The organism is Mesorhizobium sp. P160927 (genome assembly GCF_057766385.1).
Genome location: NZ_JBYMDW010000001.1, coordinates 4972020 through 5025900 on the forward strand (window position 1 = coordinate 4972020; position 53881 = coordinate 5025900).

At 63.5% G+C, this 53881-nt stretch carries 63 protein-coding genes, 1 tRNA gene and 1 pseudogene (2 of these 65 only partly in view); 23 read left to right on the forward strand and 42 right to left on the reverse strand.

Translation table 11 applies throughout. The features are described from left to right. Positions 1 to 630 carry the 3' portion of a hypothetical protein gene (locus AC3CB8_RS24175; RefSeq protein ID WP_352726232.1) on the forward strand. Its footprint begins 78 nt before the window's first position, so 630 of the gene's 708 nt are visible here — the last part of the coding sequence; its start codon lies off the left edge, out of view; it ends in the stop codon at positions 628 to 630. Between the two features lie 164 nt (positions 631 to 794). On the opposite strand, the gene AC3CB8_RS24180 is transcribed toward AC3CB8_RS24175, so the two are convergent. The 5 genes from AC3CB8_RS24180 to AC3CB8_RS24200 are packed head-to-tail and all read right to left on the reverse strand — an operon-like array spanning position 795 to position 2490. Beyond that, complete coding sequence (locus AC3CB8_RS24180; RefSeq protein ID WP_023769506.1) at positions 795 to 1112, reverse strand: hypothetical protein; 318 nt, start codon at positions 1110 to 1112, stop codon at positions 795 to 797. A gap of 25 nt (positions 1113 to 1137) precedes the next feature. Then, positions 1138 to 1332: a hypothetical protein gene (locus AC3CB8_RS24185; RefSeq protein ID WP_352563801.1), complete on the reverse strand. Its 195-nt coding sequence runs from the start codon at positions 1330 to 1332 to the stop codon at positions 1138 to 1140. Beyond that, positions 1317 to 1556, reverse strand: coding sequence for a hypothetical protein (locus tag AC3CB8_RS24190; RefSeq protein ID WP_023769504.1), 240 nt, complete (start codon positions 1554 to 1556; stop codon positions 1317 to 1319). The genes AC3CB8_RS24185 and AC3CB8_RS24190 overlap by 16 nt, the downstream gene beginning before the upstream one ends. Next, on the reverse strand, positions 1553 to 1753 hold the full coding sequence (locus AC3CB8_RS24195) for a hypothetical protein (RefSeq protein WP_023769503.1): 201 nt from the start codon (positions 1751 to 1753) through the stop codon (positions 1553 to 1555). The genes AC3CB8_RS24190 and AC3CB8_RS24195 overlap by 4 nt, the downstream gene beginning before the upstream one ends. 2 nt (positions 1754 to 1755) lie before the next feature. Further along, positions 1756 to 2490, reverse strand: coding sequence for a glycoside hydrolase family 108 protein (locus AC3CB8_RS24200; protein ID WP_352563800.1), 735 nt, complete (start codon positions 2488 to 2490; stop codon positions 1756 to 1758). A 312-nt stretch (positions 2491 to 2802) separates the two neighbouring features. Between AC3CB8_RS24200 and AC3CB8_RS24205 the strand changes: the two genes are divergently transcribed. Then, the gene (locus AC3CB8_RS24205) at positions 2803 to 3402 is read left to right on the forward strand and encodes a class I SAM-dependent methyltransferase (protein WP_352563799.1); all 600 of its coding nucleotides are present in this window, start codon (positions 2803 to 2805) and stop codon (positions 3400 to 3402) included. On the opposite strand, the gene AC3CB8_RS24210 is transcribed toward AC3CB8_RS24205, so the two are convergent. The 9 genes from AC3CB8_RS24210 to AC3CB8_RS24250 all read right to left on the reverse strand — a co-directional run bounded on the left by AC3CB8_RS24210 (position 3380) and on the right by AC3CB8_RS24250 (position 14621). Beyond that, positions 3380 to 5965: a hypothetical protein gene (locus tag AC3CB8_RS24210; protein ID WP_352563798.1), complete on the reverse strand. Its 2586-nt coding sequence runs from the start codon at positions 5963 to 5965 to the stop codon at positions 3380 to 3382. The genes AC3CB8_RS24205 and AC3CB8_RS24210 overlap by 23 nt on opposite strands. Positions 5966 to 6547: 582 nt before the next feature. After that, positions 6548 to 6682 (reverse strand): hypothetical protein, encoded by a 135-nt coding sequence (locus AC3CB8_RS24215; protein WP_023769497.1) that lies wholly within the window; start codon positions 6680 to 6682, stop codon positions 6548 to 6550. A 312-nt stretch (positions 6683 to 6994) separates the two neighbouring features. After that, on the reverse strand, positions 6995 to 7510 hold the full coding sequence (locus AC3CB8_RS24220; RefSeq protein WP_352563797.1) for a hypothetical protein: 516 nt from the start codon (positions 7508 to 7510) through the stop codon (positions 6995 to 6997). Between the two features lie 3 nt (positions 7511 to 7513). After that, positions 7514 to 8212 carry a hypothetical protein gene (locus AC3CB8_RS24225; protein WP_352563796.1) on the reverse strand — a complete coding sequence of 233 codons (699 nt, stop codon included), beginning with the start codon at positions 8210 to 8212 and terminating at the stop codon, positions 7514 to 7516. 87 nt (positions 8213 to 8299) lie between these two features. Continuing rightward, positions 8300 to 10768 (reverse strand): phage tail protein, encoded by a 2469-nt coding sequence (locus AC3CB8_RS24230; RefSeq protein ID WP_352563795.1) that lies wholly within the window; start codon positions 10766 to 10768, stop codon positions 8300 to 8302. After that, a complete protein-coding gene (locus tag AC3CB8_RS24235; protein WP_352563794.1) occupies positions 10768 to 11367 on the reverse strand; it encodes a phage connector family protein in 600 nt (199 codons plus the stop codon). The genes AC3CB8_RS24230 and AC3CB8_RS24235 overlap by 1 nt, the downstream gene beginning before the upstream one ends. A 611-nt stretch (positions 11368 to 11978) precedes the next feature. Next, positions 11979 to 12968, reverse strand: a complete 990-nt coding sequence (locus tag AC3CB8_RS24240; protein ID WP_023769490.1) for a hypothetical protein — start codon at positions 12966 to 12968, stop codon at positions 11979 to 11981. 85 nt (positions 12969 to 13053) lie between these two features. Beyond that, positions 13054 to 14067 (reverse strand): hypothetical protein, encoded by a 1014-nt coding sequence (locus AC3CB8_RS24245; protein ID WP_352726229.1) that lies wholly within the window; start codon positions 14065 to 14067, stop codon positions 13054 to 13056. After that, positions 14049 to 14621 (reverse strand): hypothetical protein, encoded by a 573-nt coding sequence (locus AC3CB8_RS24250; RefSeq protein ID WP_352563792.1) that lies wholly within the window; start codon positions 14619 to 14621, stop codon positions 14049 to 14051. The genes AC3CB8_RS24245 and AC3CB8_RS24250 overlap by 19 nt, the downstream gene beginning before the upstream one ends. 310 nt (positions 14622 to 14931) lie before the next feature. Here AC3CB8_RS24250 and AC3CB8_RS24255 point away from each other — a divergent pair, with 310 nt between their 5' ends. Then, positions 14932 to 15246, forward strand: coding sequence for a YMGG-like glycine zipper-containing protein (locus AC3CB8_RS24255; RefSeq protein WP_352563791.1), 315 nt, complete (start codon positions 14932 to 14934; stop codon positions 15244 to 15246). Positions 15247 to 15404: 158 nt separating this feature from the next. Here the strand turns inward: AC3CB8_RS24255 and AC3CB8_RS24260 are convergent, their stop codons facing one another. The 4 genes from AC3CB8_RS24260 to AC3CB8_RS24275 form a co-directional block, all read right to left on the reverse strand. Continuing rightward, on the reverse strand, positions 15405 to 15878 hold the full coding sequence (locus tag AC3CB8_RS24260) for a hypothetical protein (RefSeq protein ID WP_352563790.1): 474 nt from the start codon (positions 15876 to 15878) through the stop codon (positions 15405 to 15407). Further along, positions 15875 to 18484 (reverse strand): HNH endonuclease signature motif containing protein, encoded by a 2610-nt coding sequence (locus AC3CB8_RS24265; RefSeq protein WP_352726225.1) that lies wholly within the window; start codon positions 18482 to 18484, stop codon positions 15875 to 15877. Before AC3CB8_RS24265 ends, AC3CB8_RS24260 begins: the two co-directional genes overlap by 4 nt. Positions 18485 to 18725: 241 nt before the next feature. Then, the gene (locus tag AC3CB8_RS24270; RefSeq protein WP_023774091.1) at positions 18726 to 19046 is read right to left on the reverse strand and encodes a Bbp19 family protein; all 321 of its coding nucleotides are present in this window, start codon (positions 19044 to 19046) and stop codon (positions 18726 to 18728) included. Then, positions 19043 to 20818, reverse strand: a complete 1776-nt coding sequence (locus AC3CB8_RS24275) for a portal protein (protein WP_352563788.1) — start codon at positions 20816 to 20818, stop codon at positions 19043 to 19045. The genes AC3CB8_RS24270 and AC3CB8_RS24275 overlap by 4 nt, the downstream gene beginning before the upstream one ends. Positions 20819 to 21113: 295 nt before the next feature. Between AC3CB8_RS24275 and AC3CB8_RS24280 the strand changes: the two genes are divergently transcribed. Beyond that, a complete protein-coding gene (locus AC3CB8_RS24280) occupies positions 21114 to 21734 on the forward strand; it encodes a class I SAM-dependent methyltransferase (protein ID WP_023774089.1) in 621 nt (206 codons plus the stop codon). A gap of 211 nt (positions 21735 to 21945) precedes the next feature. Here the strand turns inward: AC3CB8_RS24280 and AC3CB8_RS24285 are convergent, their stop codons facing one another. From AC3CB8_RS24285 to AC3CB8_RS24320, 8 genes are all read right to left on the reverse strand, one after another. After that, positions 21946 to 22503 (reverse strand): hypothetical protein, encoded by a 558-nt coding sequence (locus tag AC3CB8_RS24285; RefSeq protein ID WP_352595295.1) that lies wholly within the window; start codon positions 22501 to 22503, stop codon positions 21946 to 21948. A 636-nt stretch (positions 22504 to 23139) separates the two neighbouring features. Beyond that, on the reverse strand, positions 23140 to 23511 hold the full coding sequence (locus AC3CB8_RS24290; RefSeq protein ID WP_352563786.1) for a hypothetical protein: 372 nt from the start codon (positions 23509 to 23511) through the stop codon (positions 23140 to 23142). 222 nt (positions 23512 to 23733) lie between these two features. After that, the gene (locus AC3CB8_RS24295) at positions 23734 to 24162 is read right to left on the reverse strand and encodes a hypothetical protein (protein WP_352563785.1); all 429 of its coding nucleotides are present in this window, start codon (positions 24160 to 24162) and stop codon (positions 23734 to 23736) included. A 153-nt stretch (positions 24163 to 24315) separates the two neighbouring features. Continuing rightward, positions 24316 to 25068 (reverse strand): phage terminase large subunit family protein, encoded by a 753-nt coding sequence (locus AC3CB8_RS24300; protein WP_352563784.1) that lies wholly within the window; start codon positions 25066 to 25068, stop codon positions 24316 to 24318. 128 nt (positions 25069 to 25196) lie between these two features. Then, positions 25197 to 25550 carry a hypothetical protein gene (locus AC3CB8_RS24305; protein ID WP_023774082.1) on the reverse strand — a complete coding sequence of 118 codons (354 nt, stop codon included), beginning with the start codon at positions 25548 to 25550 and terminating at the stop codon, positions 25197 to 25199. Positions 25551 to 25615: 65 nt separating this feature from the next. Further along, complete coding sequence (locus tag AC3CB8_RS24310; protein WP_435053027.1) at positions 25616 to 26245, reverse strand: terminase large subunit domain-containing protein; 630 nt, start codon at positions 26243 to 26245, stop codon at positions 25616 to 25618. 34 nt (positions 26246 to 26279) lie between these two features. Further along, positions 26280 to 26675 (reverse strand): hypothetical protein, encoded by a 396-nt coding sequence (locus AC3CB8_RS24315; RefSeq protein WP_352563783.1) that lies wholly within the window; start codon positions 26673 to 26675, stop codon positions 26280 to 26282. Beyond that, the gene (locus AC3CB8_RS24320; RefSeq protein ID WP_352563782.1) at positions 26668 to 27042 is read right to left on the reverse strand and encodes a hypothetical protein; all 375 of its coding nucleotides are present in this window, start codon (positions 27040 to 27042) and stop codon (positions 26668 to 26670) included. The genes AC3CB8_RS24315 and AC3CB8_RS24320 overlap by 8 nt, the downstream gene beginning before the upstream one ends. A gap of 308 nt (positions 27043 to 27350) precedes the next feature. Between AC3CB8_RS24320 and AC3CB8_RS24325 the strand changes: the two genes are divergently transcribed. Together AC3CB8_RS24325 and AC3CB8_RS24330 are read left to right on the forward strand one after the other, a co-directional pair. Next, a complete protein-coding gene (locus AC3CB8_RS24325; RefSeq protein ID WP_023782815.1) occupies positions 27351 to 27620 on the forward strand; it encodes a hypothetical protein in 270 nt (89 codons plus the stop codon). A 98-nt stretch (positions 27621 to 27718) separates the two neighbouring features. Further along, on the forward strand, positions 27719 to 28024 hold the full coding sequence (locus AC3CB8_RS24330) for a hypothetical protein (RefSeq protein ID WP_015317041.1): 306 nt from the start codon (positions 27719 to 27721) through the stop codon (positions 28022 to 28024). Positions 28025 to 28223: 199 nt separating this feature from the next. On the opposite strand, the gene AC3CB8_RS24335 is transcribed toward AC3CB8_RS24330, so the two are convergent. Beyond that, positions 28224 to 28652, reverse strand: coding sequence for a DoxX family protein (locus AC3CB8_RS24335; protein WP_023774076.1), 429 nt, complete (start codon positions 28650 to 28652; stop codon positions 28224 to 28226). Between the two features lie 580 nt (positions 28653 to 29232). Between AC3CB8_RS24335 and AC3CB8_RS24340 the strand changes: the two genes are divergently transcribed. From AC3CB8_RS24340 to AC3CB8_RS24355, 4 genes are all read left to right on the forward strand, one after another. Next, positions 29233 to 29412, forward strand: coding sequence for a DUF3606 domain-containing protein (locus tag AC3CB8_RS24340; protein WP_015317039.1), 180 nt, complete (start codon positions 29233 to 29235; stop codon positions 29410 to 29412). A 249-nt stretch (positions 29413 to 29661) separates the two neighbouring features. Next, the gene (locus AC3CB8_RS24345; RefSeq protein ID WP_023774074.1) at positions 29662 to 30105 is read left to right on the forward strand and encodes a GFA family protein; all 444 of its coding nucleotides are present in this window, start codon (positions 29662 to 29664) and stop codon (positions 30103 to 30105) included. A 110-nt stretch (positions 30106 to 30215) separates the two neighbouring features. Beyond that, positions 30216 to 30452 (forward strand): DUF982 domain-containing protein, encoded by a 237-nt coding sequence (locus AC3CB8_RS24350; RefSeq protein ID WP_023774073.1) that lies wholly within the window; start codon positions 30216 to 30218, stop codon positions 30450 to 30452. Between the two features lie 23 nt (positions 30453 to 30475). After that, positions 30476 to 30721: a DUF982 domain-containing protein gene (locus tag AC3CB8_RS24355; RefSeq protein WP_352563653.1), complete on the forward strand. Its 246-nt coding sequence runs from the start codon at positions 30476 to 30478 to the stop codon at positions 30719 to 30721. A 69-nt stretch (positions 30722 to 30790) separates the two neighbouring features. Here the strand turns inward: AC3CB8_RS24355 and AC3CB8_RS24360 are convergent, their stop codons facing one another. The 3 genes from AC3CB8_RS24360 to AC3CB8_RS24370 form a co-directional block, all read right to left on the reverse strand. Continuing rightward, complete coding sequence (locus AC3CB8_RS24360; RefSeq protein WP_023774071.1) at positions 30791 to 30925, reverse strand: hypothetical protein; 135 nt, start codon at positions 30923 to 30925, stop codon at positions 30791 to 30793. A 92-nt stretch (positions 30926 to 31017) separates the two neighbouring features. After that, positions 31018 to 31314, reverse strand: coding sequence for a hypothetical protein (locus AC3CB8_RS24365; protein ID WP_023774070.1), 297 nt, complete (start codon positions 31312 to 31314; stop codon positions 31018 to 31020). Positions 31315 to 31414: 100 nt separating this feature from the next. After that, a complete protein-coding gene (locus AC3CB8_RS24370; protein ID WP_352563652.1) occupies positions 31415 to 31942 on the reverse strand; it encodes an MgtC/SapB family protein in 528 nt (175 codons plus the stop codon). A 146-nt stretch (positions 31943 to 32088) separates the two neighbouring features. On the opposite strand from AC3CB8_RS24370, the gene AC3CB8_RS24375 reads away from it, so the two are divergent. The 7 genes from AC3CB8_RS24375 (at position 32089) to AC3CB8_RS24405 (ending at position 35570) form a co-directional block, all read left to right on the forward strand. After that, positions 32089 to 32997 (forward strand): alpha/beta fold hydrolase, encoded by a 909-nt coding sequence (locus AC3CB8_RS24375; protein WP_352563651.1) that lies wholly within the window; start codon positions 32089 to 32091, stop codon positions 32995 to 32997. A 383-nt stretch (positions 32998 to 33380) separates the two neighbouring features. Further along, entirely contained in the window at positions 33381 to 33677 is a 297-nt protein-coding gene (locus AC3CB8_RS24380) for a hypothetical protein (RefSeq protein ID WP_352563650.1), read from the forward strand. A 35-nt stretch (positions 33678 to 33712) separates the two neighbouring features. After that, a tRNA-Gln gene (locus tag AC3CB8_RS24385) sits at positions 33713 to 33786 on the forward strand. A 215-nt stretch (positions 33787 to 34001) separates the two neighbouring features. Continuing rightward, positions 34002 to 34247, forward strand: a complete 246-nt coding sequence (locus AC3CB8_RS24390; protein ID WP_156939423.1) for a hypothetical protein — start codon at positions 34002 to 34004, stop codon at positions 34245 to 34247. 210 nt (positions 34248 to 34457) lie between these two features. Beyond that, entirely contained in the window at positions 34458 to 34748 is a 291-nt protein-coding gene (locus AC3CB8_RS24395; RefSeq protein WP_352563649.1) for a hypothetical protein, read from the forward strand. A gap of 140 nt (positions 34749 to 34888) precedes the next feature. Beyond that, complete coding sequence (locus tag AC3CB8_RS24400; RefSeq protein WP_023774064.1) at positions 34889 to 35095, forward strand: hypothetical protein; 207 nt, start codon at positions 34889 to 34891, stop codon at positions 35093 to 35095. 196 nt (positions 35096 to 35291) lie between these two features. After that, positions 35292 to 35570, forward strand: a complete 279-nt coding sequence (locus AC3CB8_RS24405; protein WP_352563648.1) for a DUF982 domain-containing protein — start codon at positions 35292 to 35294, stop codon at positions 35568 to 35570. Here AC3CB8_RS24405 and AC3CB8_RS24410 read toward each other — a convergent pair. Both AC3CB8_RS24410 and AC3CB8_RS24415 read right to left on the reverse strand, forming a co-directional pair. Next, positions 35515 to 36606, reverse strand: a complete 1092-nt coding sequence (locus tag AC3CB8_RS24410; RefSeq protein WP_488377348.1) for a sensor histidine kinase — start codon at positions 36604 to 36606, stop codon at positions 35515 to 35517. The two genes, AC3CB8_RS24405 and AC3CB8_RS24410, sit on opposite strands and share 56 nt — an antisense overlap. Positions 36607 to 36681: 75 nt before the next feature. Then, positions 36682 to 36924 (reverse strand): hypothetical protein, encoded by a 243-nt coding sequence (locus tag AC3CB8_RS24415; RefSeq protein WP_352563646.1) that lies wholly within the window; start codon positions 36922 to 36924, stop codon positions 36682 to 36684. 266 nt (positions 36925 to 37190) lie between these two features. Between AC3CB8_RS24415 and AC3CB8_RS24420 the strand changes: the two genes are divergently transcribed. After that, positions 37191 to 37499, forward strand: coding sequence for a hypothetical protein (locus AC3CB8_RS24420; protein WP_023782823.1), 309 nt, complete (start codon positions 37191 to 37193; stop codon positions 37497 to 37499). 305 nt (positions 37500 to 37804) lie between these two features. On the opposite strand, the gene AC3CB8_RS24425 is transcribed toward AC3CB8_RS24420, so the two are convergent. The 4 genes and pseudogenes from AC3CB8_RS24425 to AC3CB8_RS24440 form a co-directional block, all read right to left on the reverse strand. Further along, positions 37805 to 39790, reverse strand: a complete 1986-nt coding sequence (locus AC3CB8_RS24425; RefSeq protein WP_352563645.1) for an AI-2E family transporter — start codon at positions 39788 to 39790, stop codon at positions 37805 to 37807. 122 nt (positions 39791 to 39912) lie between these two features. Next, positions 39913 to 40992: a D-alanine--D-alanine ligase family protein gene (locus AC3CB8_RS24430; protein WP_023795782.1), complete on the reverse strand. Its 1080-nt coding sequence runs from the start codon at positions 40990 to 40992 to the stop codon at positions 39913 to 39915. Positions 40993 to 41014: 22 nt separating this feature from the next. Next, positions 41015 to 41631, reverse strand: a pseudogene (locus tag AC3CB8_RS24435) (cysteine peptidase family C39 domain-containing protein). A gap of 360 nt (positions 41632 to 41991) precedes the next feature. Beyond that, complete coding sequence (locus AC3CB8_RS24440) at positions 41992 to 42420, reverse strand: VOC family protein (protein ID WP_023774055.1); 429 nt, start codon at positions 42418 to 42420, stop codon at positions 41992 to 41994. A gap of 154 nt (positions 42421 to 42574) precedes the next feature. Here AC3CB8_RS24440 and AC3CB8_RS24445 point away from each other — a divergent pair, with 154 nt between their 5' ends. After that, complete coding sequence (locus AC3CB8_RS24445; RefSeq protein WP_352563644.1) at positions 42575 to 42829, forward strand: hypothetical protein; 255 nt, start codon at positions 42575 to 42577, stop codon at positions 42827 to 42829. A gap of 89 nt (positions 42830 to 42918) precedes the next feature. Here the strand turns inward: AC3CB8_RS24445 and AC3CB8_RS24450 are convergent, their stop codons facing one another. The 3 genes from AC3CB8_RS24450 to AC3CB8_RS24460 form a co-directional block, all read right to left on the reverse strand. Next, positions 42919 to 44088, reverse strand: coding sequence for an aminotransferase-like domain-containing protein (locus AC3CB8_RS24450; RefSeq protein WP_352563661.1), 1170 nt, complete (start codon positions 44086 to 44088; stop codon positions 42919 to 42921). 180 nt (positions 44089 to 44268) lie between these two features. Further along, positions 44269 to 44727: a GNAT family N-acetyltransferase gene (locus AC3CB8_RS24455; RefSeq protein WP_352563660.1), complete on the reverse strand. Its 459-nt coding sequence runs from the start codon at positions 44725 to 44727 to the stop codon at positions 44269 to 44271. An 80-nt stretch (positions 44728 to 44807) separates the two neighbouring features. Continuing rightward, positions 44808 to 45296 (reverse strand): hypothetical protein, encoded by a 489-nt coding sequence (locus tag AC3CB8_RS24460; RefSeq protein WP_031252335.1) that lies wholly within the window; start codon positions 45294 to 45296, stop codon positions 44808 to 44810. 59 nt (positions 45297 to 45355) lie between these two features. Between AC3CB8_RS24460 and AC3CB8_RS24465 the strand changes: the two genes are divergently transcribed. Next, positions 45356 to 45991, forward strand: coding sequence for a DUF922 domain-containing Zn-dependent protease (locus AC3CB8_RS24465; protein ID WP_084056469.1), 636 nt, complete (start codon positions 45356 to 45358; stop codon positions 45989 to 45991). Between the two features lie 47 nt (positions 45992 to 46038). Here the strand turns inward: AC3CB8_RS24465 and AC3CB8_RS24470 are convergent, their stop codons facing one another. After that, positions 46039 to 47574, reverse strand: a complete 1536-nt coding sequence (locus AC3CB8_RS24470) for an acid phosphatase (RefSeq protein ID WP_352563643.1) — start codon at positions 47572 to 47574, stop codon at positions 46039 to 46041. A gap of 222 nt (positions 47575 to 47796) precedes the next feature. Here AC3CB8_RS24470 and AC3CB8_RS24475 point away from each other — a divergent pair, with 222 nt between their 5' ends. Together AC3CB8_RS24475 and AC3CB8_RS24480 are read left to right on the forward strand one after the other, a co-directional pair. Next, positions 47797 to 49038, forward strand: coding sequence for a cytochrome-c peroxidase (locus tag AC3CB8_RS24475; RefSeq protein WP_435053019.1), 1242 nt, complete (start codon positions 47797 to 47799; stop codon positions 49036 to 49038). A 207-nt stretch (positions 49039 to 49245) separates the two neighbouring features. Next, positions 49246 to 51648 carry a putative bifunctional diguanylate cyclase/phosphodiesterase gene (locus AC3CB8_RS24480; RefSeq protein ID WP_245273941.1) on the forward strand — a complete coding sequence of 801 codons (2403 nt, stop codon included), beginning with the start codon at positions 49246 to 49248 and terminating at the stop codon, positions 51646 to 51648. Between the two features lie 14 nt (positions 51649 to 51662). Here the strand turns inward: AC3CB8_RS24480 and AC3CB8_RS24485 are convergent, their stop codons facing one another. Together AC3CB8_RS24485 and AC3CB8_RS24490 are read right to left on the reverse strand one after the other, a co-directional pair. After that, a complete protein-coding gene (locus AC3CB8_RS24485) occupies positions 51663 to 52367 on the reverse strand; it encodes an SDR family oxidoreductase (RefSeq protein ID WP_023774046.1) in 705 nt (234 codons plus the stop codon). 122 nt (positions 52368 to 52489) lie between these two features. Beyond that, positions 52490 to 53107, reverse strand: coding sequence for a helix-turn-helix domain-containing protein (locus AC3CB8_RS24490; protein WP_023774045.1), 618 nt, complete (start codon positions 53105 to 53107; stop codon positions 52490 to 52492). 132 nt (positions 53108 to 53239) lie between these two features. On the opposite strand from AC3CB8_RS24490, the gene AC3CB8_RS24495 reads away from it, so the two are divergent. Continuing rightward, a protein-coding gene (locus AC3CB8_RS24495; protein WP_352595300.1) for an NAD(P)/FAD-dependent oxidoreductase crosses the window boundary here: on the forward strand, positions 53240 to 53881 show its 5' portion. It continues 492 nt past the right edge of the window; only the first 642 of its 1134 coding nucleotides appear in the window; the start codon lies at positions 53240 to 53242; the stop codon falls past the right edge of the window.

Here is a 53881-nt window from a genome sequence, read left to right on the forward strand (position 1 = left end):
TGCCTGCAGCTTCTGGTCATCAACGATCTTTCGTTCGGCCCTCGCTGGCTGGCGCCGGCGCTGGAGGCCGCCCTGCTCGTGCCCCTGTCCGTGGCCACCGCCTGGACGCAGGTCGCCAGCCAGAAAGCGGTCGAGGAAGAGCACTGGTATCTCGTCGGCCGTTTTCGCGTCATGATCCGCAGGACGGCCCTGGTAATGACCGGCGTAGTCAGCGTCATGAACTGCGGTTCGCTGGTGCTGCTGGTGCGCGTATTGCTGGCGGGACATGCCGGCAGCAGCGGCCAGACACTGCTGGTCGATGCGCTCAATATCTGGCTCACCAACATCATCGTCTTCGCCTTGTGGTTCTGGAGCACCGACCGCGGCGGGCCGCCGACCTGCGGACTGGTCAAACGCGCCCATGCCGATTTCCTGTTTCCGCAAATGACCCTGGACGATCGCGAGATCCGCGACTGGCTGCCTGGCTTCGTTGATTATTTCTTCCTCGCCTTTACCAATGCGACGGCGTTTTCACCAACCGACACCTTGCCGCTTTCCCAGCGCGCCAAGCTTTTGATGATGGCGGGGGCGATGATTTCGCTGCTCACGATCGCGCTGGTCGCGGCCCGCGCCGTCAACATCCTGGCCTGATCCACGGTTTTGCGACCTTGCGCCGAAGAGGAGCAGGGCCCCGTTTCCGTGAAACGATGAGCGGCCTGAAAACGCAAAAAAGCCCGCCCCGGCGTGAGCCAAGGCGGGCTTTTGGTTCGATCGAGCCCTCAGGTGCCGGTCCCAAAGAAAGGCAAGGCCGGCCGTCAGTCCTCCGGGGCTGGCCCGAACTTCCCCACGATGACCTCGAACAGAATATCCGAGATCCACATGGCGCAGACGCCGATGAGGAAGGCAGCCGCCAGCGTCGTCGTGTCGTCACCGGCCAGCGGCAGCCCGGTGGCGCGGGCATACTGGACCACGGGCAGCGTCAAATAGGCGGCGGCAAGCGCGCCGCAGATTGGCGACGCGACCAGTTCTCGCAGCTTGTAGCGATGACGCGACAAAGCCCGCAGGACGCCGCCGGCGAGACCGGCGGCGACGACCGGCCCCTTGATGCCGAGCAGGCCGAAGAGATCGTGCATCATTTGACCGTCCTCGCGACCATCATCATGGTTTCCATCGGCACAGTCTTTCGCCCTTGCGGTTGTGCGCCAGCAACGCCTTGACCTCGCCATCCGACAGCGCATCGACTGCTGCCGCCGACAGGCGCAGCGGGCTCGACACCGCGCAAAATCCGCCCTTGGCAGTGGCGCAGCCTGATATCACCGCCACGACCGAGGCGAGCATCAATCCCTTGCCCATGATTTGAGCTCCTTTCGGGCGGCGGCGGACGGCAGCGCACCGATATCGTTCTGGACCTGGTCGGCAATCGCGCGCGCCTCGGCCTCGGTGGCAGCCTGTCGCGCGCGCTCCGCGCGTTCGCCGGCCAGCCGCTGGCGAACACCCCAGCCGAATGCCGCAAGGATAGCGGCGCCAACCCCCAGAATGGTCGGATTGGTGAGCAGGAAAGACATTAGCGCGCTCATCGGTTTGGCTCATCCTTGACAAGATAGCCGACGGCAAAGATCGCTATCGGCAGAAGCGATGCCCATGTCTCGGCGTCGTACCAGGATGGCCAGAAGTTGCGTACGATGACGCCCGCAACGGAGGCGGCTGCGGCGGCGATCGTGGCGGCCGTCAGCTTGTTGGTTGGACGGGTGGTCGGCTGGGTAACTGTGGCCATTGTCAGAACATCCCTTCAAGGGCGACGGCGAAATGGTGCCAGACGGCGAGGATGACGAGCACGCAGGCGGCGATGATACCGCCAGTCTTCGCGGCCATCGGCATTCCGGAATTGTCAGGCGCTGGCGACGCCGGCTCGGCCGCCAGCACGGTGCCGACGGGCGTTTCGGCCTTTGGCGGAGCTGCTTGCGGCGACGGTTTTGCAGGCCGCGCGGATACAGCCGCCGGCGCCGACATCAGCAATGCCTGCGCCCGCACCAACTTGACCCGATCCGACCAGCCGCGCCCGAATGTCGCCCATGTCGGCAAGCGTTGCAGGAACGCCAGTCGCGCATCGCAGAGCCCGTCGATCACGACGCCGGCCGGTTTTGCCCTGGCCACTGCGAGCGTGGCCGGCCCGATGCGCCCGTCCTGGGCAGCTCCCACCACCGCTTGCAGATACTTCGCTGCCCTGCCCGGTCCGCTGTTCACCGCGAAATCGAACACGGCGCAGTCGACGCCATCTGGCAACTCGGCACCCAGCACGGCATCCCAATAGAACCGGCGAAAAACCGTTGCCACCTGGTCATCCCCGATCTTGCGCAGATCGGCCTTGCTGGCGTCGGCCTTCACGTAGCGGCGGAAGTTCGCCAGCGTGACACCCTTCATCGTGGCGCCGCCCGGATCGGCCGGATTGTCCGACCAGCCACCTTCGGATCTCAGAACAAGCGCAAGCGCCCGCGCGAAATTGCGGTCCATGGGTGTTTCTCCTTCGCGTTGTGATGGTTTTGGTCGACGCAGGAAGTCGGCCATGCCGTCTCCCGGGATGCCAATCCCTACGACAAGCGGACCAGCCCTCGGTAACTGTGCGTTGTCTGGCATGCCGCCTTGCACGCAGGCCGACACGTGATAGAAAAATGCAACTCCAGGACGAACGGGTTTCGGATGAGAAACTATATTGGCGCCGCGCAACGCCTGGTCTTCAACAGTCTGGCGGCCGCCATCGATCGTCGGCACAATATCGATCCGTTGGGTGCGGCACCGCGTGCGCCGAAGGCGGACTACCTGCAGTTGTTCGAAGCGGCGCGACAGGTGCGGTTTCCGGAGATCGACAGGCTGGAGGCGGAAACCGGATGCGCCATTGACCGCGACTGGCTCGACGAACTGGCCCTGCACACCCAGATCACCATCAAGACGAGCGCGCTCGCCTATCCGCACGGGCGCGTGCTTTACAGCTTGCCTCGCCGCCGATTGGCGGACAAACCCGAGCCGTTCACGACCGTCGTCGAGACCGGCACGGCGCGAGGTTTTTCAACGATCCGCATGGCCAAGGCGATGGCCGACGCCGGAGCCGCCGGCCATGTGATCACGCTCGACGTTCTCTCCCATCAACGCCGCATCTACTGGAACTGCATTGACGATCACGAAGGCAGGAAGACACGTGCCGAGCTGCTTCAGCCCTGGCAGGGGCTTGCCGACCGGATCGTCTTCCTGCAGGGCGATTCATTGTTTCAGCTACCGAAGGTCGGCGTGAACCGCATCCACTTCGCCTTCATCGACGCGCAGCCAGTCAGCAGATCGAAATCCCGAAAAACGGTAGGTCATCAAAAAGCACGTGTGATCATCCCTGACGGCGAAACCGACCGGATCATCGTGTCACCCAACGGTTGAGTCTTACAGCCCGGCCTGAGGCGGCCGGTGCAGGTAATACAGCCGCTAGCGTCACAGTATTGCCCACTGGTGCGCCGTTCACGGTTGTATTGTGCCACTGCCGCTCAGCGCCAATGATGACCGTATCAATCTCAATTCCGATCCGGTCGCCGCTAGCGATTCCTGTAGCGTTCACAACGTCGATGGTGGTCGCTCCCGACTGCGACGCAGTACTGAGCGTAGTTTTCAGCAGGAATGTATTTCGATATCCCGAGAAACCATTCCGCTCGATTGTGGCACCGAGAGGCAAATAGCTCTCCATATTGGCGCTGTAGCAAAGCCGGCTAACGTCGGTTTCAAAGTCTCGTTGGCGCAGCATTGGCGCAGCGAAACCTTGTTCGAAATCGATACCTTCGATGATCGCCGCGCCTATCCAGCCAGAAGCCCCGACGAAAAAAGAGGCGACCGATGGATGTATCCAGAGCCAGTTGGTCGAGAACTCATACACCGTCGCACCCGTCCGAACGATCGACTGACCGTTGCTACCCTTGGCATAGTATGGGGTAGTGCCAGAAAGCACTCCGCCAGAGGCGTCGAAGCATACAACCGTGACGGGGCGCGAGCCATTGAGGAAGCTAAGGAAAGCGGCCTGAGTGGTGTTCGCCTTCTTATAAATATGGCCAACTGCTTGGCCGGAACTCGATACCAAGAGCTGACCGTCGCCGTTGGCACGCGACGTGCGCGCTGTAACACCATTCGTCAAGAAGGGTGACGGTGCAGCATAGCCGCCAGTCGCACTGTCATATAGCACTACGCCGGGGACCGTTATGCGGCCCTCTGCCTGGATGGGAAAGAACTTTGCTCCCTCAAACCGCCGCACGAGATTCGCGCCACCAGTGGGCCTATTGGAAATGTCACGGAGTGTGACAAAGATGCGTTTTAGATCAGGTGAGACGATGTTTGCATCGTCAATGCCTGACGCCGACAAAAGGTCGATATTGAATGAGGCGAAGCCAGTCGCTGACGGCACATTGATCAAAGCAGGGGTGTTAGTGAATGCACCGTAGGTTTCGATACGTGCATTCCTGAAAAATACCGTAGTCAGATTGCTTGTGCTCCCTAGGGTAGCAAGTACGAAGATCGCATGGCCGACCCCTGCGGACGCGCCGTCAATTCCCATCTGCGGACCATCGATGAGCACCTCCTCAATGGCGGCAGTCCCTGCCAAGGTCAGCTTGACCGTACCCCGCCCGATCACTTTCTGATTGGTGCCGATGTACCAGGTTCCGCCGCGAAACTGGCAATTGACAAAATACGACGAGCCAGCGAGATCGCAATGAACATGCGAACCATTATTGTAGAGTGTCAGAATGTTGAACTCGTTGCTGACCCAATTGGTGCTATTCGCTACGCCGTCGAAATAGAGACCTTCGTCAAACCCGCGCACATGCAGCCAAAGCTTGCTTTCTGCCATACCACCGAAATGAACCCCACGCGTGTTCGCGATAATTGACTTATCCGAGGTGTTCTGGACCTCCAGCCAAATCTTCGCACGGCGCAAAATATTGGCCCCGCTCCCACCGATACGGACCGCTGAAAAGCCATCAAAGGCGCCGCCTATCAGCGCCCCCTTGCCATTGATCTCGCTGACATCACGCCAGTCGATTGAAGAACCAACCACGTAATAGGTCGCGACGGCGGGCAGGACGAGAGCGGCACTGGTGATCCGGCAATAAGAGCCGAGCGCGTTTAACGCAGCCGCGTTGTCAACGAGACCTTCGTAGGCACCGAGCATCGTCGCGCTGGCTACACTCTCCCTCAGCACCCAATATCCGCCGCCCACCGCATCCACGGTCCCATCCGGCATGAAGCGATCGGTGGAGCGGAAATATGCCAGCGCCGGGTATCCGCCGGCGGTGATTGCCGCCAGCGACATGCGGGCGTAGTTGGCGCCGCCGACAAGGGTTGCCGGCGTGTTGAAGACCGGAGCGTAGAACTGCGTGCGGATGGCTTTGACGCCAGCGGCGATGGTGGCGCCGGCAGCTGCGGCCACCGACACGTAGATCGGCACGTTGACGCCCGACACCATGGCGGCGTCGGCGGCATATTGCTGGGCGAGATCGCGGGCGCGCTCCGCCTCGGCGATGACGCCGGCCAGCTCGTCCCTCACCGCCGCCGTCGCGTCGCCGACAAGATCGTCGGAGCTGAAGAAGGCAAGCGTGATGTCGTCGCGCCCGACGGCAGGCGCCAGCGTCTGGAAGGCATAGACGAAACCGGCCGACACCGCGCCTTCCTGTACATGCACCGTCGTGCCCTTCTGCATGGTGCGGCTGGTGCGGGCGTCGGCTGCGCGATACCAGAAACCTTGCGAGGCGGTGTAGATGCCGTTCAGCCTGGCGTCGTCCTGGTCCTTGACCAGAACGCGGTCGCCGACCGCCGTCTGGACCCCATCCATGGCCTTGAGCCCCTCGATCCACGCCACGCCGTCGACGATGACAGTTTCGAGGTTCGCAGTGGTCGCCAGGCGCACGGGTTCGCGTTCGCCGGTCAGCAGGCGAACGGCGGCGGTAGCGGGTCGGGCCATGAGGCTTGCTCCATTGAATTTCCGGGCGGACGGGACTTGAAGATGATAGGGATGCAGCCGCGCTTGGCGGCGCAACGAAGCGCTACTAGCGATACCGGCGGGACTTGCGCTTCTTACCGCCGATGCCGCGGCGGCTGTCGATCCGAGGATCAGCGCCCAACAGAGCGCATTCATCCAATGCAATTTGCCGGGTCGGCAAACTGTCGGCTCAACCCGGAAATTCGCATTTGTGGGCAAGAAAAGCTCGGCATTATGCGCCGGTCAGGACGTGGATACGAGCGGGCGATGCAATCAGCCCTCCCTACAAAAAGGTCGCCAACCGACATATGCGAAGGTCCGTGCCTCTCAGTTGAAGTCCAAACGGTTCGATGATCATCGAAGTACGCGTCACCAAAAGAGAAAACAGCAAGGGACCCGTCGGGACGGCTGCAACAGTGCACCCCGTCTGGACGGAAATTGCGGTGACGGCGCACTCTTTTCCACGGTTCGGTCCGGAGGTTCACTCCAGTCAGGTAAGGCGATAGCGCTAAAGTGCACTGTCACTGCAATTCTTATCAGACAGGCTGAAAGGCAGGTCTCAGCTCAATTCGCGAAGCCCGCTTGTTGCAGACCGACGGTCGCCAGTTGCTCAGTGGGGATTGCCCCTAAGGCATTGAGAACCGTGTCGCCGACGTTGCCAGACATCGCGGACGCCACAGCCTTATCGGCGGCGACCATGAGCGTGATGCCTAGCAACGAGATGCCTTGCCGGCTCCCTCGGAGACAACCAGCACCCGCGCTAGACTACGCCAGACACTGCTTGGCTCTCTATCGACGGCGGTAAGTTAGCCAAGCTTATGTTGAGGCGTAGGAATGTGCTTCGTGACTTCTGTATGCGAGTCCCGCAAACCCAACTCGGCTGCTTTGCCCAAGTCTGATCTGCCCTGTGCCCCCAACGGGAGATCCGCCGGAAACAGAAACCACATCGCCCGAATCGACCCGGCGCCGGTCGACGGAGAGGAATGACATGGACCATCGATCATCCCTTTCCTACTGCGCGCCAAGTGGCGAGCCGCGGAACACCACCGACCGTTTCGGCACCGTGCCAGCCATCGCGCTCAAGGCCGGCGCCTTAGTTGGATCTGGGATTTTGGCGAGGCCGCCAACGAGCGCGCTGCCAGCGCTGAAGATCGACGCCCCCACCGCCTGCTTGCCGGAAAAGCGCGACAACGCAGCCTGACCGTCGAGGTTGTTCTGGCGCAGCCGAGAGCCGTACAGCATCGCGTCGAGGTCGGCCTGGCCCTGCCGTGCGTTCGCCGCCAGCACCTCGGCCGGCGAGCCCGCAATGCCGACGCCGGAAGCGCCGGCCTTGGCGCGAGCCTGCGCCTGCAGGAGGTCCTGCTTGTGACGTTCCCGGCTCAGTTCCAGGGCGGTATTCTGCGCCTCGGCCAGGGCCTGCTGCTCATAGGCCCTGGCCTGGTAGTCGGCCGTCTGTTTGCGCTGCTGGCCTTCCACCAGCGTGCCGCCGACCGAAAGAGCCGTGCCGAGAAGGGCAAGTGTGCACATGGTTTAGCCTCGTTCGCCAAGGGGTTTGCTTCCAGGAGTGAATTTGCCTTTGGGACTCCTGACGCCGAGGCGATTGCCTTCGGAGCGCTCGACCGGCGCCCCGAGCGTCGGGCGCGGATCGAGCGTGCCGCCGGGACTGAGGAAGGAGATGAGCAGTCTGTCGGCCTGCAGCGCCGGCCGGCTGAGGCCGGCGGGCGCCGCGGCCCGCGAGCCGGCCATGGCAGCGCGGCGTGTGGTGGTGAGGTTCACCTTCATCTCGGTGACGTCGGCGGCGTCGAATAGGCCGTTGGCTGTGGCGATGGCGCGGGCGAGCGCATCGGCTTCGAACAATTCCTGGCGCAGCCGCTCGACCAGCAGACGAACGCCGCGCCAGCGCTCGCCAAGCACGGCTGCCCTGGCCTTGGTCTCGTCGCCAAGCGCGGTGATATCGGCACGGGCTTCGCTGCGCGCGGCTTCCGCGCGTCGCTTGCCGGCGGCATCGATGGCTTTTTCCAGAAGCGCGATCCGGTCGTTGCAATCGTCGAGCGCGGCCCGCGCCACGGCAAGATCGCCCTCACCGAAGACCGCCCGGTCCTCGGCCCCGGCCAGTTCGGCCTTGCGGGTGAACGCATTGTTGAGGTCGGTGTCGAGCAAGGCGATGACGACCGCGTATTCGGCAGCCGTCCGCGCCCTGCCGAGTTGCTCGGCATGGAGGGATGTCATTGGGAAGGATCCTTATGGGGTGATGAGCGGCTGGCGAAGCTGCCATCTCCCACCAGGGGGAGACGGCACATCCGGCGTTGGCGTTACCTACGGCTCGGCGTCGAACACCGGCGTGAGCGCCCTGATCGTGCAGGGCGTCGGATTGACATGGCGGATGCGCACCCGCCCCTGCCCTTCCCAGCTGTCGTCGATCGGCACTTCGACATTGCCGGTGAACAGTGTTGCCCGCCCGTTCGGCGCGACGATCGAAGGCAGGCGCACCGGTTCCCAGCGGCCGCGCATCAAGGACTGCACTTCCAGCCCCGTGGTGTCGGTCTCGAGCAGCGACAGGATCGCCTTCGCCACTTTCTTGCGGCGGCCGACGATGGAGCCGTCGCGGCCACCGACATCGAGCTCCAGCGTGTCGGCGCCCGCCGCATAGGGCAGCCCGAGCTGCCATTGGACGGCGGCCGAGCCGCCAGGCAGCGTCACCGTGCCGCCGCCGCTGACGACGAGGCCGCGATAGACCTTGCCGTCGGCCAGCACATCGACGGACTGGCCGGCGAGATGCATCGCACCGCCCACCGTGGTCACCGCGAGGCCCGTATAAGTGAGGCCGCAATCGACCTCGAAGGCGTCGGCGACGGCGCCATATTCGAACGGCGCGGTCTTGATCTCGATATAGCGCTTGGTCACGCCGCCAATGGTGCGCTTGACCACCAGCCACAGGTCGTCATTGCCGTCTCGCCCGGGCGTCACGACGGCACTTTCGACAGCCGCCCAGCCAACGCCACTGAAGCCGCCGCCCAGGCGATGCCGGTGCATGCCTCTGACATCCTGGGATGGCTGGTGCGTGTAACCGCCAAGCTCGCCATTATCGAGCGGAAACCACAGCAACGGGTCGGGGTCGGTCTGGAAGGCAAGCTCGACCACGCCCTGTTTGGGGATGTGCTCGGAAATTTGGCCGACATCGTCCGAGGAGAAGCGGCTCTGCGCGGTCTGCGTCAGCTCGGCGATCGATTTGCGCGAGCGCGTGACGTAGAGGAACGACTGGCCGGCATCGACCGGACGGATGCGGGCGCAACCGAAGGTGCGCGAGCGCCGGTTCTTGAACGAGGACGGCGTCAGCGCTTCGTCGATGCCCGAGCCCGACAAGGCACGCACGCCGCCGGACGTACCGATCAGCAGCGCGCCGTCGGAATCGGCGATCCAGACGATGTCGTTGGCCTGTCCGCCGCCGGCCTGGACGAACTCCAGCGCATCGTCATCCTTTTCGCCGAGCGCGAAATTGTCGAAGTCGCCAGTGGCCGAGGCATAGACCGAGAATTTACGGCTGAAGGCTAGGCGCTCCTCGTAGAGGGAGCCCGCCTCGACATATTTGCCGGGCACGAAAGTGCCGAGCCGCCAGCGGGTGATCGGCGAGGTATCGGGCAGCGCATGGCCGAAGAGCCTGATCTTGACCGCCATGGTGCTGGTGACGCTGGTGATCCTGGCCCAGCGCCACATAGTGTCGGCGCCCAGCAGGCGCACCGAGCGGCCGACATCGGCCGGCTGGAACCCGGCGTCGTGATTGATTCCGACGACGGAAGATGCCGTCAGGTCGAAGGGCGCCATCGTATCGCCGCTCTCGGCCATGGCGATCTCGGCAACACTGCAGTTCACCGCATCGCCACCGCCGCCGCCCGAAAAGGCGAATTTGTAGTATTCATAAGCTGTCTTGTTCTGGAAGTCGTAGAACCGCACTTCGGACCCGGACCAACCGACCTCGCCGGATCGCCCGTCCAGGGACACATAATTGGTGCCGTCATTCGATCCCGACAGCGTCCACTGCGTCGGCATGTCGGAATTCGACGAGACATTGTCCGACGCGGCAAGCCAGTAGGCATTCACGGCCCTGCCCTGGCCGGCGGGAAATTGATACTGGACGAATCCGCTGCTGCCAGCCGCGAATTTGATCTCCTGCGTGATGTCGCGGTCGAACACCCTCCAACTGTTGGTTCCCGTGCCGTCATCGCTCACCCTGCCGCTCGGCGCGGTGCTTGCGCTCATCTTCGGCGTGGCATGGCCAGTGTTCGCCGGGGTCAGCGTCGTCGGCGTGGTGTTGATCTCGTCATAGGGTCCGTCGAGAAACGTGAAATCCGTCAGCGCCCAGGCGGTGTGCGCGGTGCGCGTCAGGACCTTCGGCGGATAGTCCTTGTGCGTGATCCACATCTGGTCTGCCGACTGGACATAGGCGAGTTCGAACAGATCCGCCTCCAGATAAGGCGAAGCAACCTCCACCGTGCCGACGCGCGCGCCATAGGCGTAGACGCGGATATACTGGGCGCCGAATTCGAGCGCATAGGCCTGCTCGGCCGAGAAGATGAACGGGATCAGTCGCGTCTTCTTGGCCGATGCCTTGACCTCGCCGGCGAAATAGGTGCCGCCGCGCTTGCGGATGCCGCCATGCGGCAGCGTGACGAAGTTCTCGCATCTGGCGAGCGCCGCCCGATAGAAGTCGAGCGACGCGCGGGCATGCAAACGCGGGCTGATTTCGCCACGGGTGAAGACATCCTGAAGCGGATAGAGCGTGGTCATCAGCGTGCGCTCCTGCTGTCGCCGCGTTGGCTGGACCACGAAGCGCTGTAGAGACGACCGCCGCGCTGGACGGCATTGCCGTTGAAGGCCGCGTCCAGCGCCCGGTCGTAGGCCGAGCGCGCAATGTCGATCATGCCCGACTTGTGGGTCAGCGGATGCGCGACCTTGATGGCAAGCGCGGCCACCAGCACCTCGGTGAACAGCGCGTCCCAGTCGTTGGGGTCGGTGAGGTTGGCGATGTAGCGGATGACGAGCGGACCGGGCTGGTCCGAATAGATCAGCCCCGCCTCCTGGCGCCAGGAGACCGGCAAGCCGTCCGGTTCGCCATTATGCGTCAGCGGCAGCGGCCGCAGGCAATCCGCCGGCAGTTCGTAAGCGACGTTCAACCCGCAATCGCCGCCGCCGGTGTTTGCTCCGGCGACCGTGGCGCGCAGGATCGCGGACACCCAGGCGCACTTGGTCAGCTCCGCTTCGCGCGTCAGGTCGAAATGCAGGTTCAGCAGCCGCGCCGCCTTGACGTCCTGATCTAGACTGTCGATCGGCGCCTCGTCGAGCACGGCGAGCGCCATGTTGGCAATATCGGTCGGGGTGATGGCCATGGGTCAGCGCCTCGTGGGTCGTGGTTGTTGCGGGCATGAAAAAAGCCGCTCGGAGGCGGCGTATTTGCTATTTCGCGATGGCAGGCGCTCTACGGCGTCCCCCCTCCGGCCGGCAGGCCAGAGGGGGGCGCGAAGGATCGCGGCTCAAAGCCCGGCCTTCGGCTAACCCGAGCCTGTTAGAGCAGCCACTTTCGCCAAATCGGGCTGGAGAACATCCCCAGGACGATGAGAGCACACCACACCAGCCCGATGCCAAAGAGGAGCAGGCACCACCAGGCGAAACGATCACCGCGGTCTGCTTGTCGCTTCAGGGCTCCATATTTTGCCCAGCTCGAAATGGAATAGAGCATCGAATATAGGGAATTGCCCTTTGGAGGGTCAGTCTCGATTTCCTCTCCGAGAAGATGGCCTCCGTACAATTGGAACGGCGCCGAGAGGACAAGGCCTATTGTGATGGCAGGGAGGAACCAGTTCAAACCAATATTCTCGCGCCGCAGTAGACCGCATTCTAGCTGCCTTCGAAAATTAAACAGTTACGGCACGCATTACAATTAGATCATTTTTTGCAAGAGGCGGGAGCTTATCGCCCCCGCCCCCTAGCCTTGGCTTGATCAAGCCTCGGTCGTCTTCAGCGCGATGAACGTCATATTCTTGACGCTCGACGCGGTGCGGTCCCAGTTCGCCGCCAGCGCCAGTTCCGCATCGGTGGCGAACTCGCCGGCCGAGGAGGCGTCGAGGAAGCGGGTGCCGGGCACGTGTGGCACGAAATGACGGCGGCCGACCATTTCCGTGACACCGCCGCCATGGCCCTGGCGCGGCTTGCGGTCGAACTCCAGCGGCCCGCCCTCGGTGTTGACCGGCAGTTCGTTCCACAGGATCGCCTTTTCCTTGAACATGAAGGCGGTGTAGACGCCCGCCGCCACCGGAATGTCGTCGTCGACCACGCAGCGCAACCCCATGTAGTAGGGGATGAGCGGCCCGCCCTGCTCGGAGGACGGCACGTAGTCGATGAGGTCGGCGAGCTTCAGCGCCTTCATCTGCTTGGAATGCATCCAGATCGTCTTGAACTTGTCCGCGCGGTCGCCCATCAGGTAGGCAGCCTCGATGATGTCGGTGTCGACGATGGAGGCGCCGGTGGTGCGCACGAGGTCGCCGGCATCGTTGACGATATTGTCGGCGACGACGCCCTTCAGGATGCCGAGCAGGGTCAGCTTGTTGGCGCGCTGCCAGTACTCGGTCTGCCGTTTGACGATCAGCTTCTGCGGATCATCACCCGCCAGAATCGAGGTCAGGTCCGGAACCCCCCACGCTTGGGCGCGGACGTTGCGGGCGGCGATCTCGCGGCGCGATCCGATCTTCTTCATTTCGATAGAATCGGCCGGATCGTCGTTGACCGGCTCTGACGGGTCGTTGCCGAGATCCTTCCAGCCGGGCATGTCGACCGAGCGGCCGCCCATCGACAGTTTCGACGAGATGGTGGGGTCGGAAAATAGGATTCCGGCCTGATAGATTTCGAGCGACTGGACGTGTTCCTCGAAAGCATATTGCGCATAGACGGACGGAACGATCGCGTCCGCGATACGGGTGTAGGCGTCTGCCATTTTTGTCTTCCTTCAGGGTTGAGTTTGGTGGTGACGGTGTGTTGAGATTCAGGTCAGGCCGGGATCACCTGAATGTCGGCACAGCCTAGAGGGGGTTGTTCGGCATCCAGCGGTCGGGGTTTTCTCCGGCCTCGCGAGCCAGGCGCCGGGCACGTGCGGGGTCGCTTTTGACGAGGGCCGAGATGGCCGTCAGGTTGCGTTCGCCGGAGGCATTGCGCTTGAACGGATTGCCTCCGTTCGAACGCGCCCCGCCGTCGATCGTGTCCTCCCGGAACATCGCTTCGCCAATGGCTTGAAACGCCTTGGCGATCCGCGGATCGGTCAGCGCCCCGTCAGGCAGAAGGATGCCCTTCGCCTTGTAGGCGTCGACAAGGCCGAGCTTCTTCATCGCCCGGTTGGCGACCTCAAGCTTCTGGCGGAAGCCGTCGCTGTCGGTCGGCCCCCAATCCTTGACGAGGTCGTCATGGGTGGCTTCGACCGAACGAGCGAGCGCGATGTGCTGCGCTTGCGCCTGCTCGGCCATGTAGCCGACGAACCTGTCATGGTAGGCCTGCGCGATCTTCGGGCTTGCACCCGCTTCGACCGCCCAGGCCTTGGACGCATTGGCAAGCTCGTCCGAATAGGCAAAGTTCTCCGGCAAGCCTTCCGGCCTGCGGTACTCGACCTTCTCGGACGACGTGACCGGACGCATGGTCTCGGGCAGCCGGGCGTGAAACTTATCCCAGTCTTCCCGAGATGCATCCGGGCCGGGAACGCGCAGGCTTTCACCCTGCTGCCGCTCCAGCTCCGCATAGGACGTGAAAACCCGATCGAGATTTTCGGCCCTAGTCCAGCCCTTGACTTCAGCAAGCTTGCGGTTGCCTTCGGAAAGACCGTCAAACCAACTTTTGCCGGTCGCCGGGGCGGACCCATTATCCCCGTTGGCCGGTGGCCGTACTGGGTTGCCCGCCGGCTGCGCACGCGCCGCCACGGACCCGGCGTCTGCCAGATCTGTCATGTGATGTTTTCCTTTGGTTAGAATTGAGCCGGCGGCAAAGCTGCCGATCTCCCCACTCGTGGGGGGATCAGCAGCGTCGAGGTCTACGCGTTGTCCCCCCAATTCTCCCACAGCAGCGTCACCGTCCCAGTCACCGCCAGCGTGCCGTCGGCGTCGATGTCCGCACCGTTGGCGAAGGCGAGGTTGAGATAGAGATCGACCGGCGTCGTCGTGCCATCGAGCGTCGCGGCGGGCGCGATGTCGGCCGCCGAAGCCGGCGACGGCGCGGCCACGACGCCGTCCAGCGTACGCGCTGTCGAGGCCAGCACATTGACCATGGTGCCGGCCAGCGTCGCGCTCGCCGCCGCCGCCGAACCAAGCGACCAGGTCAGCGCCGCACTGTCATTGATGGTCGAAGCGCGGGTGGTCAGCACCGCGAACTGCAGCCGAGCCGTGCCGCCCTTGATGCGCACCTTGCCGTCGGAAAAGTCGAAGATCTTTTGGCTGGCATAGGCCAGCGCGTCGGTGACCGGTACCTGCATGCCGGCAAAGGTGAAGACGGTGCGGTAGGAGCCGCCCAGTCCTTTAGTGACCGCCTTCAGGCCGAGTTTGGGCGGGGCAAGGCCGGCCTCGCGCGAAGCGGCACGGGCAAGCGTGCGGGGAAGACCTCGGGTCATGTCAGTTCTCCATCGAGGGGTGAGGAATGGTGGGTGCAGCCCGCCCGGGAACCGATATGCTTGGCTTTCCAAGCGACGTAGCTCACGGCGATAACGGAGGCCGGCGTAGGCCAGGCGAACCATGAAAGGCTGAATCATTTTTGCGGATGGCGGCGCTACAGCCTTGTTCGACAAGGACGTTTGCGCGTCCTCTGTCCATCAACGGCCGAGAAACCATGTTTTATATCGTGAGAGCCCCTGCCCCCGTTCCGCCGCAATGCGCCCGCACGGGAGATCAATAGGGATTTCAGGCCTTTAAGGGAGACTTCACATGACCTTTTACAGAACCGTTGCGGCCGTGCTGATGGCCGCCGCACTTGCCGGCTGCGCGCAAACCGAAGGCCAGCAGCGGGCCGGGACCGGCGCGCTGATCGGCGGCGCCGGCGGCGCGCTCGTCGGCCAGGCGATCGGCGGCAACACCAAGAGCACGGTCATCGGCGCGGCCAGCGGCGCGCTGCTTGGCGCCGTCGTTGGCTCCGCCACCACGCCTCAGCGCCGCGAGGACCAACTCTGCCGCTACCAGGACCGCTACGGCCGCATCTACACCGCGCCATGCGACGACCGCTATTACAACGGCAATTATTGAAAGCGGCGCCCCGGCAGGGTTGACACTTTGCCGGGCCGCCCAGACTAGAAGGCCCGTCTTCAAATCCCGGCGACATTTTTTCGCAAGATGAGGAACGGCATGCCTGTTGATAAACCGCGGCGGTGAAGCTGGACGATCTGGCTCACAAAGGCGAAGCATCACTCTTCAAGTAATGGCAAAACTCTCTCGTCGAGAAATTTGAGGCGACTACCCAGCATTTCCGCGTTGGCGGGAGTAGCCGGAACATTAACAGGGATCAGATCCGCAACCGACTTCCCCTGGCGCGCGGCTTCAACCCAATCTTCCATCGCGCCTATATATCCATCTAGCGCTTCAAACGGGGTTCCGACCTCGTCGCCGGGCATGTAGGCTGGAGGTACATCACCGACGATCACCCATACCCATTGGGGCACGTCTGGTTTTCCGGATGCAATCTCGAAGAGAAAAATGTAGACTATCCCTTCAGCACCATACCCGAAAAACTCGGCCTTTATGTTCTTCCCCCAGCCAAAAGACATAAGATATTGACGAGCCTCAAGATGAGCTGCGTCAAGATTGTCATCCGCGTCGGGATCGCCAGCCGGAAGGGGCAAGCGGCTTACTTTACTGAGATCCGGTGTAATTTCGTTCACATTATCCCTCCACTACTCATTTTCTGCTTCAGCCATCGTCTCTTAGCCCAACGTTTAAAATCACCGGCTTCCGTGTGGTGCCTTATGTGATCTTCCCTGGTACGAGGCCTGATATTCGATAGGTGGTCAAGCCCACCGTCGGCCAGAGCTTTCTCATGGGAGACGTCCATATTTCGACCCGTCTTGGGATCTTTAGGCCACGGTCGACGATGCAAAACTTCCCATTCCTTGCGAAGAGCTCTGCTCGTCATGGTGCGCTTGGTCGGAACAAGCTTTAGATCCTCCTCGTCAGTAATCTTGGCGGGTGGTTTTTCTGGAGTGGCAGAACTCTCGAACGGCCCGGCTTCTGTCGCCGTCGGAGCGCCTCCATTTTGTGGTACGTCGGCTGCCTCGCTAGCGGGTCCGCTGCCCGCCAGTTCGGATGCCGTCGAGCGTTCCAACGAGCCGGTGAGCCTTGCCGTCACCTGCCTGCGGATCGCGCTGAGCCCTTCGCCAAGGATATTGCCGCCGGCACCCCAAAGCGCGCCGGCGGCGGCGGCGCTCAGCATGTCCTCGTCCGCACCGTGCGCGTACGCTGCGCCGTATAAGGCGCCCTCACCGCTAGCCACGGCGGTTCGAGCGGCCAGACCGGTCAGCCCATCCAAGGCGGCGGTGCCCAGCCTACCGGTGAGCGTAATACCGGAATCCACCAGACCATGTCCGGCGATGGCGCCACCCAGAAGTTCCGCCGGCAGGGCTGCCGAGCCTGCCCGGTCTTCGGCATCTTCCGTCGCCGTCCGTTCGGCGGCGAGCAATTCCTCATAGCTCTTGTCCGAGAAAAGCGAATTGAGGCCGGCTGCGGCTTTGTCTGCGTGACCAAAAGAGATGCCTTTGGCCATCAGCCGGACCACGTCATCGGTGGCCTGAAGAGGTTGCAGCCAGAACGGAGCAGCGTTGTACTGTGCCTGAGCCGGATGCGACGCGACGGTCAAGAGACCGACCGCCAGAGCGTCCTTTCGGGCCTCGATGTCTGCCGGAGTCAGGTCAGGATCGGTTGCCGCATTCTGCCGAAGCCGAGGCAAGCCGGACTTGTACAATTGCCTGGCCATCTCATCCCGCAAGGGCTGATCGCGGACTGCCAGGAAAATCGCGCTTAGATCTGTCTGGCGCTGCGGCCACGGCACGCTTGGGTCGATGAATTTCGCAGCAAGGCTTTCGGCGGCGGACCAAGGCAACGGCAGTATCTTGTCGAAGCCCATCTCCTGCTGGGCTGCAACCACCCAGGTGATCGCAGCCGAATAGTCCTCGGGAGTTGTGATATTGTTCCAGTCGGAATGCCGGCCCGGGAACATTTGACTGACATAGGCGGCGGGGTCGGCCCGCCTAGCGCCCAAAACGAATTGTGCAGCGCCAGCCTTTGTTTCATATCGCGCCCGCTCTTCCTGCGAGCCGCTGGGACCGGGCTCAAAGTCCCGGAGCTGAGCGTGTATCGCTTGGTTCGGCGCACCGCGCATATCGAAGACCGCACTGGCGACGCCAGCCGTTGTCGTGAAATCCTCGAAATGCTTGGCGCCTTCGTCCGCGCCGTAGACATCGACGAAGTCCTGCGCGGTCGGCTGCTCCTCGGGGTATCTGCCGGTGGCAGCGATGACAGCCGGCGCATTTTGCTCCTCGAGCTGCACCTTCGCACGAGCATCGACCATTCGGGCTGCGGTGGCGATGTTGGCCTGGTCCTTCAGCGCAGCGATATCGCCAGGTTTTAGGTAGGTGATGACATCGAGGGCCGTATCGCGATCTGGCTCGCTCGCTGCGCCAACCGCCTCCTCTGCATCCGGCGTGAATTTGCCAACGCCCTTCGCGGCCATCGCGGTGGACGCGGAGGCGACCGCCCCCACCGTATCGTCCTTGGTCCGGCTTCCAGCTAGCGTCTGACCCAACATCTCGGCGGCACGCTTCGGGTCCTGGGCGATCATGGCCTGGACCAGCGCCTTGGCTGTGTTGGTGCGCCACGCCGCTTCAGCCGTTTGCCTGATAAGCGGATTGCCGATCTTGGCGATCAGGTCGAAGCCGCTCTGCCGAATCGCCTCGAAGTTCGCGGTGTCGTTCGGGTCGCCATTTGCGATGGCGGCGGTCGACATGGTGTCGACCTTGGTCCACTCGGCCAGCTCGTAGTCGTCGCGCCGCTGAAGCTGCCGCCGCGCCATGCGCAGCGAACCTGTCGCCCGCATCGCCTCCTTCTGCCCGGCGAAGGTGGCACGCTGGGTCTCGGGCATACCAGGCAAGGCAGCGTCGAACAGCGTGTCGAACAGGCCTGATTTGACCGCCCGTCCATTGCGCGGGTCGACTAGGCCGTACATGGCCTCGTGCAACCCGCCACCGTCGGGCGGCGCGTTGGCCGTCGCCTCGTCTTCCGCCTGCGCGATCTGGCCGTTGAAGCGGCGGCGCGCCAGTTCGGCGTCGAACGCCTCCTGCCGCTCCGTCATTTGCCGGTAGTGCTCGGCGAGAGCGGAGAGGCCATCGCCCTGACCCTGCATGGCGCCGCCGACTGGCGACCCCTGCGGATATTGCGGCGCATTGCCGGTATCGAGCCGGCGCTGGCCAACCGAAAGGGGGATGATGTGGACCATTGGCTGTTCCCTGCTCGGCTGGCTTTGAGAGGCGCGCACGCAGCGACGGACCGCCGGGACGGCAGTCTGTTCGGGAGCGCGGGTGGTGGGTTTTCGGCTGGAGCCTGGACGACGGAGGGTCGCGTACGGAGTATTCGGACTGCTGTTAGGGTGCTCGCGTGATACAGTCGGCGGGGCAGCGCCCCACTGTCCTGCCGGACATCTCCCCAAGAGGGGGGATTGGCAGCTTGGCGGACGCCGCCTACCCTTCCGCCCGCGCCGCCTTCTCCAGGGCCGCGAGCTGCGCTTCGTCCAGCGTCAGGAAGCCCATGATATGCTGCACTACTTCGGCGCGCGCATTGCTGAGCGCGCTGTGGAGTTCGAAGCCGGCGGGTGTCCTTGTCCGCGCCATCCACTCGCCGTAGGACGGGCGCCTGTAATAGCCGACCGTCGCCGCGAGATCGGCCAGCACCATCTCGCCGTCCTCGCCGGAAAAGACCCGGAGATAGGCCTTGGCCAACGCTTCGCGCGCCCTGGAGGGGCCGCCATTTTGCGCCGCGTGGGCGAAACGCTTGCGGCTCATGCGCGGCCACCCGCCGGCATCGCGTCCTGGACGGAGGCATCGGCAGCCGGCGCGGCTTGACTATCGCCTTGCATCATCGCCTGCAGCCCATCGAGCAGGCCGCTGTCGCGGGCCTGTACGGCGGCCGGCACAGCATCCTTGGCGGCCTTGCCGGCGGTGGCGATCGCAGCCATGCCGGCCTGCGCTGTCTGTGCCTTGGCGCGGGCATCGCGCAGACCGTCGACCTCCTCCTTGCGGCGGAAGATGCGTTGCGGGCTGCGGCCCGCGCTCTGCACGATCTTGATCGCCTCGTCGCTGTCGATGTTGTCCATCACGCCCGGGTCGAACTGCGCCATCTGCATGGCCGTGGTCACCAACTGGATGGTGTCGCGCGCCTCGGCCGAGCGGCGCAGCACGTCGAGGGGGCCGGTGAAGGTCGGCCGCACCGCCTTGCCGGCCAGGCTCTCCGGCGGCACGAAGCGGCTGTCCTCGTCATAGAGGCCCTTGTCTTCGAGAATGCCGAGCTCGCGGTCGAGATTGCTGGCGAAGCCAGCCTGGATGATCGAGCCGGAGGGACCGAGCAGCGCGCCCTTCTCCTCCTGGCGGATCAACGCCTCGGTCGCCGTCATCTGCGGGTTCTGCACCAGCGTCTGAAACAGATTGACGAACATCATGTCGCGGATCTCGTCGGCGCGGCTCTGGGCGTAGTTGAAGGCGTAGGTCGGGTTCTGCCCGGTGGCGATCGGCTGGATCAGCGGCCTGCCATTGTCGTCGATCAGGCCCGGATAATTCTCGCCGGGGTTGAGCACCGGGACATAGTCGAGCCTGGCCTTCGAGGCGGTCGCCGGATCGGTGATCTGCTGCAGCGCGCGCAGGCCGGAGCGGCGCACGGCGTTTTCCTCGCGCACAGTCGTCAGCGCCTCGATGGCCGGCGAGACGCCATAGGGATCGCCCTCGTAGCGGCGCCAGTTGAAGGTTGAGATGGGGAAACTGCGGAAGCCGCTTTCCCTGACGATCTCCTCCTCGTCCTCGATGACATGGTAGGAGGCAAACGCCATGTCGAGATACCGGGAACCGCCGCCCTGGCCGTACATCTTGCGCTCGTCGCGCGGCTGGATGCACTGGATCAGCGAGATCTTTTCCTCGCACTTGGCCGGATCGTCGACCAGCACCTTGATGCGCGCCGGCAGTTTTTCGTAGCCGAGCAGCTGTGCGGCCTGCCGCGCCGTGCGCTCGTAGCGGCGATGAAAGATGTCGACCTGGCCCCAGCGGTTGCGCGAGAGATAGCCTTCGACCACGGGGATCGAGGCATAGCGGATCAGCGTGCCGCCGAACCCTTCCTCGGCATAGAGATAGGCCGGGCCATAGCGCACGACATTGCGCAGGCAGGCCTGCGTGGCCGGCACGAAATTGGAATTGGCGGAGTAGCGCAGCGAGAACAGGAAATCGCGAAGGCTTTCGGCCCATTCCTTTTCCTCGTCGGTCTCCTCGTCGTTCATGGCGGCGGTCGACAGGCCATGCCATTTTTCCGATTGCGGGATGATCAGGCTTTCGAGCCCCGCGGCCAGCCGGTTGGCGGCCGAGTTGATGGTGTTGGCGTAGACGCGGCTACCACGCCGCTCCTGCCGCTCGGCTTGCGAATCCAGCCCGCCACCGCGCCGGCCGTTCCAGATGTCGGGGGCATCGGGATCGCAGAACTCCGCCACCTGCTCCCACACCGCCTCGTACTGGTTGCGTTCGGTCTCGAGCTCGGATTGGCGCGAAAGAATATCGCGGGCGCGGGAATCGGTCATGGGTGCCTCCGGCATATCTGGAAAAGATGGTTGGAGAGATCAGCGCCAAGCGGCCCCCTCTGGCTTGCCGGCCATCTCCCCCTCAAGCGGGGAGATCAGCCGCTTCGCAGCGTGCACATCCTGACATCTGCGATTTGAGAAAGCGGTGGTGACATTCGATCTCCCCCCTTGAGGGGAGATGCCCGGCAGGGCGGAGAGGGGTAGCTCGCGCCAACCTCCCCTTTAAAAACTCATGTCATCTTTTGCCCACTTGGTGGTGCTACGAGCGTTTCGCGGCGGGCAGAAGGAGGTCGATGTGACGACGACGAGCCTTGCCGGCACCCTGAAAAACCGCGGCAAGCAGGCGGCCAAGCGGCTGCTTGGCTATGACAGCCGCAACTGGCTGCGCATCCGCCAGATCGAGGCGTTCAGCCTTTTCCTCGAAGCGGGAAACCGCAAGGCCTCGGACGTGATCGAGATTTCGCCCGGCTGGAACCGATACTGGCGGGCGATGTGCCCGAACTACCGCTCGGTCGATTTCCCCGCCTTCGACATCTGCAAGGATCGCACGGAGGAAGAATATTCCATCGTCATCGCCGACCAGGTACTGGAACATGTCAAGCGCCCGCAAGCCGCGGTGCGCAACATCCATGCCATGACCCGACCCGGCGGCTGGGCGATGGTGGCGACGCCCTTCCTGTTTCGGGTCCACGCGCGGCCGCACGACTACAACAGATGGACCCCCGCCGGCCTGAAGCAATTGATGGTCGAGGGCGGCTTCCCCGAAGCCAATGTCAAGGTCCACGGCTGGGGCAACAAGGCCTGCGCCCGCGCCCACATAGGCGGCCCCGTGCGCGCCTATGGCCTGTGGCGCGATCTCAGCAACGACGAGGAATATCCGGTGATGGTGTGGGCGTTCGCGAGGAAGGCCAACTAGCCGATCTCCCCACGGGGATAGCGGTTGCATCACCGCCGCTTCGCCAGCCTTGCGCGCCGGCGCCAGTACCACCAGTCCAGCACGCGCTTGCGAAAACTGCGCTTCATCGCGGTCATGTCATACCCCCAGGAGCACGCGGCGCTGGCCGCCGAGATCGCTCGGCGAAAGGTCGGTCTTGATGGTGCCGGCGGTGCCCTGGCGCTGCTCGAGTTCAGCCCGCAGGGCCGCCTCTCGCGCCTGCATATCCTTGTCCTGCACGGTCGGCGCCGGCGGCAGCGGCTTCAGTTCCGGTGGTTTTTGAAACAGACACATGGTTCCAGCCTTCTCTTGTCCAGTCGTAGAGGAAGAAATCTTCGCCGTTCTTGCCGTAACCCGGCAGCAGGCAGCGTTGCTCGGCACCAAGCCGGCCAAGCCAGCGCAGCGCCAGCTGATTTGCGGCCTCGACCCGCCAGGCGCCGCGCGCCGCAACTTGCGGCCCAAGCACGGCATGAAAGTGTGCGGTAATGCCGGGTACGCAGCGCTCCATGCGGCGCGTGCCCCAGCTCCAGGCGACCCACAGCCCGCCGCGCTGCTCGGCCGCGCCAAAGCCTGCCTCCGGATTGCCGTCGAGCTCGGCGACATAGGCAAAGCCCTGCAAAGCGGTCAGCGCCAGCAGCGCCGGCGACCACTGGTCAAGCTGGCAGTCGATCTCGTCGCGGTCCGCGGGGCGCAGATTGGCGGCGATATAGGAGAGATCGCGCAGCGTGGCTCCGATAATTCGAACCGTCATCGCGCTGCTTCATTTCTACTCGCTCCGCAACCTGCTAACAGTCGAGCCAGGGGGAGAGAGTGTTTTCAAGATTTCCTGACAACGTACAATGGCACAGCGACCGGAGGCAGCGGCTTCTTAGCCTCTGCAGAGCACTACTGTCGTTGTCGGTACGGATGGTGCTGTTGGCAATGACCGGCGCGATCGTCTGGCGAAGACTGGAGAATCCGCGGACTGCATTTGACCACGGGTTTAGAATTTTCGTCTCAATAGTCCTCGTGACGAGACCGCCCCCGCTCTGCTGGATTTGTGGCGGATATTTCTTTGGACCTGGAGAGCAGTGTTTCCCCGCAAGGGAACACAGGACGCTCGGATAACCGCGGCGTTCCTCATGATTTTTTCTGGATCTCGCTGATCGTAGCGATAGCCCTGGTGTCTGCTGACTCTGTTTTTGAATTCATCAAGAGGATGGGCATTTCGGTGCACGTTTAGAGCGATGCATGGCGACGAACGGGATCGAGAACCCGTTCGGAAACGACAAGCTGATAGTCCTTGGCTATTCCGAAATCGTGGCCAGCCTTCCCGTTCACCTTCAGCCATACACTCCATTCGATACTCGCGTCGAAAGCGCAATTACTTCGGCGCGAACTAAAGCGTCTACCGGCCGTCGTAGGGCTCAACCGTTGCGGATGGAATACCAAGGTGGTCGAGTATATCTAGTACACGTTCCGATATAACCAGGCGCAGATCGCCAGCAATGCCGAAATCATCATGACCTGCCTTTCCACTCACTTTCAACCATACGAACTGCGGGAATTCCACGGCGGGTTGCAGTTCCAGAAAGTCATCCGACTTCGTGATTTCCACATGGGCGAAGCTCGCACCCGAAGAGCCGATGTTCTGCAGGGCCTGTTTGGCTTGAGACACGACAAGAAAGCATGGGAAGGTGGTTATGATAACATCGCCGACCCATCCGTCCATCTGGTAGATGAGTTTTCTTACAATAGGGGGATGAACGCTCGTGTCCATGATGGTGCCACGACCTATTCCACCTGCGACATCGGGCTTTTAGGTCGGCAAAGCGCGCGTGGTCGGGCAGCATATTCAGCCCATGCGCGGCAGATTGCTTGGCGAGCGCCACACCGGCGCCTTCCAGCGTCTCGCGGCGGCCGTCGCGCGGCCAGGCGAAAGGCAGCCATTCGCCCTAGGGTTTCAGCGCCTATAAGCGTCAGAACTCCAAGACCAAGGGCATCAAGACCCTTCGAAAGGTTCAATCAATGCGTTCGAGATCCCGAATGGCTTGAGAGCATCGAGAACGCGCTCGGAAACGACAAGGCGTAAGTCTTCCGCGATACCGAAGTCATCACGGCCGGCGTCTCCGTTCGCTTTCAGCCATACGAACGGCGGGAGCTTCTGATCCGGTTGCATCTCATCGAATAACTCAGATGTAGTCACTTCGACATCGTCGAATGTTACACCAGAAAAACTACCTTTTAGGATCACCGCTTTGACGTCTTCAGTGACGAGGAAGCATGGAAATGACGCCACCATGCTATCGCCCAACCAGCCGTCAAATTCAAAATGTAAACGACTTATGAGAGGAGGATGGACGCTTGGGTCGATAATGATATTGTCACCGAAGCCACCAGAAACCTCTGGTTCCAGATAATAATATTTCATTTCTTACCTATTGGTGGATTGAAAAGGTGACCACATTTTTCATCTATTTCGTCAGCTTTCTCAAGCAATTTCCGTAAAGTGGTCGTTGGATTCCGCCTGTAGAATGCATCTCGCTCCTGCTTCGCCCTGGGAGGACGAAGCAATGTTTGCACCCTACCGAAACGCCGCCAGCGGATCGCTCTGCCCCTTGCGCCGCGCCGCCTTGAACTCCGAGGGATCGATCACCGCTTCGCGCAGCATCATCACGCCGTAGCGGGTCGCGGCCATCAAATCGTCGCGCAGCTTCACCACTTGGCCGTCCTTGCGATGGTACAGCCTGAACTCCTCGAACCAGGACAAGTGCGTCGAAAACACCTTGAAGCGGCCGCTCTGCATGCGGTCGAGCATCTCCATCAGCCCGGCCTCGACCGAAACCGAACCGTCGGCAAAGCGCGCGTGGCCGGGCAGCATGTTCAGCCCATGCGCGGCATATTGCTTGGCGAGCGCCGTGCCCGCCCCTTCCAGCGTCTCGCGGCGGCCGTCGCGCGGCCATGCCCAGGGCAGCCACTCGCCCCAGGGTTTCAGCGTCAGCGCCTGCATCGCCGGCGTCTGTTGCGAGGCGCGGGCGGCTTTGGTGACATAGACGACATCGGCCTCCGTATCCCAGGCGAGCTCGACGGCGGCCGAAGGATGGTCCCAGCCGAAATCGAGCGCCCCGAGGCGCGGCCAGTAGCGCGGCAGCCGGAACGGCTCGCAGGCGAGCAGCGCCTCGGCCACCGGGAAGATGCGGCCCGAGCCCAGCACCGGAATGCCGCGGGCGCGGGCATCGCGCTCATGTTCGGGATAGGCGGCGACGATCGCCGCGCGTTCCCCGGGCGAATAGTGCGGCGCATCGTCGATGGTCATGAAGGTGACGTGACGGCTCATTGCGCTGTCCTTGAATCATCTTGCGAGGCGCCGATCGTATGGTGTTGTTCGCACTTGGTTCTGGCGGCCGTCGCCGGCGGCCACTTCCCCCATGGCGAGTAACCCCGCGCGGGGATCGGGTCAGCCCCTCAGGACTTGTACCCTTCGTTCAGGCAGTCGTTCCGCCAGGCCCAGTCGAAGTCGGCCCGCGACATGGACTGGCCCATGCCCGGCTCGACAAACGGACCGGCGGTGTTGTCGATATAGACGATGAAGCGCGCCTCCTTGGTGAAGGCGCCAACCTTGGCGGTGATGACGCCGCAGGTCTGGCCGGTCGAACTGTCGCCGGTAAGCTGGACATGCGAGAAGGTGGCCGAAGCATCGCTTATCAGGCCACGCATCTTGCCTTCGGCGCCGGCGATCGCGTCGGCGCGCCAATCGCCGCTGCCGCTGCAGGCTGAAAGCAGTGCAGGCAGGAAGAACAATTTTATGAGGTGGCGCATGTCGGCTCCCGAACGTCGCGCCACAAGCTACTCGACCTTCAGTTGCCGCCAAGCGGTGTTGCAAATCATGGTTTCGGAGCGGTTTCACCCATCCGCTCCACTTCCCCCGCCGACAGGAACAACATTACCACGTCGCTCATTCCCAGCAGCGGCGTGAAGGTGACGATGGTGATGCCGCCGGTCGCGTTGGTGCGCGTCAGGCCTTCGGAATAGATGTCGAGCGGCGGCTCCTCGTCGAACCAGACGCCATGCAGCGTCTCGCCCTGCCATTTCTCTCGACCCTTTTCGTAGCTCTTGAACGACAGCACGCTCTCGCCGGCCTGCACATCGCCGCCGCCGCCATGGCGCACCACGACGCTGTCGAGCGCACCGGGCGCGCCGCGCCCCATGATGGTGTCCAAAATGGCGTCTGCCGGTATCATGCCGGTGCCCCATGCCGCCTGCTGCTGCGGCGGGCCGATCAGCACGCGCTGCGGGTTGTCGCGCGTGCCCTCGCCGGTGACGCCGGCGGCCCACAGCCGTACCGGCGTGTCGAACACCTTGCCTTGCCACCACGCGGGGTAGCGGCCGGTGAGGTGCATCGCCCACTCGGCGCCGCCGGCTTTTGTCTTGCCGAGCTGGTTGCCGGCCATGAACAGCCGCTCCCGATGGGCGGCTCCAGCCGTGTGAAATTCGGCCTGGCGCTGATACGGCATGTAAGCCGCCAGCAGATTTGAGCGACGCCGGCGGTCAAGCTCCGCCAGCAGCGTCAGATATTCGGTTCGGGCCGAGATCAGACCGCTCCTCGAGGAACGGTTTGACGACGTTTTCAAGGGCGCGGATGCGGCTGCGGATCTCGTCATCGCTCAGGGCGTCCAGTTGGTTGACGGCGACATCGAAATCCTTGGGCAGCACCGACAGCACGATCTTCAGATACTGATCCGGCTTGTCGGCGCGCACCTCGGCGAGGACACCGGCGCCATGCGCCCGAAAATCGGCTCGTACGGCGGCGAGAAAATCATCGCCCAGTGTTTTCTTGGTCCGCTTCGGCCGGGGCGTCTTCGCGGCTACCGGACTGGCAGCAGGCTTGCGCCTTGCCGCCCTGGCCTTGCCGCGCGCCGGCCCGGGATTGGTTTCCTCAGCCATCGGCCTCCCCCAAGGCATCGCCCGCCGCCGCCTTCGGCGCCGCCGCTCTGGTTCGCCGGACCGCCTTTTTCGACCGAACGGGCTTCTTCCCGGCCCGTTTGGCACGCTTCGGCCTTCCGACGGGTTTTGCCGCACCGGCCCGCGCCTTGAGCTTCGCCGTGGCGAGGCCGACAGCGCGGCAGTCGATACCGGCCTGCGGAAAGCAGAAGCCACCGCCCGCCTCCCGTACCATGCCGATCAGCACGCCGGCGGGAACCTCCTCGACCTGGCCGAGGCGCGCCACCGGGCCGGCGCCCTCGAATTCACCGATGGCGCTGACGATCTCGCGGCCGTCATCGCCGGTGATGATGCTGGCATAGCGGGGCATGGGATTTCTCGCATCTCGCGGAAGCAGTGCTCTACGGCGCCACCGCACCGGTAGGCAACCCGACCAGGGGTCAGAAACACAAAACCCGCCTCGGAGGCGGGTCGGTGGCGCAAATCAGCACCATGGATGGATTTATAGCATCGCTGCCCTCACCAGGTCAATGCCAAATAGGAAAAAATTCACATCTTCAGGGAAGGCATGATCCCGACCGCTGACATTTATCCGGCTATCCATGAACCGGCTCCTGTGAAATCATCAGCGCCAGCTCATGGAATGATTCCCGTCGCACGGCCTTGTAGGAGAGGACGATGGACAGACCGGCCATGGCATCCGTCTTCAGGATGCGGCACGCCCCGGCCACGGTCTCCGGTGTGCGCAGCACCGGCCAAGGCCAGGCGGATCCAGCCATCCGGGTCCACTCGCTTGGCGAAGCGATCCGCTTCGTCGCCAACGCTTACCCTAACTACGACATCGGCACTGTCGCCATAGACTGCGGCGACCCTTCGATCCCGCGCCTCGGCAGCCTGGAAGTCAGGGCGCTTTGGCGCGAGTATGGCGAGCGCTTGACGCAGGAGTAGCGCCTTACCGCTGACGATCGGCGCGCTGGTTCCTGCACGCCGGCCGGATCGGAAACGCTACTGATGCGTTCCACTGCGATCAACGGAGGGAGAAATTCATGAACGTCGCCAACCTGCAACTCGAGGGCCTGCTGATGGCCGTCGCCTCGATCAACCACGTCCTGGTCAAAAAGGGAGTGCTGACGTCGGAGGAGATCGATATCGCGCTCCGCAAGGCCGAGGCGTCGGAAACCGGCGAGGAGCGATCCGACGGCATGTCGGCGTCGAACCGCGACGCCGTCAATTTTCCGATCCGGCTACTGGAACTCGCCAATCAGTGCCAGCCGGAGGCCGACATGCCGTCTTTCTCGAAGCTGGCCCGCATGGTCGGCCAGATGAAGGAGCCCTACAACGATCAGATGTGAGGCTTCCGCCCCAAGGACGAGCTCTCTATGCCCTGTCCCGGGCGCGCCTCTTCGCCTAGCCCCGGGCGGGCTCCCCACGCCCTGCCCCGGGCGGGCTTCTTACGCCCTGCCCCGGGCGGGCTTCTTACGCCCTGCCCCGGGCGGGCTTCTTACGCCCTGCCCCGGGCGGGCTTCTTACGCCCTGCCCCGGGCGGGCTTCTTACGCCCTGCCCGGCCATCCCAGGCTCAGCGCCAGAATTCTTCCCGGTCCATGGACCGCCGCGAACAGCAGTCCGGCCAGGAACGAAAAATGGTCGACGAAGAAGCCGAACTCGGCCTGGTTGCCGGCCCAGTGGCTGGGTCCGTGGAAGGCAAAGGCCAGGAACAGCACATAGGCCGCGGCAACCAGGGCGGCTTGGGTAAAGAAGGCGCCGCTGAGGAAACACAGCACCAGGGCCACCTCCAGGATTGCCGCGCACCATGCCAAGAAGAGCGGGAACGGAAAGCCCGCGGCCGCGATATAGCCCGCCGTGGCCTCCATGCCCATGAACTTGAAGGTGACCGCCATCAGGAAGACGGCGGCGAAGATCAGGCGGGCGACGAGAAGGGCCGCGGTCTGCCACGGCGATTGTGCGATTTGAGTCGACATGGTTGTTCTCCAGCTTCATCAGCCCCAAGGACGCACCGGCACGCGTCATTCCTACACGTCAGACGAGATTTTTCGCCGCTGCCGCTTCTCCGGCTGATGGGGAAGCACACGGCTCGCCCGACCGGCTGAGGTTTAGAATCCTTAATCGTCCTGAAACTTGTCTGTAACCTTGATCGTGATATTATTAGCCGGGGCTAATGCACGGCTGTGTCTGGTGCAGATAGGGGTGGGCAGGTTTTGGGCGCAAGCATCAGGCTGGGGACGAAGTCCTATCTGGTCCGGACACCGGTTCTGGGGTGTGAGGGCTGCGGCGGCACCGGCCAGGTTTTCCAATGCCCGCGCTGGACGAGTTCCAACGGCCTTTGCTGCCCCGCCGGCACGCATCGCCGCGGCTGTCCCGGCGCCAGCGCGCGCTGCGCCCAATGCAGCGACACCGACAGCGCCGACCCGACGTCTTCATTGGCCTAGGCTGCACTGGCATTGCCCGGCGATGGAACCAGCATCGCCGATCCGTGTTATGTGTGACCGCGACATATAGGCGTCCGCGCGACCATGCGGCTTACAGAAAGTGAGACCCGACATGCCCGACGACAAATCCAAGACCAAACAGGACCGCAAGCTGGTCTCGAGCGAGGAAACTTACGAGGTCGCGGCCTTCGCGCGCAAATACGGCATTCCGCAGAGCGAGGCCCAGACCATCATCAAGCGCTACGGACCTTCCCGCAAGAAGCTCGACAACCACATGGCCGCGCGCGGATAAAAAAGTAGCGGCCGCAAGGCGGCAACCAATTCGCCGGCATGGCGTTGAAGAATGCTGCGGGCCGCGTCAACCGGGCTCGGCGGTACGGTGAACAGGATGTCTTTTTCCCGGTTTCTCATCCTGGCCAACGAAATGGCAGACGAGCATCTGTCCCGCCCGGCCCGCGGCATGCCAAACTGACGGAGCCTGCCAGGGCTGGAGCAGCCGTATGGCAGGCAAAGCCAGGCCGGCGAAACGAAGGGCGCAACCATGTCCGATACAACACGCAGGACCGGCAGTTGCCTTTGCGGTGGCGTGCATTTCGTCGTGACCGGCCAGCCGTCGCGGGTTGGCCTTTGCCATTGCAAGGATTGCCGCAAGGCGGGTGGTTCGGCCTATTCGGCCTTTGCCATCTGGCCGCGTGACGCGTTCGAGACATCGGGCGAGGTCGCCAGCTACGGCACACGCAGCTTTTGCCCGACCTGCGGCAGCCGCGTCGCCTGGGTCGACGACAACGAGGCCGAGGTTATGCTCGGCAGCCTCGACGTCGCACCGACGGATTTGGCACCGCAATATGAATTGTGGACCGGCCGGCGCGAAACCTGGCTGCATGCCTTGCCCGACGCCGAGCAGTTCGAGCATGACCGGCCGCAAGCACAGGATGTCGACCTGCCGGCGCCCAGGCCCTTGTCGGATGCCGTCGCGCGCGACTAAGCATGGTTAGAAATTGATCCTCCGGGCCTGGAACCCTCCCCTGTCGTCGACGTTATCCGGCGCTTCCTCGGTGCATGTCGGCCGATGTGCGTGATTCATGGAGACGACCGTTGAACGACAAGATGTTTCCCCGACCGATCCGCCTGAAATTCGCCCCCGAGCGGGAGCGCGTGGTGCGCAGCGCCTGGGAGGGGCTGGAATGCCTTGGTGACTGGCCGGCCGGCCAAGGCCGCCGATACCGCGCGGCGCTGCGCACCTGCCGCGATGCGCTGGACGGTTGGACGCCGGCGGAAAAGGCCATGCGGGCGATGATCGACGCCGCGCGCGAGGCGCGCATCCTCCAGTGAGGACCCAGTAGCGGGAGAAACCAATGGCCGGTTTGATGCTGTCGACACCGCTGCGGGTCAGGCCCCATGGCTCGGCCACGATCCGCGAGGTGGCCACGCTTCAGGACGCCAGTGAAATCCTGATCGACTGGCCACAAGCCAGGCGCGGCCCCTTCTATCAGACCGCGCGCGAAAAAATCGAGTCGGCGCTGGCCAACAATGAGGGCGCGGCACAGGCGCAGGAAGCCTTCACCGCGCTCTGCGATCATGCCGGCCTTCTGGTCAGGTAAGTAAAGGCACCGTAGGAACGAAAAAGCAGGCGAACTCGCCTGCTTTTTTGTTGCGGAACCGCTTTTCGGTCATTCTACTGGCAGATCGCCGTCCACGATCGGGTGGGAAGCCTCGAAGCCGAAGCTCTTCGGCGCCATCAGCATCAGGACGATGACAATGGCAATAGAGGCAAGCAACGCGGCGGTACTGGCAACATCTCTCACGGATCCATCCTTTCCAGGTCCGGTTTTGTCACAGAAACGTTTCCTGGTCTGCAAAGTTCCTCCGCCGCCATGACAATGCTGCCGAATGATCTCTACTGTTTCGGCGGCTGGGGCGGCACTTCGCCCGGCTTGATGATCGGCGTCTTGCCTTCGTCGGGCGCCGGCGCGGCCATGCCCTGGTCGCCAGTGGGCGGCGGTTTCAGCACGCCGCCGCAATCGCTGAGCTTCTCGCTCAGATCGCCGTTGCCGGGCTGTTGCTTGCCGCCCTGATCCGTTTGTGCCCGGCATTTGTCGGCCTGCTGGTTCGGCGACTGCTGAGCCGTCTGTGCCGCTGCCGGCAGTGCCAGGGCCAGCATCGCGGCGCATGACGCAATGGCGAGGGATTTCATCTCGGCCTCCTTCGTTGAAGCCGCCCCACGGCGGCATTCCCTTCACCGGGGACAACGCCCGCCGGCGCAAAAGGTTGGCCCAATGGATTGGGAACAAGGCTTATTCGCTGGACCGGTCCGTTGCGCCCGGAGTGGCTTTCCTGTCGCCCTCCCGCGCAGGGCAGGCCTTGGGCTCGAGCCGGTGAAGAAGCCCCGCCACGATCAGCACGAGCAGCGTGGCGAACCCGGCCACCTGCCACAGGCCAAGACCGCAGGCGACGCCGATCGCGCCCGCCAGCCACATCCCGGCGCCGGTCGTCAGCCCGTGGACCTCGCCGCGCGAAAACAGGATCGAGCCGGCGGCGAGAAAGGCAACGCCTGCCGTAACCGCTTCCACGACGCGGATCGGATCGACCTTCACCGACCCTTGCGCAAACATCGGTGCGTGAATGATCTCGATCGTCAGAATGCCGAAAGTGGCCGCGGCCACACAGACGAGGATGTGCGTGCGAAGCCCGGCGGGGCGATTGCGCCATTCGCGCTCGAAGCCGATGATCGCCCCGTAAAGCGTCGCCAGCAACAGCCGCGCCGCGATGACCGGAAACGAGGTGTAAGTGGGATGGCCGAATTCCTCGACGAGCTGTTCCATGATGTCCCTGTGGCGATGAGACTTTCCAACGTGGGCGGCGGACCGTGGTTCCCCCGGGATCGCCGTGGTCGGCGCAAAGGCCGGCGCTTGCGAAGGCCCCGCAACCAATCCCGTTCCCCAGCCGTTGCCTGTGCCGGAGGCCAGCCATGTTGGAGCATTTCCAATCTATCGACGTCGATATCGAGGACGCCGGCATCTTCGTGCGCCGCGCCGGAGCCGGACCGGCGGTGCTTTTGCTGCACGGCTTTCCGCAAACCCATCTGATGTGGCGCGATATTGCGCCCCTGCTTGCCGACCGTTTCACCGTCATCTGCGCCGACCTGCGTGGCTATGGGCGCAGCGCTTGCCCGGCCTCGAGCGCCGATCATGCTCCCTATGCCAAGCGGGCCATGGCATCGGAGATGGTGGCGATGATGGCCAAGCTCGGTTTTACCAGCTTCATGGTCGCCGGCCATGATCGCGGCGGGCGTGTCGCCTACCGCATGGCGCTCGACCATCCCGACCGTATTGAAAAACTCGCCGTGCTCGACATCGTCCCCACGGCCGACGCCTGGGACCGGGCCGACGCCCGGCTGGCCCTCGGCTTCTGGCCGTGGTCCTTGCTGGCACAGCCCGAACCCTTGCCGGAAAACATCCTGGCGGGCGCCGCCGACGCCATCGTCGACAATGCGTTGGGTGGCTGGGGATCGTCGCCCGATGTCTTTCCAGCCGGCATCCGCCAGGCCTATGTCGAAGCTTTGCGCGACCCCGCCCGCATCCACGCGATCTGCGAGGAATACCGGGCCGCGGCAACGCTCGACCGAGACCACGACCGGGCGGACAAAGCCGCCGGCCGGCGCATCGCCTGCCCGGTGCTGGCCTTGTGGAGCGGGCAAGGCGCGCTCGCCGAATGGTATGCCGGCGAAGGTGGGCCGTTGGCGCTCTGGCGGAACTGGGCTGACGACGTGCGAGGCCGAGCGATGTCGGGCGGACATTTCTTCCCGGAGGAGGCGCCCGCGCAAACGGCAGGTGCGCTGATCGATTTCTTCGGCGGGCTCAAGTCGGGTACCGGTTAGCCACCTCCACCGGGCACCTCGGATCAACCGGCTGGTTCCTCCGCTATATCCTCGCCCTCGGGCTCGCCGGGCCGGAAAGGATCGGGCATTCGCGGACATTCCTCGAACCGATGGTCGCGGCCCCCGCAGAAGGAACAGCACATCGCCTCACGGCCCTCGTTTCCGGGCCGCCATTGCGGTATTTCGTAAGGTTTCCTGCCGTCCATGCCCAGCAATGCGCGACGCACGATTTAGTTGCGCGGCGCGCCACCGCGCGCCCGGCAAAGCCCGTCGCGGAACCAACGGACACGATAGGCGGTTATGTGCGACAATGCATGCGGCCCATTCCCGGCGAATCCGGACCAGCCGCGTTCGCAATTCTGTCAAACCGAAGAGAAACCATCATGTCCGCTCGCGTTCCGACCCTGTTGACGGCTATGGGCGTCGTGCTCGCGGCGACCGGTCTGGCCGACGCCCGGCCCGACAGCCGCTCCATGGTATGCGCTCAGATCCGGGCCGTGATCCAGAACCACCGCGCCCTGGTGCTGACCACCGGCCCCAACACCTACGATCGCTATGTCAGGCAGTTCGGCAACGAGTGCGACTGGCCTGAAGTGCCGATGTCAGCCTATGTCCCGTCCCGCGACGGGGACTGTCCGGTCTATCGCTGCGAAGAGCCGGTCAACAATTTCCCGAATTGACCGCAAGCTGACTGCGCGCCATAACGGACCGGCTTTCCCGCTTCGTCTAATGGTAGGACAGCGCCCTTTGAAGGCGTGAATCGTGGTTCGAGCCCATGAGCGGGAACCAGGCAATTGCAAAGCCAACGATGTAAACGGAACCAGGTCGGGTAGCGCCCGATCCTCTCCGATCAATCATGCCGTGATCCGGGACAGGTAGAGAACCGCCCGATGATCCTGCCGGGCAGGAGGAAGGTGGCTTCCGCCTTGAACCTCGGTCGCGATTGACGGCCAGGTAACGTTACGTTAACTTTAATTCAGGTTAAGCTAAAATAGGGGGATTTAATGAAGTTGACATTCATTTGCCTGGCGCTTGTCCTCGCCGGTTCAAATGTCGCTGCGGCGCACCAAAAGAAGGCGACCGTCACCACCGCGAACGCGTGTGCTGGTCTGTCGATCAAGGCGGCGGTGGCAGCAAAATTGGACTGCACAGCAACCGGAACAGCTACATCGACCCCGACCGACGCAGCGAATGCCAAGCCGCGCCTTGGGTACCAAAACCCTTGGACCATGTCCTCGTTTGGCCTTTGATGTTCCCGGAATTTTGGCTGCCCAGAAGCGCCGAGACCGAAGCCGCCGGGCCTTCTGTCAGGCGTGAGCGCTGTCAGATCTCGTCCCTGGCCTGTTCCCGCAGGTCCTGAGCTTCTCGACAATCAGACCATCTGATTGGGGTCGCTTCCTGCGTCAGCATGAAACCTTGCGGCCTGTCGGACGTTCAATGACGTCCAACAGGAGAGTTTCATGGATCCGGCAACCGCCGCGGTGATGATCATGCTGTCGTGCAACGCATCGCTCTGTCGGCCCATGGAGTCGCGCCCGGTCGTCTATTCATCGATGGCGGAGTGCCAAGCGGCGCTTGAAATCAGATTGGCACCGTGGCCGAGCGGCGAAATGGTCGGCCGGTGCAAGCAGATTGACCGCATGGCGACCGGCTCGATTGCCCCGCAAGGCTATGCCTCGGTTCAAGTCACGCGTGGAATCGGCGGCAATGCGGTCACCACCAACTATTTCGTTCCGAGAGCCGACGACTGAATCAGAGGTTGCACACCGGGGCTACCGGGCGCTTGAAGACTTCGCCCGGGACATCGGTAGGTGTTGAACCGAACCTCCTGAAACCATTTCATGGACCCCGCGTTGACGACCGGGGCACCGCCAGACACTGGAGAGAGTCCATGACCGTCAATTGCCGCATATCCATCGACAACAGGCCTGACGCCACCAATGTTACTTTCCAGGCGGTGCCGCGCATTGGCGAGAGCGTGTCCCTGTCGGTCGACGGAAACCCACAGGATCTGCGGGTCTCGCGCGTCGTGCACGTTCCCAACGGTGGACTGGAAGGCGCCGCGATCATCGTCGAAGTCACGACCAACATCCTCTAGGGATTGGTTCGCGCGGAGATGCCCGGAAAGCCCCATGCTACAGTGATCGGCGGCGATGAAACCTCATGCCGCTCAACGCGTTCCACGGGCTAAAACATCGTCTAGGTTCCAATGCAAACTGCATGGTTCTCCAGGTCTGTCGTTTCGGTAGGCGTTGCCGGAGCCATCCGCAACCCTCTCCAACACACAACAGGCGATGGGACTCCTGGCGACACATTGGCGCGATGCCGAGAGCCGGAAACATCGGTCCGCACTGCGCGCCTGCCGCAGGGCCACGAGCGGCGACTTGCCCCCCGAAACCGCCAGGGAGGCCTATTTGGAAGCCACGCGCGAGGCGCATATCGCAGCCCGACAGGGAACGGGGGACAGCGTCCGGCCCGACAGGGAACGGAGGACAGCGTCCGGACCGGCCGATCGCCCTAGATGCCGAAACCCGGCGAAACGCTATCGGCCTCGCCGGCCTGCGCCACGATGATTGATGCCAGGGGCGCGCTCAAGTGCCATTTGAGATGGCCGGGCGACCGTTCCAGAATGGCGGAGCCATCCAGCGACTGCGGCGCCACACGCTGCAGCACGACAGTGCCGAACCCCTTGCGCGTGGTCTGATCGCGCCGGTCGCCGGGACGCGGTTCGCAGTTTTCCTCCCAGGTCAGCTGGAATTCCCGTTCGCCCGCGGAGCCGGGAGCATGGGCTCCGGAGCCGATGGTCCAGGTAATCTCGACCCGGCCGCCTTCGCTGCCCAGCGCGCCATACTTGGAGGAGTTGGTGCCCAGTTCGTGAAAGGCCATACCGAGGTTCTGCACCGCGTTCGACTGCAGCGTCAGGACCGGGCCGGAGAGCAGTATCTGCTCCTCGAGGCCGAAGGGCTTGAGATGTTCCTGGATAAGGTCGAACAGGCTCGCCCCCGCCCACTCCGATGTGACGAGCAGATCGTGCGACCGCGACAGTGCCATGATGCGGGCGCGGATCAATTCCTCGAACTCGCCTGGACCGTTCGAGCGCTTGCTGGTCTCCCTGACCATCGACAGGATGACCGCGAACTGGTTCTTGACCCGATGGTTGACCTCCCGCATCAGCAGCCTGATCCGGCGCTCGCTCTCCTTGGCGGCGGAAATATCGCGGGCGATTTTCGAGGCGCCGATGATGTCGCCATTGCCGTTCTTGATCGGCGAAATCGTCAGTGAGACCGAAATCAGCGCTCCGTCCTTGCGCTTGCGCGTTGTCTCATAGCTCGCGACGCGGTCGCCGCTGCGAATCTTGCTGATGATCTCGGTCTCCTCGTTCTTGAGGTGATCGGGAATGAGCATGAGGACGGATTGGCCGACCGCCTCCTGGGCGGTATAGCCGAACATCCGTTCCGCCGCATGGTTCCAGCTTTGGATGACGCTGTTCAGGTCCTTGCTGATGATGGCATCGAAGGAGGAATCGACAATTGCCGCGAGCCGGGCGTCGGCGGTCGCCCCCTGTCTGTCGCTGCCGTCGATATCGTTCATCGCCACCCGCAATTGCATCTTTCCCGATCAGATAAGGCGCAAACGGATCAAGGCAATCGCCGGCGCGAGAATGGAAGACTTACCGCGAAATTTTCACTCCGCCTGTTCCGGCGGGGTCTTGCCGTCGCCACTGGGCAGGATCACGCCGAACTCCTGCGACTTGGCGCCGACCTCGGCCGTCAGGAAGCCATCGGAGGCAAGGCCACGGCGCAGCAATTCGCGTACCGCCGCCGAGCGGCTGGGCATGCGTTTGTCGAAACGCCAGTTTTCCAGCGCGGCCAGCTCATCCTGGGTCAACATGATCTGGAGTCGTTCCGGGCGTTCCAGGTCAGCCATGCGCGCCTCCTAGCGCCAAAGATCAGGCGAGTTAGTAACCGCCTCATTCTACTTACAGTTAGGAATTTCCGCATCCTGCGTCAAGCGCGGTCAGTGGGTGAATGCAGCGCCGTACCAATGATGATCATCGAACGAAGGTTGCGCGTTCGTGTCATTATGCTAACCGACTGATTTAATTTGTATTTTTTTCGTTTTTCACTTGCCATGAGCCGACATGGGGCGCATCGTGCCAACTTGAGGAAACCAACTCGCTTCGGGAGGTTTCGATGCGATACGACTATTCCACACGGCTGCGTGAAGACGTCTATGCGAGCGTCCGCGCAGCGTTGAAGACCGCGGGCATCATCAACGTGTCGTTGGTGGCGGAAAGGATCAGGGTCAGGAACCTGGCCGAGAACGTCGCCCTCGAGGACATTGAACATCTGGTCCTGCAGGCTGCCCAACTGGTTGGCGCTGCGATCGAATTCGACGCCTTGGGCAACGGATTGGCCCCGCCTGGAACCGGACTCGTCGAGAACCGTGATGAGAGCTCGATGATCCCTCTCGGTCTGCATCGATCAGGCTCGATGCAATAGCCAAAGCGCCAAGCGTGCGACGGCTCCATGCGCCATGGAACCAGTCCGGCCTACGGAGATTACCGCATCGTCCAGCAGAGGAGGATGTCGTGAAGGCCCTGCGCAGTCTGCTTGCCGAACTGTCGTCCAGCTGGCTCCAGCGCCGCAAGGCGCAAAAGCCATTCGCTGGAAATCCAGTCAAACCCGTGCCCCGCGTTGCCCACCAGGCCGCGAGGATCCGGCCGGCGCACAAGCCAAGGCCGCCCTCCTCCCGCGATGTCGCTTCCAATATGTGAACGACCGAAATTGACCGGATCAACCGGGACCTAGGTCGCGGCCGCCGGGGCCTTTCGGGAGGTGGCCCGCTGTCGCCGCATCCGGCGTTTGGCGACGAGCTTGAGGGCGATTGGCGGCTCGTTCGACAGCGCGCCCACCACCGCGTCCACCATGCCATGCGCCACAAAATCCGCGTTGATGTCACGGGCGAGCTTCGCGGCCGCTTCCTTGTCCTCATTGGCGGCCTGCGACCAGAACACGATTCCCACCCGCAAAGCCGCTTTCGCCCGCTTCAGCCGGCGAACCAGAAACCGGGCGTGCTTGATGGAATCCCGGTTCAGGAAGCCGACCACCACGGTATCGATGGTTTCGAGTTCGAGACGGCGGATGTTCGCGGGTTCCATATCGGCAAAGCCGGCCTTCGAGACCGTCGTGCCTTGGACTTCCAGCACCTGTGCCAGCATCGCGGCGGCGGCATCGTCCAGTTCACCGCGCCCGCCTGTGCAAAGCACCGACAAATCCGTGCCGTCGGGCAGTTCGGTCTCGTCTTCGCCGGAAGGATCCTTGTCATCCGTCTCCTCTTCGGCCGCCGGCGGGCCATCCTCTTCCTCTGCTTCCTCATGCGCGCTGTCGTCGAGGTTTGCCACCATCACCAGGGCGCTCTCGGCCACCTGACGCCTTTGCTGGTCGCCCATGACACCGCGCGCACGGTCCTGCTCGCCCAGCAGGAGGGCGGGAATGGCGACCTTGTCGTAGAACTCGACCAGATATTTCTCATCCAGCATCTCCTCGGCGTGGTCCGTGGCTTCGTCAGGGTCACCGGCCAGCAGACGCTGGTAGAGGCGTGCATGGGGTTCCAGCACGGGCTCGTTGCCAAACAGGACGTCGAGGAACTCAAATTGTGGCACATGCCTGCCCAGCACCACCAGGCAAACGGTGAGCGGTGTTGACAAAACCAGCCCGAGCGGGCCCCAGAGCCACGTCCAGAAGATGGCCGCAACGATGATCGCCAGGGATGACAGCCCGGTTCGGGAGCCATAAAGCCAAGGTTCCACGACATTGCCGGTGATCAGTTCCATCCCCACGAACAGGGCGGCTGTCCACAGCACGAGCGACCAGCCCGGCGCCACGGCCAGCGCCAGGAACAGCGGCAGCAGCATGCCGATCGCCGGGCCGATATAGGGGACGAAGCGCAGGCCGAGTGCCAGCAGCCCCCACAGCAAGGCATTCGGGATGCCCAGGATCCACAGGCCGACCGCAATTGGTACGGCGTACACGATGTTGACGACCAATTGCATCAGCAGGTACCGGCCGACACGCTTGCCGGCATCCTGAAGCGCCTCGGTGGTACGGTGAAGGTCGCCATACCCGACAAGGCGGATGAAGCGATCGCGCAAATCCTCCCGCTCCAGCAGCATGAAGATGACGACGACGATGATCAACCCGGCCGATCCGAGCGGGCTGATCAGCGGCCCGACTATGTTCTGCAGAACCTCCAAGGGCCTTTCGCGCGAGACGATCTCGACCGGCACCGGGTCACGCGGCGGCTTTTCCGGGGTGGCGGCCGGCGGCGGCGTCTCTTGCCTGTCGATCTCCTGGCCGACACGTTCGATCACCTTGCTCAACCTGGCAATGATCCCTCCCCCAACGCCAGTCTCCTTGAGCGAGCGGATCTTGGTCAGGATGTTGGTCTGGTAGACCGGGATGTTTTGCGCCAGTTCGCTGACCTGCGTGGCGACAATGAAGCTGAACAGGGCAAGGGCGGCGAAGGCCCCCAATACGCTGACGATGACGGCGGCAATCCGGGGAATACCGGCCCGTTTGAGCGCGGACACAAGGGGGGCGAGCGCGAAAGTCAGCAACAGCGCGATCGCTATGGGCAGGAAAACCTCACGGCCGAAATACAGCGCCGCCACCGTGGTGACGATGGTGGCTATATTGGGCAACGATGTTCGTGGGTGCGGGGCGGCGGGCGAAAGAATATCCTCCAAGCCACGCGCGGGCGACGCCATCTCATTTCGACGATTGGCCGCCATTCCATGCCTCCCCCTGCCAGTCCCATGATCGGGCATATAGAGCCGGGGAGCAACATTAGCCAGAGGTGAAGGATACGCTGTCCAAAGGACGGGTTATCCGGTGCGGCGACCGCTGACTCGGATCAGCGCGCGCCGTGCCGCGCCAGCGCATGCTCGATCAAGATATCGATGACCTCGCTATAGCCGATGCCGATCGCGGCCAGCGCCTTGGCGTACATCGAGATGTCGGTGAAACCGGGCAGCGTGTTGACCTCGTTGACAACGAGGGAGCCGTCGGCGCGCAGGAAGAAGTCTACGCGCGCCAGCGCCTCGCAGCCGAGCGCCTTGAAGGCTTGCCCAGCCATTTCCCTCGCCCGGTTGATCACCACTGCCGGCACATCGGCGGGCACTTTGACCACCGCGCCGTCGGCGTCGAGATATTTGGCCTCATAGGTGTAGAAGCCGTGCTTGCCGGCCGGGATGATCTCGCCGGGCAGCGACACCGTGAGCGAGCCGTCGGCCCGTTGCAGCACCGAGCACTCGATCTCGCGGCCTTCGACGAACTCCTCGATCAACGCCTTGCCGTCATAGCGGAAAGCCGTCTCGACGGCCTGATCGAAACCATCCCTGTCGTTCACCTTGCTCACTCCGAACGACGAACCCTGGCGCGCCGGCTTGGCGAAGAATGGCAGCCCCAGCGCCCCGGCGATCTCCTGAAAGGAACCGACGTCGTTACGGTGGACGGTGACCGAGCGGGCGACGGCAAGCCCGGCCCCGTGCATGAGCCGCTTGGCGACGTCCTTGTCCATGGCGGCGGCCGAGGCGAGGATGCCGCAGCCGACATAGGCGACGTCGGCAACCTCCGCATAGCCCTGCACCGAGCCGTCCTCCCCGAAAGGACCGTGCAGCACGGGGAAGACGACATCGACCGGCGCTAGGTCAGCCCGCGTTCCCTTATGCGACGTTGAGACCAGCCGGCCCTTGCCGCCGGGCACCAAGGCCACCTCCACACCATCCTCCCACACCGGAGCTCCCGCCCCCTCTCCCACCGCCTCGGACGTCGGCTGCAGCAGCCATCTGCCCTCCCTGGAAATGGCGATCGGCACCACCTCGTAGCGCGTCCGGTCGATGGCCTTCAGCACGTTGGCGGCCGAAAGCCGCGACACGTCATGCTCGGCCGAGCGCCCGCCATAGAGGATCGCAACCCTGATCTTTCCGGTCATCGAAATCCCTCGAGTGTCGAAATCAAATGACGACGGCAATGCCGCGATTGGCAAAGAAGCGATCGAAAGCGGCTGGCACCAACACTGCGTTGGCCTGTGTGGCACTGGTATGGCCGGATGGGTTGTGAAAGCGGAACCCTTCATCCGAGGCGGCGGTGACCAGAACCAAATGTCCGCCCTTCGAAGGCGGCTTGCGCTCGGGCCAGCGGATCGAACTGCTGACCGAAGCGATGAAGAACCGCGACCGGCCGAGGATCGACGGAATGTCAGCCGTCGCGACATTGGTCATTACCTCGGCATCGAGGCCAAATTCCGCCTTCACGAAGGTGACGAAGGGCGCATAGATCAACCCCTTGATCGAGCCTTCATCGACGACATAGCCGCCATATGGAGTGCATCGCCTGGCCAGTTCGATCGTCGGCACGATCTCGCCGCGCGCCGCCAGGATCATCTTGAGACACGCCATGCCGCAGACATTGGCGCCCAGACCGCGTATTCGTCGAGCGTGGCAGCGCCTGATCCCTGCCACAGCGGATCCCGCCGCAACGCGGCTTCGGCGCCGTCGGCGAGCACCGCCAGCGTCATGTCAGGCGTCTCCCATTGACTGAAAAACGGCACGGTTTCAGGCAATGGGCTCATGCGGACTCCTCGGGAGTCAATCTCGTATACAAGTTACGAGATTGAAGGAAAGCCGCTCGGACCTGTCGAGGCGCGCGGCGTCTACGCGACCTTCGTCCAGCCAAAAACCAGCCAGATGCGACGTTCTTTTTCAACGAGCAACCGGCCTTTCCCGCGCACGCGTCTTCCCTGAAGCCGCACCGTATGGGACCGATTTTGCCTGTTGTCCAGAGACGGCGCCATCCATGCTCTGCAGGACAATTTCAGTGCCGCCCAGGTCAAGAATCCGATCGGATTCGCCGGTGTGGCGTCCGAGTCTCCAAAATACCCCGGAATGCGGCACCGGAATCACCTCGCCTCGACGCGGTCGATCGATTGCTCCTAGAACGTGATCTTCACCGACGCGGCGCTGCGGTTGGCCGGGCCGTGATGGACGGCCTCGATGTTGTTGCCATCCGGGTCGAGCAGGAAGGCGGCATAGTAGCCGGGATGATAGGACCGCTCGCCAGGCGCGCCATTGTCCGTGCCGCCGGCTTCGAGCCCGGCCTTGTAGAAGGCATCGACCATGGCGTGATCCCTGGCCTGGAAGGCCAGATGATGGCGGCCGGTCAGCTTTCCCAGCGCGGCTCGGCTGTCGGCGCTGGAAATGAACAATTCGTCGGCCCAGAAATAATCCTCGCCGGTGCCGCCGATCGGGACACCAAGGACTTGGAAAACCGCCTCGTAGAATCGCCGGCTGGCGGGGAGATCCCGCACCACGAGTTGGAGGTGGTCGATGAGCCGGCCGCGATGCAATTCCCGGGTTTCCATGAAAGCTTCTCCTCGCAAGACCTCGAATTTAGGCGAGGTCGGCAGGGCGTCAACGCGGGGCGTGAGCCTCTGCTGACAACCAGCGACAATTTTTCGGGCCCGATGGAACTTTTGGGCCGATGGCAAGTTTGCAGGCGCGGCGGGAGAATTTCGGTTGGATTGTTTTCAGAAGCTTGAAGCGCTGGTCGACGGCGCCAATGCCGATGCCATCGAGGAAGCGAACGCATTGCTGCGCCGGTTCAGCGACAGGTCCGAACAGACGAGGCGGGCAATCGACGAGTTCATGCTGGACTTCAAGACATTGGTCTTCGTCGTCGAAGCCGGCGAAGAAAATTTCCAAAAGCCGGTCCGCAAGCTCGCCCGTGCCAGGCTTGCGAAGCTCAAGCAGCTGGTGAACGTGCCGGCTTAGGCGATGCCCGCCCTTTGCTATTACTCAATATCTGGGGAAAGCGCTGCGCGCTTTCCCGGGAAACCATTTCACGCTTTCCCTGGAATGCCCTAACCCTTGAGCAGCGCCGCCAGCCGCGGAATGCCCTCGCTCACCGCGCGGCGGGTGGCCAGCGTGAACGACAGCCGCAGCGTGTTGCGCCCGGTGCCGTCGGCGTAAAAGGCGTTGCCGGGCACGAAGGCTACCCGCGCCTCCTTCACCGACCGTGCCAGGAGTTCCGTGGCGTCGGTGCCTTCCGGCAGCGTCACCCAGACGAACATGCCGCCTTCCGGATGGCTCCAGGTCACCCCCTCCGGCATGTTGGCTTCAAGCGCGCCAAGCAGGCCGTCGCGGCGCTCGCGATAGGCGCCGATGAGTTTTTCCAATTGGTCGTCGAACACGGCTTCGGCGACCCGGTGCATCACCATCTGGTTGACCGACGGGCTGTGCAGGTCGGACGCCTGCTTCATCAGCACCAGTTTTTCCACCACGTGACGCGGCGCGCAGACCCAGCCGACACGCATGCCCGGCGACAGGATTTTCGAGAACGAGCCGCAATAGAGCGTGCGCGCCTTGTCGATGCCGCCGGACCTGATGCAGTCGAGCGCCAGGATCGGCGGCACACCCTCGCCGTCATATCGCAGCGCCCGGTAGGCGGCATCCTCGATGACGGCGATGTCGAGCTCGCCGGCAAGGTCGAGCACGGCCTCGCGCTGCTTTCGGCCTAGCGTGTTGCCGGTCGGATTGGCGAAATCGGGCACCAGATAGGCGAATTTCACCTTGCCGCCACTAGCGGCGGCAGCAGTGTGGTAGGCATCGGGCGTCATGTTCCCGCCCTCGGGCCGCAGCCGGTCATAGCGCAGCTCGTAGGCGTTGAAGGCCTGCAGCGCGCCGAGATAGGTCGGCCACGTCACCAGCGCGGTATCGTTTGGCGAGAGGAACAGCTTGCCGAGGTAATCCAGCGCCTGCTGCGAGCCGGAGGTGATGAAGATGTTGGCCTCGTCGCAGGCCACGCCGAGCTTGCCCATTTGCCCGGCGAGCCAGCGCCGCAGCGGCAGATAGCCTTCCGAAACCTGGTATTGCAGTGCTGCCGCGGCTTCCGGCCCGCCGAGCACGTCGGCATAGGCATCGCGGATGGCGTCTGCCGGAAACAGCGACGGATCGGGAATGCCGCCGGCGAAGGAGAGGATGTCGGGCTGGTCGAGCAGCTTCAACAGCTCGCGGATTTCGGAGGCCTTCATGCGCGACGAGCGCGAGGCCAGGAGGTTCAAAAGGGTCACGGCACGCCTCCCCGGACGTTTTTACAATAGGTCAACCTAACTGACCTATATCCGCTTTGCCAGGCGATTTGAATAGGGCCTGAAGGGCTTCCGCTATACTCCAGTCACCGACAGGCCGGACGGGCAACGGCGCGGTTTCCGCTAAAGGCCCTTCTTGTAACCGATATGGCTGGCACTGAAGCCGAGCTCTTCATAGAAGCGGTGCGCATCCGCTCGCCCCTTGTCGGTGGTGAGCTGCACAAGGCCGCAGCCCCGCGCCCGGCACTCTTCGATCGCCCATTCGAACATCTTCTTGCCGACGCCGTCGGAGCGCCTGCCGCTGACGACGCGAACCGCCTCGATCTGTCCACGCCAGCCGCCCTTGCGCGAAATGCCGGCAAGGAAGCTGATCTGCAAGGTGCCGATTACCTCCGCGCCATCCACGGCCACGGCAAGCAGCTGATTGGGATCGGCATCGATGGCGTCGAAGGCATCGAAATAGCCCCGCGCCAACGGCAGCGAGGCATCTTCGCGGGCCGCACCCAGCGGATCGTCCGCGAGCATGGCGACGATGGCTGGCAGATCAGAGGCTTGCGCCTTGCGGAATTGGATGTCGGGCATGAGGCGTGAAATACGGCTGGCCGCCGCCGGCGGCAAGCCGCTAATGGAACGGATCAGTGGGCGGCGCAACCTTTCGAGGTTCAATCCCCGTCCCCTGCCGGCTTGGCCTTGCCGCACTGCGCCAGCACTTTGCCGATGGCCGCGCTCGAGCCCTTCAGCGGAAAACTGTTCGCGCCATATTTAGCCCCGCTGACCGACACGTCGCCTTTGCCGCGCAGCAGGTCCAGCAACGGATCGGCTTTCGCCAGGTCGACCACGAAATAATTGTACATGGCCTCCAGCTGCAGCGTCTTGGTCACCGTCTTGCCGTCGGCCTTGAAGTCGAACGCGCCGCTGATGCCCGGTTCCAGCTGCTGGCCCGCATTGCCGAGGTCGTAGCTCAGCACCGGATTGTCGAAACAGGTCAGCGTCAGATGCGCATCGCCTTTCGGCCCGCCGCAGACGGAAGCCGTCAGCACGCTGCCGCCCTCGTCTTCTTCCATCTTGGCGCTCCAGCCGCAGGACGCGGCAAAAGCCGGTTGCGCACCGAGCAATGCCGCCAAGGCACCGGCAACGAGACATCTTCTCATGACTTTCCCCCTCCGACCATTTGCAGCACCCGCCGGCAGCATATAGGAAAAGCCGTTGAATGGCATTGCACGTGCCGCGCGCCTTGGAGAGACCGGTGTTGAGGGCCTTTGGTCGCCTGTGTTTTCTGACAGCCGCCCTGGTGGCCTTGCCGCTCGCCGCGCATGCCGAATGGAAGCCGGTCGAGAAGGTGGAGACCTATGCCATTTCAGGCCAATCCGGACCGGAGCTCTACCGGTCGATCGGCGAGAACGGGCCTAATGTCGGCATTGCCCGCGCCATCGCCCACACCAATTTCAAGCTGACCTGGACCAGGGATTATCAGCCGCGCGCCGGAGCCTGCGTGCTGGTATCGGCCAAGCCCAAGCTCATCATCACCTACACCTTGCCCAGCCCCTCCTCGCCGCTGCCGTCCGCCATCCAGAAGAACTGGGAGGTTTTCCTCGCCGGCGTCAGCGCCCACGAAAAGGTGCATGGCGCGACCATTGTCGACATGGCCCGCAGGATCGAGGCGGCGACAGTCGGCCTCACCGTTCCCGACGATCCCAAATGCAGCAAGATCCGGGTCGAGATGACCAAACGCCTGTCCGCCCTTTCGCAGGCGCAGCGGCAGGCAAGCCGCGATTTCGACCGCGTCGAACTCGGCCAGGGCGGCAATCTGCAAAAACTCATTCTTGCCCTGGTCAATGGCGGCTGAGCCACCGCGCCTCGCGGCGCGGTGGCATATCCGCGGTTCGCTCCGGTCTACCGGCTAAGATCCAGCGCCGCGCTCAGATCCCCCATCGGCGGCTCGCCATTGGCGGCCAGCGCCTTGTCGCGGGCGACGATGCCCGTCAGCACCGGCAGATCGTAGCGCGCGGTGATGAAGCGCAGGATCGACGTCGTGTCGTATTGCGTGTGGTCGACCGTCCCCATCCTGGCGTAGGGCGAGATGACGAAGGCCGGGATGCGGTTGCCCGGGCCCCAGCGGTCGGCCTTCGGCGGCGCGACGTGATCCCAGAAGCCGCCATTCTCGTCATAGGTGATGACGACCAGCATGTGGCTCCATTGCGGGCTCTTCTCCAGATGCGCGACGAGGTCGGCCAGATGCTGGTCGCCCGATGTCACGTCGGCATAGCCTGAGTGCTCGTTGAGGTTGCCCTGCGGCTTGTAGAAGGCGACCTGCGGCAGCTTGCCGTCGTCGATCTCCTTGATGAATTCGGCGCCATTCAGGCCGCCATCCCTGAGATGCTCGGTGCGCGCGGCGGTGCTGGGCGCGTAGGCGGCGAAATAGTTGAACGGCTGGTGGTGGAACTGGAAGTTCGGCACCGGCGTGGCGTTCTTACCGTCGAGGGTCGCCTGCCAGGCGCCGGCGTACCAGGCCCAATCGATGCCCTTCAGCGACAGGAGATCGCCGATGGTGATGTCGTGCTGCGGCGGCAGCGTGGTGGGCGCGGCCGGATCGGCCAGCGCCTTGTCGCCGCCCTCCGCCGGCTTGTTGGAGCTCGGCTGATAGGGCGGCTGCATGGTGTTGACGGCGTAAAAATCGGGCGTGATGGCGCCGTCATTGGCGAATTTCGGCACGCCGCCCAGCGCCGACGGCGGCGAATTGTCGGCCACCTTCAAGGTCGTGCCGTCGGCCTCGACCACGGCGATCTGGCCCTTGATCGGACTGGTGTCGGCATGCGGATAGACCGGCGTACAGGCGCAGGCGAGTTGGAAATGGTTGAGGAAGGAACCGCCGAAGGCGCCCTGGAAGAAATTGTCCGCCAGCACGTACTTCTTGGCTATCCGCCACATCGGCAGGATCGAGCCGTCATAATGGCCCATGACCAGGCCGCCGGAATCGGCCCAGGCGACGAATTTGTCGTTCTTGCCGCCGTCGATCTGCATCTGCTCCTGATAGAAACGGTGCCACAAATCGTGGGTGATGACATTGGTTCCTTCGTTGAAGCCCTTGGGATCGTCGATGGCGAAGGCGGCGTTGGCGAGATGCGCGGTCTGCGCCTCCGTCACCACGGGGGTGACGCCTTTTCCGGTCAGCCCACCCCAGGCCGGCGGCAGTTCGGTGAGCGGCTTGCCATCGCGGTCGAGCTGGCGCGCCTGGTCGGCCGAGACATTGGCCAGCCCATTGGCGCCGGGGAAGCCGCCATAAAGATTATCGAAGCTGCGGTTCTCTGCATATATGACGACGACGGTGTCGATCTTGTCGAAGCCGGGAGGGGCGGCATCGGCGGCCGCAAGGGGAAACCAGGCCGAACCGGCCAGACAGAAGGAAGTGAGGAACTTGAGCCTCGTCATGGAAAGACCTCGTGGCTTGACTGTGGCTAATGGGGCTATGGGGCTATGGCGCGGCAACCATAGGCAGCTAACGTGGCTGCCTTGTCACCTTTGTGACATCGGCCGCCTCGGCGAACACGGTTTCGTGAGCACTGGGACCGGTCATCAATCCGTTGCACTGCGTTCTTATTTCCGGGCCAAAGCGGACCGTGGCCCATGATGATGAGACGATGGAAAAGCCTGATGATCGCGAGCGCCGCGATCTTGGCATTTGGCTTTGCCGCGCCCGCGAATACGGCGGGGCCGGACGGCGTCCATCCCGGTCCGCTGTCGCGTGGGCAAGCCTTCGCACGCGCCGAGGCGCTGACTGCCTTGGGGCGAAAAATGTTCTTCGACCCGGCGCTCTCGGCTTCGGGAAAACAGGCCTGTTCCTCCTGCCACGATCCGCGCCACGCCTTCGGTCCGGCCTCCGCATCTCCCGTCGAGAGGGGCGGCCCGAACCTCGACCAGTCCGGCGTGCGCGCGGTGCCGTCGCTGCGCTACCTTGAGGCGGCGCCCGCCTTCACCGAGCATTTCCACGATTCCGAGGACGAGGGCGACGAGAGCGTCGACAATGGCCCGACCGGCGGCCTGACCTGGGACGGTCGCGTCGACCATGGCGAGGACCAGGCGAAAATCCCCCTGCTCTCGCCCTTCGAGATGGGCAACAAGGATGCCCTGGCGGTCACTGCTGTCTTGCGCAAGTCAGCCTATGCCGACGAGTTCAAGGCAACCTTCGGCAACGATGTCTTCGACCGCCCGGGCGATGCCTTCGACGCCGCCGCCGAGGCGCTTGGCACGTTCGAGCAGAGCGCGGCCGACTTCTACCCCTATTCCAGCCGCTACGACGCCTTCCTCGCCGGCAAGGCAACGCTGTCGGCGCAGGAACTGCATGGCCGCGAACTGTTCGAGGACGAGGCGAAAGGCAATTGCGCCTCCTGCCACCTCAGCGAACCGGCCAGTGACGGCGAGCCGCCGCAATTCACCGATTTCGGCCTCATCGCCATCGCCGTGCCGCGCAACCCGACCATCCCGGCCAACGCCGATCCGGCCTATGTCGATCTCGGCCTGTGCGGCCCGCTGCGCACCGACTTCAAGGGCCGGACGGAGTATTGCGGCCTGTTCAAGACACCGACCCTGCGCAACGTCGCGCTGCGCAAGAGTTTCTTCCACAACGGATACTTCCACACGCTCCGCGACGTGGTCGCCTTCTACGCCAGCCGCGACACCGACCCTGGCCGCTGGTACCCCAGCAATGCCGACGGCACGATCAGGCAATATGACGATCTGCCAAAGGCTTACTGGCCGAACTTGAATCAGGATCCGCCCTTCAACGGCAAGAAGCCCGGCGACAAACCGGCGCTCAACGAGGCCGAGATCGACGACATCGTCGCGTTTCTCGCCACGCTCAACGACGCCGACCACCGGGCAGTGCCGGCGAACTGAACCCTGACGCGCCCTGCCCAGTCCCGGGCCTTCCCACCCGCGAAGAACGGGGGGCTCCATCCCTGCAGGATTTAATGCGTGGCAACGCCCTGAAGCCGTAAGGAATGACATGTCCCATTAGCGCTTCCTAAACCGCTCTGTCGTATCCCTTTGCCAATCGATGGCGGAACGCTGATGAACGCATTCAGGCGAGCAGTCGGATTTATCATGATCCTTGTGACCGGCGCGGCGATGCTGGCTGCGCTGCACATCGACGCCCAGCGGAACTTCGCGCTGGCAAGACAACGGTATGTCGAAAACTCCCAGGCCGCGGCCCGGGCAACGGCCAAGACCGTCGAAGACGCCCTGCGGGCCGTCTACGAAAATGTGCGGACTCTGAGCTACCTGCCAAGCGTGAGAAACCTCGATCGGCATGGCACAAACCTTGGCGACGAGGGTCGCGCGACAATCCAGCAGATCTACAACAACCTCGCCAACAACGTCTCCATTTCCGAGGTCTACTTTCTGCCGCTGGATTTCGACCCCGACGGCTTCGATGCCGTGACCGGAAAGCTCGAGGAACCGATCCTCCAGTTCGACCAGCTGATCGTGAATGCAAAGGCGAGGTCCGATGCCGCTGGCGGCGCAAAGCGGGTAAAACTGGACGCCAGTGCGCTGACCCGCCCGCCGGAAGAAGTCGAGACCTATGAATACCACGAACTGGCAAAGCAGCTTGCCTGGCTGAAGGCGAACTATCCGAATTCGAGCGCCATTGACGGGCTGGATGTGCCGATCATCGGCACGAAGGAGCTCATCACTTGCGATAACACCGATTTCATCCATACCGGCAATGACGCCGATCGCTCCGGCTTTATCCTGTCGGTCCCGGTCTACGGCGGGGACGGCAGCCTGCGCGGCTCCGTCTCGGCGATCATGCTCACCTCGGCGCTGCGCAAACTGTTGCCGAGCAGCGACTATGTCATCGTCAATTCAGGCTACGGTTTCGAATCCGACCAGCACAAGATGGCGACGGCCCTGGCGGCGGATTCCCGAGCCTTCACGGCGGCGGACCCCAATCTGATCTACTCCGAAGTCCTCCCGCTCTCACTCAACGATCCTAGAAGCGCCTGGCGCCTCTGGGCCGGTTTTCCCAACAGCAGGTTCGACAGCGATACGGACACCCGGTCCGTGCGGCAATTCGAGTTGGCCGGTTATGTCGCGGTCGCGGTGGGCACCCTGCTGGCGCTGGCCTGCTGGTATGCGATCGGGCGGGCCATGACGATGCAGGTCAATGCCGCCGAGACTTTGGAGCGACGGGTCGAGGAGCGCACCGCTCAGATCCAGCACCTCGCCACGCACGACATTCTCACCGGCCTGCCCAACCGGGGCCTGCTGGCCGACACGATGGACGAGGCGCTTAGAAGCCTCAGGGAGGATGAGAAGCTGGCCGTCCACTGCATCGACCTCGACCGGTTCAAGCCGGTCAACGACACGTTGGGGCATCCGGTCGGCGACGAGCTTCTCGGGGCAGTGGCGAAGCGCCTGAAACAGCAGGCCGGCGAAACCGCCATGGTAGCAAGAGTGGGCGGCGACGAGTTCGTCATCCTCCAGCTCCTGCTCGACGGCAACGACGAGGCCGGCGTGCTGGCAAGCCGTGTCATTCATGCCTTGTCCGACGAATTCTCGATCCAGGGCCACAAGGTCAACATCGGCAGCAGTATTGGCATCGCCGTCTTCCCCGACGACGGGCAAAGCTCGGAAGCGCTGATCCGCAATGCCGACCTTGCCTTGTACAAAGCCAAAATGGAGGGTCGTGGCACCGCCCGGTCGTTCGAGCCGGGAATGGATGCAAAACTGCAGGAGCGGCGCCAGCTGGAATCCGAACTTGCCCTCGGCGTGACCAACGACGAATTCGTCCTGTACTATCAACCACTGCACGACGCAAAGACCTCGACACTCACCGGCTTCGAAGCATTGGTGCGATGGAACCATCCACGCCTCGGCCTGCTGCCGCCATCGGAGTTCATCCAGATGGCCGAGGAGACCGGCGCCATCGACGCGCTTGGCGAGTGGATCATGCAGCGGGCCTGCAGCGATGCCGCGAAATGGCCGCTGCCCGTCAAGATCGCGGTTAATCTCTCGCCGGCCCAGTTCAAGCAACCGGGTTTGTCGCTCCAGATTGCCTCGGCGCTCGCGGCTTCGGGCCTGCTGCCGTCACGGCTCGAGCTGGAGATCACCGAGTCGGTGCTGCTGGCGAACAATGAAAACACGGTCAGAACGCTACACAGCCTGCGCGACCTTGGCATCAGCATCGCCATGGACGATTTCGGCACCGGCTATTCCTCGCTGAGCTATCTCAGGTCGTTCCCGTTCAACCGCATCAAGATCGACCGCAGCTTCGTCAGCCTGATGTGCGAGAGCAGCGAAAGCCGGGCGATCGTCAAGGCCGTCGCCGACCTTGGCACCACGCTCGGCATGACGACGACCGCCGAAGGCGTCGAGACCGAGGCCCAGTATCGCCTGGTCAGGGAGAATGGCTGCACGGACGTCCAGGGCTGGTTCTTTGGCCGCCCGATGCCGGTTTCCGAACTCCATGCGCTTTTCGAACAGCCGGAAGTCTTGACCGCGTAGCGCTGCGGCCCGCCTCAAATCGCCCGGATAATCCCCCCATCGACGCGTATATTCTGGCCGGTGATGTAGCCGGCCCCTTCCGACGCCAAAAACGCAATCGTCGCGGCGATCTCTTCCGACGTCCCATACCGCTGCATCGGCACGGAGTCGCGGCGCTCTTCGGTCGCCGGCAGGCTGTCGATCCAGCCGGGCAGCACATTGTTCATGCGCACATTGTCGGCCGCGTAGGTGTTGGCGAAAATCTTGGTGTAGGCGGCAAGGCCGGCGCGGAACACGGCCGATGTCGGGAACATCGCGTTCGGTTCTGCCACCCAGGCCGTCGAGATGTTGATGATGGCGCCGGCCTTCTGCTTGACCATCTGCGGGGCCACGATGCGCACCGGCCGGATGACGTTCATCAGGTAGACGTCCATGCCGGTGTGCCACTGCTCGTCGGTGATCTCCAGGATCGGCGCGCGCGGCCCGTGGCCGCCGCTGTTGACCAGCACGTCGATGCGGCCATAGCGCTCCAGAGTCAGGTCCGCGAGCCGCCGCAGATCCTCGTTAGATTGGTTGGAGCCGGTGACGCCGATGCCGCCCAGCTCCTTGGCCAGCGCCTCGCCCTTGCCGGACGAGGATAGGATCGCGACCTTGAAGCCATCCGCCGCCAGCCGCTTGGCCGCCGCCGCCCCCATGCCGCTGCCGCCGGCCACGATGACAGCTGTCTTTTCTACACTCATCGGATTTCCTCTTCAGATTGGCGGGAGCTACGGTTTCAGCGGTCCTATAGCCGGTTACGCCGCGCAGTTCGAACGAGAAAGCCTGAATTGGGCTGCAGAAAACTTGCGCGTTGAGCTGCGCCCTATCCTTCCACCGTCTCCAACTCACTCAGCAGCGTGCCTTCCATGTCCGGTTCGTCGCCGGAACAGACGCACAGCATCTCGGCGTCGCCCTCGCCCACCGACAGATAGGCGTGGCCCATGGTGGAATCGATGTAGACGCTCTCGCCCGCTTTCAGCCGCACCGGCGCGTACTGGTCGGTGTGCAGTTCGATCTCGCCCTTGAGCACGATCAGGAATTCCTCGCCGGCATGCCTGGTCAGCGGGCCGAACTCTTGCGGCGTGCGGGCGCGCGCATAGGCGTGGATCGGCACCATGCGCTTGCGCACCAAGTCGGTGGCGAGATACCGGTAGTCGTAGTTTCGGGTCAGCTGGCGCAGCGTGTTGGACTGCGAGGTCACCGAGCGGCGGGTGCGCGTCGCCGGCTGCTTGCGGTCGCCGCTGAGCAGTTCCGTCACATGGATGCCGAGCCCCTCGCAGATCTGCAAGAGCTTGTCGTAGCTCAGCGACATCTGGTCGTTCTCGACCTTGGACAGCGTCGACACCGCCACGCCAGTGAGCGCGCTGACCTCCTGCAACGTCCAGCCATGCGTCTTTCTCAAAGAGCGCAGACAGTCACCGAGGTTCGGTTGCTCCGACATCGCCAGCTCCAAGGCGCGGGATCGCGCCGCTCCACCCTAGGTAGTCGAACTCCCCCCTGCCATCAACAACATCAACAATTTTCTTATACGCTAAATATTGACTGGATACGAAATTATTTTTACGACTGATGAATGCAGTCGAGCTCCCTCAGAAAGATCATCGTGATCGGCGGAGGCATTGCCGGCCTCTCGCTTGCCGCCGAGGTGGCGGCCTGGGCCGAAGTCACCGTCATCGAGCGCGAACCGCATCTCGGCTATCACGCCAGCGGACGCTCCGCCGCTCTGTTCACCGAGACTTACGGCAACCGCCTCGTGCGCGGGCTGACGCTGGCCAGCCGGCAGGCGATCGTCGAGGGCGGTTTCGTCGCCCACCGGCGTGGCGCGCTGCATGTCGGATGGACCGGTGACGATGCCGCCATCGACAAGCTGGCTCGTGATTTGCAGGCGCTGGTGCCATCGGTGCGCCGCCTCTCGGCGGCCGAGCTCCACGCGCTGGTTCCGGTCGTTGCCCAGCAAGCCACCTGCGGCGGCGTCTATGAGCCGGACGCGGTGGATGTCGACACGGACAAGATGCTGGCGACCTGCGCGTCCAAGCTCAAAGCCAGCGGCGGTACCATCCGCACCGGCGAGGAGGTCCGCGCCATCTCACGCGACGGCAGCGCTTTTCGGGTTGAAACAAGCGCCGGCGTCTACTCGGCTGACATCGTCGTCAACGCCGCCGGCGCCTGGGTGGATGTTGTCGCCGGCATGGCGGGGCTCGCGGGCCTCGGCTTC

Coding starts and splice junctions, on each gene's coding strand:
- AC3CB8_RS24180 (WP_023769506.1), bottom strand. CDS start 1,112: ATGCACGATCTCTTCGGCCTGCTCGGCATCAAGGGGCCGGTCGTCGCC.
- AC3CB8_RS24185 (WP_352563801.1), bottom strand. CDS start 1,332: ATGGGCAAGGGATTGATGCTCGCCTCGGTCGTGGCGGTGATATCAGGC.
- AC3CB8_RS24190 (WP_023769504.1), bottom strand. CDS start 1,556: ATGAGCGCGCTAATGTCTTTCCTGCTCACCAATCCGACCATTCTGGGG.
- AC3CB8_RS24195 (WP_023769503.1), bottom strand. CDS start 1,753: ATGGCCACAGTTACCCAGCCGACCACCCGTCCAACCAACAAGCTGACG.
- AC3CB8_RS24200 (WP_352563800.1), bottom strand. CDS start 2,490: ATGGACCGCAATTTCGCGCGGGCGCTTGCGCTTGTTCTGAGATCCGAA.
- AC3CB8_RS24210 (WP_352563798.1), bottom strand. CDS start 5,965: ATGGCCCGACCCGCTACCGCCGCCGTTCGCCTGCTGACCGGCGAACGC.
- AC3CB8_RS24215 (WP_023769497.1), bottom strand. CDS start 6,682: ATGGTCGCCGCCGATAAGGCTGTGGCGTCCGCGATGTCTGGCAACGTC.
- AC3CB8_RS24220 (WP_352563797.1), bottom strand. CDS start 7,510: ATGTGCACACTTGCCCTTCTCGGCACGGCTCTTTCGGTCGGCGGCACG.
- AC3CB8_RS24225 (WP_352563796.1), bottom strand. CDS start 8,212: ATGACATCCCTCCATGCCGAGCAACTCGGCAGGGCGCGGACGGCTGCC.
- AC3CB8_RS24230 (WP_352563795.1), bottom strand. CDS start 10,768: ATGACCACGCTCTATCCGCTTCAGGATGTCTTCACCCGTGGCGAAATC.
- AC3CB8_RS24235 (WP_352563794.1), bottom strand. CDS start 11,367: ATGGCCATCACCCCGACCGATATTGCCAACATGGCGCTCGCCGTGCTC.
- AC3CB8_RS24240 (WP_023769490.1), bottom strand. CDS start 12,968: ATGGCAGACGCCTACACCCGTATCGCGGACGCGATCGTTCCGTCCGTC.
- AC3CB8_RS24250 (WP_352563792.1), bottom strand. CDS start 14,621: ATGACCCGAGGTCTTCCCCGCACGCTTGCCCGTGCCGCTTCGCGCGAG.
- AC3CB8_RS24255 (WP_352563791.1), top strand. CDS start 14,932: ATGACCTTTTACAGAACCGTTGCGGCCGTGCTGATGGCCGCCGCACTT.
- AC3CB8_RS24265 (WP_352726225.1), bottom strand. CDS start 18,484: ATGGTCCACATCATCCCCCTTTCGGTTGGCCAGCGCCGGCTCGATACC.
- AC3CB8_RS24270 (WP_023774091.1), bottom strand. CDS start 19,046: ATGAGCCGCAAGCGTTTCGCCCACGCGGCGCAAAATGGCGGCCCCTCC.
- AC3CB8_RS24275 (WP_352563788.1), bottom strand. CDS start 20,818: ATGACCGATTCCCGCGCCCGCGATATTCTTTCGCGCCAATCCGAGCTC.
- AC3CB8_RS24285 (WP_352595295.1), bottom strand. CDS start 22,503: ATGACGGTTCGAATTATCGGAGCCACGCTGCGCGATCTCTCCTATATC.
- AC3CB8_RS24290 (WP_352563786.1), bottom strand. CDS start 23,511: ATGGACACGAGCGTTCATCCCCCTATTGTAAGAAAACTCATCTACCAG.
- AC3CB8_RS24295 (WP_352563785.1), bottom strand. CDS start 24,162: ATGAAATATTATTATCTGGAACCAGAGGTTTCTGGTGGCTTCGGTGAC.
- AC3CB8_RS24300 (WP_352563784.1), bottom strand. CDS start 25,068: ATGAGCCGTCACGTCACCTTCATGACCATCGACGATGCGCCGCACTAT.
- AC3CB8_RS24305 (WP_023774082.1), bottom strand. CDS start 25,550: ATGCGCCACCTCATAAAATTGTTCTTCCTGCCTGCACTGCTTTCAGCC.
- AC3CB8_RS24310 (WP_435053027.1), bottom strand. CDS start 26,245: ATGCCGTATCAGCGCCAGGCCGAATTTCACACGGCTGGAGCCGCCCAT.
- AC3CB8_RS24315 (WP_352563783.1), bottom strand. CDS start 26,675: ATGGCTGAGGAAACCAATCCCGGGCCGGCGCGCGGCAAGGCCAGGGCG.
- AC3CB8_RS24320 (WP_352563782.1), bottom strand. CDS start 27,042: ATGCCCCGCTATGCCAGCATCATCACCGGCGATGACGGCCGCGAGATC.
- AC3CB8_RS24325 (WP_023782815.1), top strand. CDS start 27,351: ATGGACAGACCGGCCATGGCATCCGTCTTCAGGATGCGGCACGCCCCG.
- AC3CB8_RS24330 (WP_015317041.1), top strand. CDS start 27,719: ATGAACGTCGCCAACCTGCAACTCGAGGGCCTGCTGATGGCCGTCGCC.
- AC3CB8_RS24335 (WP_023774076.1), bottom strand. CDS start 28,652: ATGTCGACTCAAATCGCACAATCGCCGTGGCAGACCGCGGCCCTTCTC.
- AC3CB8_RS24340 (WP_015317039.1), top strand. CDS start 29,233: ATGCCCGACGACAAATCCAAGACCAAACAGGACCGCAAGCTGGTCTCG.
- AC3CB8_RS24345 (WP_023774074.1), top strand. CDS start 29,662: ATGTCCGATACAACACGCAGGACCGGCAGTTGCCTTTGCGGTGGCGTG.
- AC3CB8_RS24355 (WP_352563653.1), top strand. CDS start 30,476: ATGGCCGGTTTGATGCTGTCGACACCGCTGCGGGTCAGGCCCCATGGC.
- AC3CB8_RS24365 (WP_023774070.1), bottom strand. CDS start 31,314: ATGAAATCCCTCGCCATTGCGTCATGCGCCGCGATGCTGGCCCTGGCA.
- AC3CB8_RS24370 (WP_352563652.1), bottom strand. CDS start 31,942: ATGGAACAGCTCGTCGAGGAATTCGGCCATCCCACTTACACCTCGTTT.
- AC3CB8_RS24375 (WP_352563651.1), top strand. CDS start 32,089: ATGTTGGAGCATTTCCAATCTATCGACGTCGATATCGAGGACGCCGGC.
- AC3CB8_RS24380 (WP_352563650.1), top strand. CDS start 33,381: ATGTCCGCTCGCGTTCCGACCCTGTTGACGGCTATGGGCGTCGTGCTC.
- AC3CB8_RS24390 (WP_156939423.1), top strand. CDS start 34,002: ATGAAGTTGACATTCATTTGCCTGGCGCTTGTCCTCGCCGGTTCAAAT.
- AC3CB8_RS24395 (WP_352563649.1), top strand. CDS start 34,458: ATGGATCCGGCAACCGCCGCGGTGATGATCATGCTGTCGTGCAACGCA.
- AC3CB8_RS24400 (WP_023774064.1), top strand. CDS start 34,889: ATGACCGTCAATTGCCGCATATCCATCGACAACAGGCCTGACGCCACC.
- AC3CB8_RS24405 (WP_352563648.1), top strand. CDS start 35,292: ATGGGACTCCTGGCGACACATTGGCGCGATGCCGAGAGCCGGAAACAT.
- AC3CB8_RS24410 (WP_488377348.1), bottom strand. CDS start 36,606: ATGCAATTGCGGGTGGCGATGAACGATATCGACGGCAGCGACAGACAG.
- AC3CB8_RS24415 (WP_352563646.1), bottom strand. CDS start 36,924: ATGGCTGACCTGGAACGCCCGGAACGACTCCAGATCATGTTGACCCAG.
- AC3CB8_RS24420 (WP_023782823.1), top strand. CDS start 37,191: ATGCGATACGACTATTCCACACGGCTGCGTGAAGACGTCTATGCGAGC.
- AC3CB8_RS24425 (WP_352563645.1), bottom strand. CDS start 39,790: ATGGCGGCCAATCGTCGAAATGAGATGGCGTCGCCCGCGCGTGGCTTG.
- AC3CB8_RS24430 (WP_023795782.1), bottom strand. CDS start 40,992: ATGACCGGAAAGATCAGGGTTGCGATCCTCTATGGCGGGCGCTCGGCC.
- AC3CB8_RS24440 (WP_023774055.1), bottom strand. CDS start 42,420: ATGGAAACCCGGGAATTGCATCGCGGCCGGCTCATCGACCACCTCCAA.
- AC3CB8_RS24450 (WP_352563661.1), bottom strand. CDS start 44,088: ATGAAGGCCTCCGAAATCCGCGAGCTGTTGAAGCTGCTCGACCAGCCC.
- AC3CB8_RS24455 (WP_352563660.1), bottom strand. CDS start 44,727: ATGCCCGACATCCAATTCCGCAAGGCGCAAGCCTCTGATCTGCCAGCC.
- AC3CB8_RS24460 (WP_031252335.1), bottom strand. CDS start 45,296: ATGAGAAGATGTCTCGTTGCCGGTGCCTTGGCGGCATTGCTCGGTGCG.
- AC3CB8_RS24465 (WP_084056469.1), top strand. CDS start 45,356: ATGGCATTGCACGTGCCGCGCGCCTTGGAGAGACCGGTGTTGAGGGCC.
- AC3CB8_RS24470 (WP_352563643.1), bottom strand. CDS start 47,574: ATGACGAGGCTCAAGTTCCTCACTTCCTTCTGTCTGGCCGGTTCGGCC.
- AC3CB8_RS24475 (WP_435053019.1), top strand. CDS start 47,797: ATGATCGCGAGCGCCGCGATCTTGGCATTTGGCTTTGCCGCGCCCGCG.
- AC3CB8_RS24480 (WP_245273941.1), top strand. CDS start 49,246: ATGATCCTTGTGACCGGCGCGGCGATGCTGGCTGCGCTGCACATCGAC.
- AC3CB8_RS24485 (WP_023774046.1), bottom strand. CDS start 52,367: ATGAGTGTAGAAAAGACAGCTGTCATCGTGGCCGGCGGCAGCGGCATG.
- AC3CB8_RS24490 (WP_023774045.1), bottom strand. CDS start 53,107: ATGTCGGAGCAACCGAACCTCGGTGACTGTCTGCGCTCTTTGAGAAAG.